Below are 40,415 nucleotides of genomic sequence, written 5' to 3' on the forward strand. Positions count from 1 at the left end.
GAATCCGGGATGTCGTAGTTCTGCGGGTTCTCGTTGAAGTCCGCCGGATCCGCATTGATTCCCACCAGGTGCAGCGCGAGGTCGCCCACCACCTTGGATGACGGCGTCACCTTCACCAGACGGCCCAGAATACGGTCCGCTGCGGTGTACATGTCCTCGATGGCCTCAAAACGCTCGCCAAGCCCCAGCGCCATGGCCTGCTGTCGCAGATTGGACAGCTGCCCACCCGGGATCTCGTGTTGGTAAACCCGGCCCGTCGGACCCGGAAGCCCGGATTCGAACGGTGCGTAGACGCGCCGCACGGCTTCCCAGTAGGGCTCCAGCGCGCTGACACTCGCAAGGCTGAGCCCAGTATCGCGCGGGGTATGTGCCAAGGCCGCCACAAGGGCCGAAGCCGACGGCTGGCTCGTCGTGCCCGCCAGCGAGGCAGACGCGACGTCGACGGCGTCAACGCCGGCATCAACAGCGGCCAGCAGCGTCGCCAGCTGGCCGCCTGCGGTGTCGTGCGTGTGCAGGTGGACCGGGAGGTCGAAACGCTCTCGCAAGGCGCTGACGAGCTTGGCGGCCGCCGCAGGGCGAAGCAGTCCGGCCATGTCTTTGATGGCCAGGATGTGTGCACCAGCGTCGACGATCTTCTGCGCAAGGTCCAGATAGTAGTCGAGCGTGTACAGCTTCTCGTTCGGGTCGAGGAGGTCACCGGTGTAGCAGAGCGCGACTTCGGCTACGGCGGTGCCGGTGGCACGTACCGCACGAATGGCCGGAGCCATCTGGTTGACGTCGTTGAGGGCGTCGAAGATGCGGAAGATGTCGATGCCCGTTGCTGCGGCCTCGTTGACGAACGCCTCGGTGACTTCTTCCGGGTACGGCGTGTAACCAACGGTGTTGCGGCCACGAAGCAGCATCTGAATACACACGTTGGGCAGGGCCTTGCGCAAAGCGGCGAGCCGGTCCCAAGGATCTTCGCCGAGGAAGCGCAGCGCGACGTCGTAGGTGGCACCGCCCCAGGCCTCGACCGACAGCAGTTCGGGCAGCAGGGCGGACACTGCAGGGCCGGCTGCGACGAGATCGCGGGTACGGACGCGCGTGGCAAGGAGCGACTGGTGTGCGTCACGGAACGTGGTGTCCGTGACCGCAACGGCGGTCTGCTCGCGCAGGGCCTTGGCGAATCCTTCCGGACCCAATTCCTGAAGCCTCTGGCGGGATCCGGCAGGCGCGACGACCCCTGCCACCGAAGGGAGCTTGGCGGCCGGGTCCGTGTGGACCTTGAGCTCCCCGTTGGGCTTGTTGACCGTGACGTCGGCGAGCCACGTCAGCAGCTTGGTTCCGCGGTCCGCGGAGACGTGGGACTTCAGCAGCTCGGGGCGCTTGTCGATGAAGTCGGTGGCAACGTTTCCAGCAATGAAGTCCGGATCGGCGAGAACTGCCTGGAGGAAAGGGATGTTGGTGGATACGCCACGGATCCGGAACTCGGCGAGGCCGCGCCGCGCACGGGCCACGGCGGCCGGATAGTCGCGGCCGCGGCAGGTGAGCTTGACCAGCATGGAGTCGAAGTGCGGACTGATCTCGGCGCCCGAGTAGACCGTACCGCCGTCGAGACGCACGCCCGCGCCGCCTGCGGAACGGTAGCCGGTGATCTTTCCGACGTCGGGGCGGAAGCCGTTGGCGGGATCTTCCGTGGTGATGCGGCACTGCAGGGCGGCACCCTTGATGGATACCGACTCCTGGCTCAGGCCGAGGTCTGCAAGGGTCTCACCGGATGCGATGCGCATCTGTGCTTGAACGAGGTCGACGTCGGTGATTTCCTCGGTGACCGTGTGCTCCACCTGGATGCGCGGGTTCATCTCGATGAAGACGTGCTGGCCGGCGCGTTCGCCTTCGGTGTCCACGAGGAATTCGACCGTTCCTGCGTTGACGTAGTTCAGTGCCTTGGCGAAGGCCACGGCGTCCCGGTACAGGGCCTGGCGAATGGACTCGTCCAGGTTGGGAGCCGGAGCGATTTCCACGACCTTCTGGTGGCGGCGCTGCAAGGAGCAGTCGCGCTCGAAGAGGTGCATGATATTGCCCTCGCCATCGGCCAGGATCTGGACCTCAATGTGACGCGGACGCAGCACGGCTTGTTCCAAAAACATGGTGGGATCGCCGAAGGCGGCGTCGGCTTCGCGCATGGCCGACTGGAGGGCTTCAGGGAGGTCCTCGCGGGTCTCAACCCGCCGCATGCCGCGGCCACCACCGCCGGCGACAGCCTTGGCGAAGATCGGGAAGCCAATCTGGTCGGCTGCGGCGATGAGCTCGTCGATGTCGCGGGAAGGCGCGCTGGACTTCAACACCGGCACGCCGGCTTTGCGGGCGGCCTCGAGGGCGGCGACCTTGTTACCGGCCAGCTCGAGCACTTCCGCCGGCGGGCCGACAAAGGTGATGCCTGCATCCTTGGCTGCCCGTGCGAGATCAGGGTTCTCGGACAGGAATCCGTAGCCCGGGTAGATCGCGTCAGCCCCGGCCTCTTTGGCGACACGGACGATTTCGGCCACGTCAAGGTAGGCACGGACCGGATGGCCCTCCTGCCCAATCAGATAGGCCTCATCAGCCTTCTGCCGGTGGATCGAGTTGCGATCCTCATACGGGAAGACCGCTACGGTCTTGGCGCCGAGTTCGTAGCCAGCGCGGAAGGCCCTGATCGCGATTTCGCCGCGATTAGCCACCAGAATCTTGGAAAACATGCTTCTCCTGCATCATTGCGGGTGTAACGGTCGGTGGTCACAGTGTGTAAGACCTCCATACCCAAACACAAATCTTTGTGGTGACAGTCACATCGGGATTCGTCACGAGCAGTGTACCTTCGCGCACGATACCGATTCGCGTGCTAAAGACCAGAGAAGTAACAAGCCATCCAAGCCGTTCAGGGCTGATAAGGCAGGAAACAGTGGCCACTCAACATATGATGTTGAAGGGCGGCGGCAGAGCCCCGGTTCCGGTAAGCCGGAATACAAGCACCGCGACACGGCAACCGGCGTTAGGTTTTGGGTTTTCAAGTGCAAGTAGTCAGCATCAGCAGCCTTAAGGGCGGCGTGGGAAAGACATCCGTAACCACTGGGTTGGCCTCGGCCGCACTGGCAGCAGGCATCCCCACCCTTGTTGTGGACCTGGATCCCCACGCCGACGCCACCACCGCCCTCGGCGTCCAGGCCGGCGAACAGCTCGACATTGGCCGCATGCTGAAGAATCCCCGCAAGGCCAGGCTCTTGGACAACGTGGTCAGCAGTGGCTGGGTTGAACAGGCACGCCGTCATGGCGGAGGGACTRCCCTTGATGTCGCCGTCGGATCCGCCTACACCGGAATCTACGATCGGCCGGACCTCGGACGTCGCGATCTCCGCCGGCTCACTTCAGTCCTTGCCTCAGCCGAAAAATATGAGCTGGTCCTTGTGGATTGTCCCCCATCGCTCAACGGACTCACGCGCATGGCCTGGAGCGCGAGTGACCGCGTCGTGCTTGTTGCCGAACCCGGACTCTTCTCAGTGGCCGGCACTGAACGCACCATGCGTGCAATACAACTATTCCGCCAGGAATTCGCTCCCCAACTGGCGCCCGCCGGGATCGTAGCCAACCGGGTCCGCCCCGCTTCGTCCGAGCACACTTTCCGGCTCGCCGAGATGGAGTCGATGTTCGGCGAGCTCTTGCTCGCGCCACATATTCCGGAGCAGGCGAACTGGCAGCAAATCCAGGGTGCCGCGCACGCTGTACATCACTGGCCCGGCGATTCCGCCAAGAACACGGCCAAGCTGTTTGACACCCTCCTGGAGAACATGCTGTCCTCACAGAACGGTGCGCGGGAACGCCGCCAGCGCTGACAAAGGCCGGCGCCTGCGCCGCAAACGTGCGTCACTGGTGCGAGAAATGCGATGAAGCCGCCTTCCGGTTGGAAGGCGGCTTCATCGGTCTTCAGATGGCCGATGGGGCAATCCCAACGGCGGGTCAGCCTGTGCGGCGTCCGTCTAGCCCGTGCGGCGCGCGGAACGGCGTTTGCTCAGTTCGTCGTCCGGAAAGGACTGCTCTGCGGCATGCTCGCTCGGGAGGGCAGCGAGACTGCCTTCGACTTCACGCCAGACGCGGCCAACTGCGATGCCGAATACGCCCTGGCCTCCCTGGACCAGATCAATAACTTCGTCCGCAGAAGTGCATTCATAGACACTCGCGCCGTCGCTCATCAGTGTGATTTGGGCCAGGTCTTCCACTCCGCGCTCGCGCAAGTGCTCAACGGCAGTGCGGATCTGCTGGAGGGACACCCCTGTGTCCAGGAGGCGCTTGACGACTTTGAGGACCAGAATGTCCCGGAAACCGTAGAGCCGCTGCGACCCAGAGCCGGCTGCGCCACGGACAGCGGGTTCGACCAGTCCGGTACGCGCCCAGTAGTCCAGTTGGCGGTAGGTGATCCCTGCTGCCTTGCACGCGGTGGGACCGCGGTAGCCGGCATCTTCATCCAGGACCGGAAGGTCCTCGGTGAAGAGCAGACCCTGGGCACCGCTTGCGGGTACAGCAATGCCTGCTGAGGCCTGCTTTAGCTCGCCTGCTTCGCCTTTGGGACTCACGTGACCCTCCTTGTCAGAAGTTCCCTTGGGGAAGCTGCATACGGCGGCCAACACGAAAGGGAAATGCAGTCGTGTAATTTCAACGCGTCCGCACCTTTCAGTGTGACTTGCGCGGGTCCTGTATGCAACGGGAACTTGATACCTTCGACGTTAGGCGCGCAGGGGCCTCAGGTCAAAGACGTCCGGACCAATTTCACGTCGTGTCGAAACTTTCACCCTCAACTTTAACCTTAAGCAAGCGTCAGCCTTCGAAGTCCTCGGGTTCCACGTCATCCAGGAACTCCCGGAAACGGCGTAATTCGCGCTCTTCGTCGACTTCGGGGCCGGGCTCGGTATCTTCGCCTTCATCGTGTTCGGTGATCCGGACGCCTGCTTCATCCATCACGGCATCGGCACACCAGATGCGGCATTTCGCCCGCAAGGCAAGCGCCAGCGCATCAGACGCCCGTGAACTAACCACTGTGCCGTCGTCGAACTGGAGTTGACCGTAGAAGATATTGTCCTCAACCGCCACGATATTCACACTGATGATCGTGTGGCCGAGCGCCTCGACGACGTCGATCAGGAGATCGTGGGTCATGGGCCGGGGCGGCACTACACCCTGCTGGGCCAAGGCGATGGCGCTGGCCTCGGGCGTGCCGATCCAGATGGGAACATGGCGTTCCCCGTGCATCTCACGCAGGAGAACCAGAGGCTGGTTTGAAGGCAGTTCAATCCGCACTCCAACAATCTCGACCTCGATCATCATGCGTCCATACGGGAGATACGGTCCTGCACCAAGGCACGGTGCAGGCTGAGGCAGAGTTCGCTGATTTCCCGGGCGGCTTCGGCTGCCCGCGACTGCGATGCCGCATCCCTGCGGGACGTCAGGGGCGCAACAACCCGCTCCACCAAGCCGAATTCACGTTCGGCTGCGGCTTGGAAGGGCCGCAGGTGCCGGGGCTCAAGTCCATGGCTTTCAAGCTGGACGCATGCCCGCGCCACTTGAAGGGCGTGTTCGTCGAATTTTCCATTGACGTGACTGATGAGCCCGAAGCTGAGAAGGGACTGCAAAAGCGGGACGCTGGCGCCGGATTCCGTCCGAAGTTGTTCCTCACTCAAGGCGCGCGCGTGGCCCTGCAATTCAGCGGCCAATTCGTCCGAGACTATTCGCGGGGAAACCGACACGCCGGGCGGAAGGTTTTCCGGACGTTCGCCGCGGTCGATCGCGTCCAGGTAATCCTTGATGACTTTGAGCGGCAGGTACTGGTCGCGCTGGAGCGCCAACACGAAGCGCAAACGCTCGACGTCGCTCTCGGCATACTGGCGGTATCCGGCAGGAGTCCGCTTCGGATTGATCAGTCCCTTTTCCTCAAGAAAACGGATCTTGGACGCCGTCATGGTGGGAAAGTCGTCGCTGAGCTGTGCGAGGACCTCTCCAATGTTGAGGACCTGCGGTCCGCGCCGTTCCGGCTGGGCCATTGCCACAGGCGTACCCGGAATCAGTCTTGGCCTGCGGCGCGGGCAGGGCTCAGGTAGTAGGTGAGGCGGAACTTGCCAATCTGGACCTCGCTGCCGTTCTTGAGCAGGACGTTGTCTACCCGGTCTTGGTTGACATAGGTGCCGTTGAGGCTTCCGGTGTCCACCACTTCGAAGCCCTCGGGTGTGCGCACGAACTCGACATGCTTACGCGAAACCGTCACGTCGTCCAGGAAGATGTCCGCATCCGGGTGGCGACCGGCCGTAGTGGTGTCCGAGTCCAGAAGGAACCGCGCACCGGCGTTGGGGCCGGTGTGGGCAATCAGCAACGCCGAGCCTGGGGGCAAAGCCTGCACCGCCGCGCGCTCCTCAGCTGCCAAAGACGGGCGGACATCCTGCTCGTGGTGGCGCACAGGCGTGAGCTGGATTGACGTGGTTTCCGACGTTGGCTGTTCTACTGCACCGTGCTCGTCCCGGGCTTGGTTCCGCTTGCCGCCAACCATGGAAATCCTCCTCATCCGCCAGCAATTGTTGCCAACTGCCGGTTACGCATCTGCCCGGTTCCGCCGGGCCAAACGGGTCGCTGGCCCGCCGCAACCGGTCCCCTGTTTTGAGGAGAACCGACTTGGCGGGCCAGATACCTTTTAGCCTACCTGTTGTTCGTACTCTGATGCACTGAGCAGGGTCTCGATGGCGTCAGCTTCCGAAAGCTTTACCTCGAACAGCCAACCGTCACCGTAGGGATCCGAGTTGATCAGGGCAGAGTCACTATCGAGGGCCTCATTGCGGGAGACAATTTCGCCGCTGACGGGGGCGTAAATGTCGCTCACGCTCTTCGTGGACTCGACCTCACCCACGACGTCGTTGCCCTTCACCGTGGTGCCGGGCTCTGGCAGCTGGGCGTAGACAACGTCGCCGAGTGCGTCCTGGGCGAAGTCCGTGATGCCGACGCGCACGACGCCGTCTGCATTCGGGGCGCTGACCCATTCATGTTCGGCGGTGTAGGAAAGATCGGCAGGAATGTTGCTCATGAGTCGCCTTTCATCGGGACGTTACGGACCACGACGGCGGCCCGGACTTCCGGCCACCGCTGAAAGTATAAGCACATCCACCGCTCCTCCCCACAGGTGTCTGGGATGATTGGAACCAGACTCGAGCCGCACAGTCCTGCAACGCCGTCGAAGGAGCGCGATCATGCCGGAACTGCCCGAACTCACTGCCCTCACCTCTTTTCTGGACGAGCGGCTATCCGGAGCGCAGCTCACCCAATTGCTGATGCCATCGGCGTTCGCCTTGAAGGTTGCTGACGTTCCCTATGAATCGCTGATCGGGGGGGACAATCGATTCCGTCGGGCGGCAGGGAAAATTCCTGGCTTTCAAGATCGCTCCTTCCGCCGATGCGGCCCAGGGAGGAGGCTCAACAGGGCCCCTGTACTTGATCGTCAATTTCGCAAAGGCAGGCTGGCTCAAATTCTCAGATAAACAGCCGGCTGCCGAAGCCACCGCTGCAGGCGGTTACTTCGCCGCGCAGATGGGCTTTTCGAATGACGGCAACGATTACGGTGTGACCCTTACGGATGCGGGAACGTGGAAGGGATTGGCCATCTTCATCGTCCACGACCCGGCGGAGGTCCATGGCATTGCGGAGCTTGGACCGGATCCTCTCGACACCGGCTTCGGCCTGGACGAGTTCAGCCGGCTTTTCACGCACAGGCAGCAGATCAAAGGAATCCTGAAGAACCAAAAACTCATGGCGGGTATCGGGAACGCCTACAGCGACGAAATCCTCCACGCAGCGAAGCTGTCTCCCGTCGCCGCCGCTTCCTCGCTGGACTCTGACGCTGTGGAGCGCCTTTTCACGACAATGAAGGAGATCCTCGAAGGCGCCGCCCGGGAGTTCACGGGCAAAAAGCCGAGCGAGCTGAAGCCAGCCAAGAAAGCCTCCATGCGCGTGCACGGCCGGACGGGAGAAGCTTGCCCGGTCTGTGGAGACACCGTGCGGGAGGTTACCTTTGTGGGGACCTCGCTCCAGTACTGCCCGACGTGCCAGACCAATGGCGAGATCCTGGCCAAACGCGGCAGCGGCGACGACGCTTGATTCACAGAGAGCCCGCCGCTGTCCTTTGAAACCAACAATCCTGTGGCGGGCTCTCTGGTGTTGCGCTCAGGCGACCGGTGATCCCTCTGGTTCGCGTACGACGTCGGGGGCTGCTTGCGGGGCGGAAGGCGGCTGCGCCGCTCCCCCACGCCGGGCAGCTGCCGCGGCGCCGATCATGACGATCAGGGCCGCCACGGTGATGATGGCCCCGGCCCAGATGGGCGAAGTGTAGCCCAAGCCCCAGCTGATGGTGACGCCGCCCAACCATGCTCCCAGGGCGTTGCCTAGGTTGAAGGCGCCGATATTCGCACCGGAGGCGAGGGTGGGCGCTGTAGTGGCAAAGTGCATGACGCGCATCTGCAGGCCCGGCACGGTGGCGAATCCGAAGCCGCCCATCAGTGCCAGCGAGAACAGGGTAGCCACGGGGCTCGTGGCGGTGACGGCGAAGAACACGAGCACCAGCACCAGGCCCGCAAGGATCACCACGAGGGTTTTGTCAATGGACTTGTCGGCCGCTTTGCCGCCGGCAATGTTACCGACGAACAAGCCGCCGCCAAACAGGACCAGGAGCCACGGCACGGCAGGGGGGTCGAATCCGGAGACTTTGGTCAGGGTGAAGGCGATGTAGGTGAAGGCGCCGAACATTCCGCCGAAGCCAAGGATGGTGACGATGATGGAGAGCCACACTTGGCCGGATGCGAAAGCGCCAAGCTCGGTGCGGAGGTTGCTGGTAACGGCGTCGTCCTTGGTGCGAGGGACCATGAGGGCGATGCCGACGAGGGCGACGACGCCAATAGAGGTAATGGCCCAGAAGGTGGATCGCCAGCCGAGGTTCTGGCCAAGGAAGGTTCCGAAAGGCACTCCCAGTACGTTGGCGGCGGTGAGGCCAGTGAACATGATGGCGATGGCTCCGGCCTTCTTGTTGGCCGGGACCAAGCTGGCTGCGACAACTGAGCCAATGCCGAAGAAGGCTCCGTGACAGAGCGCGGCAACAATGCGTCCGATGAGCATGGCCGGATAGCTGTCCGCGATGGCGGAAAGGAAGTTACCGGCAATGAACAAGACCAAGAGTCCGATCAGCACGGGCTTCCGCGGCAAGCGGGTGACGGCTGCTGTGACCAAGAGGGCGCCGACAACCACGCTGAGCGCGTAGCCGGTGATGAACCAACCGGCGGATGCTTCGCTGACTCCGAAATCGCTGGCGATCTCGGGTAAGAGGCCCATGATGACGAACTCGGTCAAACCAATGCCGAATCCGCCCAGGGCAAGGGCAATCAACCCTGCAGGCATGTTGTGCTCCTTTGTGGGGATGGATTCCCGTGAGACTGGAAGTGCGTCGTCGAGAACCGTAGAATATTAGTTGCAGACGCTGCATATATAGTTGCACACGCCATGTAATTGCGCAAACAACTACTTTGAGTGCGTCAGGTTTCTTCATCAATCGGCAGGAGTTACGGGAGACATGGGCATCAAGGACGACGCCGTTGAGGTGCGCGCGCAAGGGTGGCGGACCCTCGCCGCCTTGCACGGAAACATCGAGGCAGCGCTGGAGAAGGCGTTGCAGTCAGCTGCGGATCTGTCCGTGGTCGAGTACACGGTGCTGGATGCCCTGAGCCGCCAGGACGGCTGGCACATGCGGATGCAGCAGCTGGCCAGGGCTACTGCGCTTTCCAGCAGCGCCACCACACGGTTGGTGAACCGGCTCGAGGACCGCGCACTGTTGACCAGGATCCTTTGCGCCGACGATCGCCGCGGAATCTACACGGAACTTACCGAGGCCGGCCAGAAGCTGCTCCTCGCGGCCCGGCCGGTCCACGACGAAACGCTGGCGGAGTCCCTGGCGGCCGCGGAATCGGTGCCGGAGCTTGAGCCGTTGGTCAAGGCCCTGGGGGCGCTCCAGGGTGCCGGAGCTTGAGCCGTTGGTCAAGGCCCTGGGGGCGCTCCAGGGTGCCTGAGGGCTTGCTGCTTGTTCGCGTGTGATGCGCGTGTCGTGCTTGCGGGGCCGCGTGCCTAAACGACGAACCCTGCCATTCCTTAGTGGAACGGCGGGGTTCGTTCGATTCTTTGGCGTTGTCTCGGTGGCGCGTCAGACTTTCTTGACGACGCTTGATTTGAGCTGCATGGGGCCGAAGCCATCCACTTTGCAGTCGATGTCGTGGTCGCCCACGCCGTTCACGAGGCGGATGTTGCGGACCTTCGTGCCGACCTTGATGGCCGTGGCGCTGCCTTTGACCTTGAGGTCCTTGATCACTGTGACCGTATCGCCGTCTGTGAGCACGTTGCCGACGGCGTCCTTGATCTCGGTTGACTGGGCTTCGGCTTCATCTTCGGACGCGGCGGGCGACCATTCATGGGCACACTCGGGGCAGACGAGCAAAGCACCCATCTCGTAGGTGTATTCGCTGGCGCATTCAGGGCAGGGGGAAAGGGTTTCGCTCACCGTCCAATGATAGACGGGGCAGCCCTGCACCTAGACGGAGACGACTGCACACCTAGACGCGCAGCAGGAACCGCTAGATCGCGCGGAATTGCACACCTAGACAGTCAGCGTGGACCACCTATTTCTTGGGTTTGACCACCCAGATGGCGAAAGCCGGCCTTAGATTGCCGATGCCCAAGACATCGAAAGTTGGTGCATGAACCGTGCAGTTGCCTACATGGGGCCTCGTCCTAGGATGGCTGGTCGTCAGCATATATCTTCGCTCGCTCAAACTCTTCGCACTGATGACAGTCTGTGCTCTACCTGGGCTGGCAGCTCGTGCAGCGTCGACGCTATTCGCTGAACCTTTCCATTTGACGGCAAGCCAACAAGACGGGCTGAACGTCTTCTCTTCCATCTGGATCTACCTGACGCTGATCCTATTCGTAGGTATTCGGCGCATGACCGGGCCAAGCTGAGGCTGCCGGCTTTTTGGAACCGACGCTTTCGAAAAGAAGGCGTGCGAGCGCCATCCTGACCTTCTTTGGTTTGGGAAATCGCTTACGACACGGCGAGTCACGTCATTTCAAAGCTCTGGCCCTTCAAACAAGGTCAGGACGGCGAGGTCAGGTCCGGAGAGAATCACGGGGGCGGCGTCGATTCTGCTGGATCACTCTCTTCCCCGACGTTGCCGGACCCGTTATTCCGCGGATCCGGATTCTATCCATTCGAGTGAATGAGCGGAATCCAACCTCCGAGCACTGACGATCCCATCCGAACGGTAGAGTCCAACGCGCGCTCGCTGGCAACACCAACGCTTAAATGCAAAAGCCGTGGGAACCTTAGAGTTCCCACGGCTTTTTGGTCGGGCTGACAGGATTTGAACCTGCGACCCCTTGACCCCCAGTCAAGTGCGCTACCAAGCTGCGCTACAGCCCGTCAGTTCTGCCGTTCTCCGCCTAGATTTTCACCTAAGCAGTCCGGCCGAACCACCTCAAAAAGCTTACACGATGTTCGAGGTTCTCAATGACACCTTGGCTGGCATCGAGTGTGATGCGCGTCTCAATTAGCGCTTCTTGCCGCGCTTTTCRCGGACGCGCATGTTGACCTCGATAGGGGTGCCATCGAAGCCAAAGGTCTCGCGCAGGCGGCGAGTGATGAATCGGCGGTATCCGGGGTCCAGGAAGCCCGTAGTGAACAGCACGAACTTCGGCGGACGGCTGGATGCCTGGGTGCCGAACAGGATGCGGGGCTGCTTGCCGCCGCGGACAGGGTGCGGGTGGGCAGCCACGAGCTCGCCCAGGAACGCGTTGAGGCGTCCCGTTGGGATGCGCTTGTCCCAGCTCTCCAAAGCAAGGTCCAGAGCGGGCACCAAACGGTCCTTGTGCCAACCGGTCTTCGCGGAGATGTTGACGCGCGGCGCCCACTCCACGTGCGCCAAGTCCTGTTCGATTTCACGCTCAAGGTAGCGGCGACGTTCGTCGTCGAGCAGGTCCCACTTGTTGAACGCGAGCACCAGCGCGCGTCCCGACTCAATGGCGAGCTGCAGGATGCGGACGTCCTGCTCACTCAGGACCTCGTCGACGGCCAGGAGCACGACGGCGACCTCCGCCTTTTCGAGCGCGGCCTGCGTACGCAGGGAAGCGTAGAAGTCTGCGCCCTGGGCCATGTGCTGACGGCGGCGGATGCCTGCGGTGTCCACGAAGCGCCACGTACGGTCACCGAGTTCGATGAACTCGTCCACGGGGTCGCGGGTGGTCCCGGCGAGAGTATCCACCACAACCCGCTCAGAGCCCGCCAGCTTGTTCAGCAAGGAGGACTTGCCGACGTTCGGGCGGCCGATGAGGGCGATGCGGCGGGGGCCGCCGGAGCGCTCAACACCTTCTACCGTGGAAAACTCGGGCAGGGTGTCCATGACGTGGTCCAGGAGGTCGGCAACGCCGCGTCCATGCAGGGCGGACACCGGGTACGGTTCGCCGAAGCCAAGGCCCCAGAGCGCGGCCGAGTCGGCTTCCTGCGCAAAGTCATCCACCTTGTTGGCCACCATGATGACCGGCTTCTTGGACCTGCGCAGCATCTTCATGACGCCTTCATCCGTGGCAGTGGCGCCGACGGCGGAGTCCACCACGAAGAGCACGGCGTCAGCGAGTTCCACGGCCATCTCGGCCTGCTCTGCGACACGGGCGTGAATGCCCCTGGCGTCGTGCTCCCAGCCGCCGGTGTCCACCAGCGTGAAGTTGCGGCCGTTCCAGTGTGCAGAGTACATGACACGGTCACGGGTAACGCCCGGGGTGTCCTCGACGACGGCCTCGCGGCGTCCGAGGATTCGGTTCACCAGTGTGGACTTGCCGACGTTGGGTCGACCAATGATGGCCAGCACCGGGTCCAGCTTGAGCGGACCGTCTTCGCCTTCATCGTCGTAGAGCCCGCTCAGCAGGGCGGCGTCGTCCTCGTCGAGATCGTAGTCTTCCAGGCCTGCCCGGAGGGAGGCCGCGCGGAGTTCGGCTTCATCGTCGTCCAGGGCGGCAAGGTTTTCAGCCACCTGGTCCGTGCCGGTGGGCGTGTATTCGTCGTCGCCGGCTCCGATGTTGCCGGATTTTTGAGTCGTATCGCTCATTGCACTTTCCTTAGTGGTGATCTGCCGGCGTCCCGGCTACTTCTTCTTGGCGGTGCTGGATTGGCTGTGGGCCGGTGTATTAGTCCCCCGGAAGGGACTGACCGGTGGTCTTGACGGCATCCTGGACGTGTCCAGCCAGCGCAGCGCGGATCTCCGCAGCCGCCCTGTCCATTGAAACACGCCCCGACTCGCCATTTCTGCGGGTCACATTGAAGGGAGCCCCGAAACTGACGTGCAGACGGCGGCGCAGCCTCGGAATGGAGTCGCGGTGTTCGTCTCCGATCCGGGTTCCCAGGATTGCCACGGGAATGACCGTGGCACCGGACATCAGCGCGAGCCACGCTACTCCGTTACTGATGCTGCCGGCTGTGCCGCTCCCCCGCGTTCCTTCAGGGAGGATCCCGACGCAACGGCCGGCGTCGAGCACTTGCTTTCCGAGCTGGAGCGCCGCGCGGTCGCCGGAACGGTCGACGGAAATCTGCCCCGATGCACGAAGCACCCGCCCCAGGAATCCCTTGAACATCTCCTTCTTGACCAGGATGTGCATGGGCCGCGGAGCAGCGCCGAACATCACCGGCCCGTCCAGGAAGCTGATGTGGTTGCCCGCGAAAATGACCGGACCCGACTTGGGAACGTTGGAGCGCCCGGTCACCGCAGTCCGGTACAGGACGTGGTCCAGCAGCCAGCCAACTGGCCGGCTCCAGATTTTGGTCCACCGTGCCGGGAGTCGGGTTTCAGTCACCGTAGATGACCTTACCCACAATGCTCAGGGCCGTTTCGACCGTTTCCTCGAAGTCAAGGTCCGAGGAATCCAGAGTGACGACGCCGTCGGCCGCTTGAGTGAAGTTCACCACAGTTGAGTCCTTGGCGTCGCGGTGGATCACTTGGGCCGCCAATTGCTCTTTGCTCTGCGTTCCGCCGAGCTGGAGGCCGCGGCGCCGCAGCCGGGCTTCCTCGCTGGCGGTCAGCAGCATGCGGACCTCCGCATTGGGCGCGACGACGGTGGTGATGTCCCGGCCTTCCACCACCATGCGGCGGTGGTGCTGTTCGATCAGCTGGCGCTGGCGACGAATCAGTTCGTTGCGGGCACCCAAGGTGGTGGCCACTGCACTAACGGACGACGAAATCCTGGGCTCGCGGATTTCCTCCGTGATGTCCACGCCGGCCACGCTCACGTATTCGGCGTTGGAACTGGTGCTAAGTTCCAGCGGCAGGTCCTTTGAGGCTTGCTCGACGGCGGCACCGTCCGTGAGGTCGATGCCGGTCTTGAGGCAATACCAGGTCAACGCACGGTACATCGCGCCCGTGTCCAGATAGGCGAGTTTCAAGCGTCGGGCAACTTCCTTGCTGACGCTGGATTTGCCGGAGCCGGACGGCCCGTCGATGGCGACCACGAGTGGCTTGCCCGGGCGTACTACGGTCTCCGGGCCAAAGAGGTCACGTGTCATTACTGGAGTACCCGCCATCCACGGTCGGTCAAGGCTTCAACAAGGAGGTCATGCTTGTTGGGCATAACGGAAAGTTCCACCATGCCAACGTTCTGCCCGGACGAGTGATCCAGGCGGAGGTCTTCGACATTGACACCGATCTCACCGATCTCCGTCAGTAGCCTAGCGATCTGCCCGGGCCTGTCGTCTACCAGAACTGTAAGCCATGAATATGCCTGCGGGGGTCCGCCATGCTTGCCCGGGATCCTGGCCTGCCCGGCGTTGCCCTCGCTGATGAGCTGGGCAAGGTCCAGGCGGGCACCCGGGGCGCTGGGATCTTCCAAGGTACCGATCAAACGGTTGAGGTCCTCTCGGACCCCATGGAGGATGTCCACCATCTTGGGCGCGTTGTTGCCTAGGATCTGCACCCAGAGGGTGGGATCGCTGGCAGCAATCCTGGTGGTGTCCCGCAGCCCGTTGCCGGCCAGGGACAGCGCGTGAAGCGGCGTTCCCTGCAGACGGCTGGCGAGAAGCGACGACATCACCTGCGGCAAATGCGATACCAAAGCAACGGCTTCATCGTGCTCCTCCGCCGTAAATTGGGAGACTATTGCCCCTAGATCACCGGCGAGGGAACGTGCGGTCTGAAGCGCGTCGGCGCTGGTCTCCTCGGACGGACACAGGACCCAGGGCATGGACGTGAAGAGCTCGCCACGGGCCGCAACTGGCCCCGACTTCTCGCGCCCCGCCATCGGGTGTGTCCCGACGTAACGGGACATGTCCACTCCACGACCCCGGAGATCAGCCTGGATCGCCAGCTTGACGCTGGCAATATCCACGACAACGGCCTCTGGGTATTCACCCAGGGCACGCTGAACGACGTCGGCCGTTACGTCCGGCGGCGCGGCAACAACCACCAGCTGGGGAGAGCCCTCGAGCTCGGACAGAGGCCGGCCCGCACCGATATCCACGGCCACGGCCTGGTTGGTCGGCGAGGGGTCTGAAAGGAACACGGAGACACCCCGGCCACGCAGGCCGAGACCGATGCTGGCGCCGAGCAGCCCGGTGCCGAAAACGACCACAGGGCCGTCAAGGTGGCCCCGGCCGTGCGAGTGGAATGCCGACATGCCCTACAGTCCTACGGAGGCCAGGAGGTGTCCGACTTCCTGCTTCCCGAGGTTGCGGATGCTGCCCTGGCGCTGGTCACCCAGGCCGATGGGACCGATCTTGACGCGCACGAGGCGCAGCACGGGGAAACCGACCGCTTCGAACAAGCGGCGGACAATACGGTTCTTGCCGGAGTGCAGCACAACCTCGATCAGCACGTGGCCTGGAGTGGAATCCACGAGCTTGAAGGAGTCGACAGAAGCGATGCCGTCTTCGAGCTCGATGCCGGCCTTCAACTGCGCGCCGACGCCCTGCGGGAACGGACCGCGTACCTGTACCAGGTACGTCTTGGGCACCTCATAGGAAGGATGCGTCAATCGGTTGGCGAGTTCGCCGTCGTTGGTCAGCAGAAGCAGGCCCTCGGTGGCGACGTCAAGACGGCCGACGTGGAAGAGACGCTCGCCCTTGTTCTTGGCGGACTTGAGGAAGTCGCTAATGCAGGGACGGCCCTCGGGATCCTCCATGGTGGATACAACACCCTTGGGCTTGTTGAATACCATGTAGAGCATGGTGTCATCGAGCTGGATGCGGATGCCGTCGACGTGGATCACAGCCGACGTGGGGTCCACGCGCATGCCAAGCTCGGTGGTGAGCTGGCCGTTGACCTCGACGCGGCCTTCCTGGATCATTTCCTCGCACACGCGGCGGGAAGCCACGCCGGCCTGGGCCATGACCTTCTGCAGTCGCACGCCATCGGCATCGTGCTGCTCGGACTGCGCCACTTCTCCGCGGCGTCCTCGGGGCTTGCGGATCGGGCCAAGGTTCTGGCCGAAGCGCTCACTGCCGAAGGCGCGGGAAGCGTACTGTTTCTTGTTGCTGGCCTTGGGCTTCAAAGCGCCGGGCGTGCCCGGGGCCTTACCGAAGCCGGGCTTGTTGGAACCGGGCTTGCGGGGCGCCTTCGCCGGCCTGGGATCTTGGCGGCCAGCGTCTTCACGACGCCCGTAGCCGCCCGCCGTGGTGGGGTTGTCCGGATCAAAGGGGCGCTCTTCACGCGGACGGGTTGGCTTGAAGGGGCGGTCTCCGCCCGGGGAGAAGCTGCGCTTGCTGCCTCCGGAGGCGCCGCCAGCACGGCTTGCGCCTCCGCGGCCGGCGCCAAAGCCGCTGCCTCCTGTGCGGCCAGCGCCGCTACGGCCTGCATTGCTGCGGCCTGAGTCTTGCGACTCGTTGCGTCCGGAACCGTTTCGTCCCGAACTATTACGTGGTGAACCCTGGCGTCCCGCCTGTGTCATGACCCGTCCTTTTGTTATGGTGGCCGGCTTGTTCTTTCTCAACATTAGCCAGCCGGGCAGAGGATATCTGCCCTGTGTGAACTCTGCCCGCTACTAGCCGGGCGTTTGTAGATCCTTGCAATATTGAGTTGTTTCGCCATGCCTGCGGCACTGTCCGTGTCCCGCGATTACATGCGTTCGGCGTCGAAGAACTCCTCGATCCCCTCCAGCCCCGGAAGGTGGGGGGACAATTGAGGCAGTTCCGCCACCGAGCCAATGCCCATGCGCTCCAGGAAGTACGAGGTAGTCCGGTAAAGGACAGCCCCCGATTCAGAATCGGTACCTGAGTCCTCGATCAGACCGCGTTGGACAAGGGTCCGGACGACCGAATCGACATTGACGCCGCGGATAGCCGACACTCTGGCCCTGGAAACCGGCTGCCGGTACGCAATGACCGCCATGGTTTCAAGGGCTGCCTGCGTCAGCCGCGCGGTCTGGCCTTCGAGAACGAACCTGCCCACGACGTCGGCAAATTCCGCCCGTGAATAGATTCGCCACCCTCCGGCAACGTTCCGCAACTCAAAACCCCGGGGTGCAGCGCTGGCGCTTGCATCAGTGTTTAATTCACCATGCGAATCATCAGCGTCCCTGCCCGGGGCTTTAACAGTATAGCCGCTATACTCCTGCCGCAGTCCCGCCAGCAAATCCTCGACGACGGCGACCGTCACGTTGAGCCCGGCAGCGAGCTCTTCCGCGGTGGCCGGTTCGTCGATCACCATGAGGACGGCTTCGAGAGCCGCACGCGCGCCACCGGGTAGGGCCTCGAGCTCGGCGAGGCCGTCCTCACCCGTTTCCTGCTCGCTCACAGCGGCTCCTCTGCTTTGTCGATAGTGTCAGCGTCTGTTTCAGCGGGGACGTTTGGCCCACTACCGGCGGGGCCGGACTCGTACTCGTCTCTCAGGTTGTCGCTGCTCCAGCCCTCGGGTCGCCCTGTCCAGCGGACGGTCAATTCGGCGAGAGGCCCCGGCTGTTCGAAGGCCACCACCCGGTCCCGGAACAGTTCCAGGAGCGCCAGGAAACGGGCCACGACAACCAGCGTGGAATCCGCGTCGGCAATGAGCGCCCGGAAGGACTGCGGCAGGCCGCGTTGCAGGCGGTACCCAATGATCTCGGCTTGCTCCTTGACGCTGACGGGCGTTCCGTGAAGGTGGTCGAGCCCGACTTCCTCTGGAGTCTTGTCCTTCGGCGCCAGGGTCTTGGCCGCCAAGGCCGCGAACCGTTCGGGCGTGTGACGCCAGATCAGTTCGGGCAGCATCGCCGCGAAATGCCCTTCCAGGGCGACTTGCCGCGGGAAGCGTCGGGCTTCGGATTCCAAGGTGCCGGACATAATAGCGGCCACCTGCTTGAAAGCCTTGTACTGCAGGAGTCTGGCGAAGAGGAGATCCCGGGCTTCCAGCAAGGCGATATCCTCAGCGTCCTCGACTTCGCCTGCTGGCAGGAGCCTCGCGGCTTTGAGGTCCAGCAGGGTCGCGGCGATGACCAGAAATTCGCTGGCTTCGTCCAGTGCCCAGTCCTCCCCCAGTTCCTGCAGGCGCCGGATGTACTTGATGAACTCGTCGGTGACGGTAGCGAGCGCAACTTCGGTGATGTCCAGCTTGTGCTTCGAAATCAAGCCGAGCAGGAGATCGAAAGGCCCGGTGAAGTTCGCTAGCCGGACCTCGAAGCCGGGCTTCCGCGCGGAGGGCGAGGCACCGCCGTCGTCCGCGCCGCTTGCAGTAGGGGACGACGACGGGGCGTCACCGGGCGGGTCGAAAGGAGCGATCAGGACGGGCGCGACTAATCCGTCCAAAGGAGCGAGTGGCTCTGCCACGCTGGCTAGGGTGCGCCGCCGCGCGAGATCAGTTCCTTGGCCAAACGACGGTAGGCATCGGCACCGATGTGGTTTCCGGCATAGCTGGTGATGGGTTCAGCGGCAACCGTGGCGTCGGCGAACTTGATGGATCGCTTGATGACGGTTTCGAAGACTTTGTCTCCGAACGCCTCCACGAGCCGCGAGATGACTTCACGGCTGTGCAGGGTGCGGGCGTCGTACATCGTGGCAAGCACGCCGTCCACCTGCAGGCGTGGGTTCAGTCGGTCCTGGACCTTTTCGATCGTTTCGACGAGCAAGGCCACGGCGCGGAGGGCAAAGAATTCGCAGATCAGCGGAATGATGACTCCGTGTGCGGCCGTCAGGGCATTGACCGTCAGGAGGCCCAAGGATGGCTGGCAGTCGATAAGGACAACGTCGTAGTCGTCCTCGACGCTTTTGAGCGCGCGGTCCAGTACTTGCTCGCGGGCCACCTCGTTGACCAATTGGACTTCGGCAGCGGAAAGGTCGATGTTTGCCGGCAGGAGATCGATGCCTTCGACGCCGGTCTGCTGGATGGCGTCGCGGATGTCCACTTTGCGGTCCATCAGGACGTTATAAACGGTGAGGTCAAGCTCGTGGGGGTTCGCGCCGAGGCCCGCGGAAAGAGCTCCCTGCGGATCGAAGTCAACGAGCAGGACGCGCCGGCCGAACTCTGCGAGCGCAGCGGCAAGGTTAATGGTTGACGTGGTCTTGCCCACGCCGCCCTTTTGGTTGACCATGGCGATGACCCGGGCCGGACCGTGGGAGGCCAGTGGCGCGGGCTCGGGGAAGTCGCGGTACGGGCGGCCCGTTGGCCCCATGACAGCGTCTTCCAGATCGAAATCCGTGCCCTCCAGCGTAGTTGCTCCCCGTTCGCTGCTCACGTATTTATCCACTCTCTCCACGACGGTCATTTCCTGCGGCTGTCTCCAGCGAAGCACTGCTCCCCACCTAGGCTACAGCGCCCGACACGGCATTCTTCGGAACTTGACATTGTCCGCAATTTGAGCCTTTACCTTCTAGCTGAGGTATAAGGTTGGCCTCCCGCCCCACTAAAACACAGGCAAGGCAGGTCCCCCTAGAGGGGCCTGCCTTGCCTGAGTTGATGCTTCCAGACTGCGCGTCTCGCTATGCCGCCACGGGCTCCTTCGCCTCGACTTCGCCATGGTTGCTGATCATGGTCAGCTCGTCGAACGGGATCGCGCCGGACAGGACGTTAGTGACCTGGTTGCGGTCGATTTCCTTGACCCAGGTGCCGATCAGCACGGTGGCCACAGCATTACCTGTGAAGTTGGTGAGCGCGCGGGCCTCGGACATAAAGCGGTCGATACCCACGATCATGCCGACACCACCCAGCAGTTCGGGCCGGTGCGCCTGAAGGCCTGCTGCGAGTGTGGCCAAGCCGGCACCGGAAACGCCTGCCGCTCCCTTGGACGCGATGATCATGAAGACCAGCAGCGATACCTGGGCGCCGAGGTCCAGCGGGATTCCCATGGCGTTGGCGACGAACAGCGAGGCCATGGTCAGGTAGATGGCGGTTCCATCCAGATTGAAGGAGTAACCCGTGGGCACCGTGACACCGACAACCGGCTTGGAAACACCCAGGTGTTCCATCTTGGCGATGAGCCTTGGCAGCGCCGCTTCGGAGGAGGACGTGGAGAAGATGAGCAGGTACTCACGGGCGAGGTACTTCATCAACTGGAAAATGCTGACGCCTGCCACAACCCGGAGCAGGGTGCCCAGCACAACGACAATGAACAACGCACACGTGATGTAGAACGCGACCATCAGGGTGACCATGCCGAAGATGGCCTTCACTCCGGTTGCGCCAACCACGGCGGCGATTGCACCGAAGGCGCCGACGGGTGCCAACCACATGATCATGATGAGGATGCGGAAGACGAGGGCTTGTCCATGCTGGATTGCCTTGAGCACCGGCTGGCCCTGCGAGCCCATGCGCTGCAACGCGAAGCCCACCAGGATGGCGGCCAGGAGCGTCGGCAGGACGGGAATGTCTCCGGGGATGATGCCCAGAAGGAAATCAGCGGTGCTGTTCGTGGCGGCCTTCGCATTGGGGTCGTAGGGGATCAACTTCAGGCCCTCGCCCGGATGGATGATATTGCCCACTACCAGTCCGATGGCGAGCGCGAAGGTAGACATGACCAAGAAGTAGATCAAGGCAAGTCCGCCGACCTTGCCAACGGTCGCTGCCTTGGCAATAGATCCGATCCCCAAGACGATGGTGCAGAAGATGACCGGGGCGATCATCATCTTGATGAGCTTGATGAAGCCGTCACCCAGGGGCTTGAGGGACTTACCGACTTCGGGGAAAAGCAGGCCGACGATGGCGCCCAGCACAACTGCGGCAATCACGGCGATGTAGAGGTAGTGCGACTTGTCCAGCCCCTTGCGCCCGGCCTTTGCGGGTGCAATCTCTCCTCTTTGAGAGGTCATGGCTTTGCTCCTTTTAGATACTCTGGAAAGCGCCGTGGTTCCTACAATGTCCCTGCGTCGCTCTGCTGTGATATCCATCATTCGGGGCAAGGTGACATGTATCACTGTTGCGTTCATATTGGTCGCAGAACTGGTCAGAAGGAGAGGCGCGTGATCCGACGCTGGAGCATTGCCAGGAGACTCTTTGTGGCAAATCTGCTGTTCATCCTGGCGCTCACCGCGATCGTAGGAACGGCGGCATTCGTGGACGCCAGGGACCGGGCCTACAACGACGCCGGGCAGCGTATGCAGGCCGTGGCCGCCGCGATTGCAGCCAATCCCCTCGTGCTTCAAGCCGCCGGCACTCCGAACCCGTCCGCTACCCTACAGCCATACGCCTTGGTGGTGATGGCCAATGCCCATGCCGACTTCATCACCATCATGGCGCCGGATCGGACCCGCTGGACCCACGCGAACCCCGACGAAATCGGCAAACCCTACATCGGCACCATTGATCCGGCATTGCATGGCCAAACCTTCACCGAAGTCACCGCGGGCACCCTCGGCCCGTCGGTACGCACCATCGTCCCCGTGCAGGATTCATCCGGAACAGTCCGGGCCCTCGTGGCCGCAGGTGTCACGGTGCGAACGGTGGACATCGCCGTCTCAGCGCGACTCACGGCAATCATCGCCATCTCCCTCGCCATGCTCGGAGGGGGCTCCCTGGCCTCCTGGTTGCTGGGCCGCTACCTGCGTTCGGTCACGCGAGGTTGGGGACCCGAGCAATTGGCACAGCTGTTCGCGTACTACGAGTCCGTTCTGCATTCGGTCCGCGAAGGTGTAGTGCTGATCGACACGGGCGGCAGGGTGGTCATGTACAACGACCAGGCCGCGGAGCTGCTGGGACTGGAACGGTCCGACGTCGATCCCGCCGCGGGGGCCGCCCCTCGGCTTTCCGATCTGCCCCTGGATGCCAGCCTCCACGGTCTCTTCGAATCCGGCCGCACGGCGCACGACGAAATCCACCTCACTGGCTCACGAATCCTGGTGGTCAACCAGGCGCCAGCGGTGGGGCCGCCGAGCATGAGGGGCCGGCAGCGCCCTGCGGTGTTCGGTACCGTAGCCACGCTCCGGGACCGCACGGAAATCGAGTCCTTGGGCAGCGAACTGGAGACCATGAAGACCTTGTCCGACGCTTTGCGGGCCCAGACCCATGAACACGCCAACCGGTTGCACACGATCGTTTCCCTGATGGAGCTCGGGCGCACCACTGACGCCTTGGATTTTGCCACCAAGGATCTCGAGCTAAGCCAACAGTTGACCGACCATCTGGTGGCATCAGTGGACGAACCTGTCCTGAGTGCACTCATCATGGGGAAATCTGCCGAGGCACACGAACGCGGAGCCGAGCTCACGGTCACGGTGTCCGGCGGGGACGGCCTTCAGGGCTTGGCCGTCCAAGACTTGGTGACAATCTTGGGCAACCTGTTGGACAACGCGCTCGATGCCGCGGCCGCTGCTCCCCCGCCGCGGAAAGTGGAACTGGGCATTGAGTCCGGACCTGGAGGAACCACGTTCACGGTTGTCGATTCCGGCCACGGCATCGATCCTGGCATCGTGGACGACGTCTGGCAGTACGGATACAGCACCAAAGCAGCCGGAATTGGACAAAGCGCGGGACCGGGAGCTCCTTCCCGCGGCGTTGGCCTGGCCCTGGTGCGGCAAGCGGTGCAGCGGCTGGGCGGTACGCTGTCCATCAGCGAATCCACCAGCGCATTGGGCGGTGCGTTGTTCCGTGTGGTGCTCCCCGCGCCGGACTCCAGGAAAGAAGCCGAATGACCGATATCCGCGTCCTCGTTGTCGAGGACGAACCCATCGCCGCCGATGCCCATGGCGTCTACGTCGGCCGAATTGACGGCTTCACGGTCGTTGGAACAGCCCTGGACGGGCAATCGGCACTGCGGCTACTCAACGATTTCGCCGCCGCCGGACAGCCGGTGGATCTTGTGCTGCTCGACATGAACCTACCGGACCTCCACGGACTGGATGTTGCGCGCCGGATGCGCGCTTCGGGGCTGCTTGCCGACATCATCGCCATCACCGCCGTCCGGGAAGTGAACATTGTCCGCAGCGCCGTGTCGATCGGCGTGGTGCAATACCTGATCAAGCCGTTCACCTTCGCAACGTTTGCGGACAAGCTCGCCAGCTACCGCACGTTCCGCGAGCAACTTGCGGCACCGGCGTCGGGTGCGCGTGCCAGTGGAGCGTCGCAAAGCGATGTTGACCAGGCGTTCGCGAGCCTCCGCGCACCCACCGAGCTCCCATTGCCCAAAGGTCTTTCCGCCCACAGCCTGGACTCCGTCAAAGACCTTCTGGCGGGCCTCGGCCGCGCTATCTCCGCCAGTGAGGCAACAGAAGCCGTTGGTATGTCCCGGGTCACTGTGCGCCGCTACCTCGAGTACTTGGCCGACGCCGGGTTGGTGACCAGGAATCCGCGCTACGGCACTCCAGGACGACCCGAAAATGAGTACCGCTGGAACCGGAGCTAGCCCCCACCCGCAGGGCGTGCAATTAACGTTATGTATACACAGATCGAACATTTAGCCTAATAATCGAGTAAAGCTAGGCTTGATCGCAGTTTATGTATACACTGAGGACATCCGCCCAGTGAAGGAGGGCCCATGCGTGCCAGCGACAGAGCCTATGCGGCCCTGCGTGAAGACATCATTGAGTGGCGGCTCGCCCCCGGCACCGTCCTCGCTGAAGTGGAACAATCCGAACGCCTGGGCGTGTCCCGCACGCCCGTCCGGGAGGCGCTGAGCCGGCTCAACGCGGAAGGGCTGACGACGGCGGCAGGCGGCCGCGGCGTCGTCGTCACCGACATCTCCCTCGACGACATTGACGAACTGTTCGAGCTGCGCGAAACCCTGGAAGGCAAAGCCGCCGCCCTCGCCGCGGAACGCGGCGAACGCCCGGTGTTCGCCCAACTCCACGCCGAACTCCTCCGGGCTCCGGAGTTGCTCAACGACAGCGATCCCGCCCGGCACGACTACTACGCCTTGGTGGGAAGGCTCGACGAAGCGATCGACGAAGCCATCTCCAATTCCTACCTCGCCCAGGCCATGCGCAGCCTGCGCGTCCACCTGGTGCGGGTCCGCCGCCTCGCTGCCGACGACGCCGAACGCCTCCATGCTGCCGCGGCCGAGCACGCCGCGATCGCCGAAGCCATCGCGGCAGGCAACCCCAGGCTCGCCGAAGCCGCCACCACCCTCCATCTGCACCGCAGTCTTTCCCACGTCAAAGCCACCCACACACCTCACTAAAGGAGCACCATGGTGAAGAACAACCACGTCCGCGTCTACGAGAGCGAAGAGAACCTGCCTCGTGAGCAGCAGTTGGCGCACAAGATCGCCACGGTCGCCGCCGACCCCGTCGAAGTGACTCCCCTGGTTGCGGAAATGATCATCAACCGGATCATCGACAATGCCTCCGTCGCCATTGCCTCCCTTAACCGTGCCCCGATCATCGCTGCACGGGCCCAGGCCCTGACCCACTCACCGACCACCAACGGAAAGGGCTCCTCCGTCTTCGGGATCAGCGACAAGGTCTCCCCCGAGTGGGCCGCCTGGGCCAACGGCGTCGCCGTCCGGGAACTCGACTACCACGACACCTTCTTGGCCGCGGACTACTCCCACCCCGGCGACAACATTCCCCCGATCCTCGCCGTGGCCCAGCACGTCGGCTCCAGCGGCAAGGACCTGATCCGCGGCATCGCCACCGGCTACGAAATCCAGGTGAACCTGGTCAAGGCCATCTGCCTGCACCAGCACAAGATCGACCACGTAGCCCACCTCGGCCCCTCCGCCGCCGCCGGCATCGGCACCCTCCTGGGCCTGGACGTCGAAACGATCTTCCAGTCCGTCGGCCAGGCCCTGCACACCACCACGGCCACTCGCCAGTCCCGCAAGGGCGAAATCTCCACCTGGAAGGCCCATGCCCCCGCGTTCGCCGGCAAAATGGCCGTGGAAGCCGCGGACCGGGCCATGCGCGGCCAGACCTCCCCCGTGCCCATCTACGAAGGCGAAGACGGCGTCATCGCCTGGATGCTGGACGGCCCGGACGCGTCCTACGAGGTCCCGCTGCCCGAGGCCGGGGAGGCAAAGCGGGCCATCCTTGACACCTACACCAAGGAACACTCCGCCGAATACCAGGCCCAGGCCTGGATCGACCTCGCCCGCAAACTCCACAAGGAACACCCCGAGGCTACTGACCCGGCCAACGTGGCCTCCGTCGTCATCAAGACCAGCCACCACACGCACTACGTGATCGGCTCCGGCGCCAACGACCCCCAGAAGTACTCGCCCACCGCCTCCCGGGAAACCCTCGACCACTCGATCCCGTACATCTTCACCGTCGCCCTGCAGGACGGCACCTGGCACCACGTCGACTCCTACGCACCCGAACGCGCCGGCCGCCCGGACACTGTGGAACTCTGGCACAAGGTCACCACCGTGGAAGACCCCGAATGGACCCGCCGCTACCACTCCCTGGACATCGCGGAAAAGGCCTTCGGCGGCACCGTGGTCATCACCCTCAACGACGGCACAGTCATCACCGAATCGATCGCCGTGGCCGACGCCCACCCGCTCGGCGCCCGGCCGTTCGCCCGCCAGCAATACATCGACAAGTTCCGCACCCTTGCTACCGGTTTGGTCGAGGCGTCCGAGATCGAAAGGTTCCTCACCGCCGTCGAGCGCCTCCCGGAACTGGGCCCGGGCGAACTGGACCAACTGAACATCACCGCCGCACCCGGCGTCATCGACCTCGCCGCCGCACCGAAGGGACTGTTCTAGATGCTCTACTCCAAGACCACCCCGGAGCAGAAGCGCCTCGCCCTGCGCAAGATGCTCGCCTCCGGGACCATCGTCCAGTTCCCAGGCGCCTTCAACCCGCTCTCGGCACGACTGATCGAAGAGAAAGGCTTTCCCGGCGTCTACATTTCCGGTGCCGTCCTCGCCAACGACCTCGGCCTGCCCGACATCGGGCTCACGACACTTACGGAGGTCGCCACCCGGGCCGGCCAGATCGCCCGCATGACCGAACTCCCGTGCCTAGTGGACGCGGACACCGGATTCGGCGAGCCGATGAACGTCGCCCGCACCATCCAGGAACTCGAGAACGCCGGACTCGCCGGCTGCCACATCGAGGACCAATTCAACCCGAAACGCTGCGGGCACCTGGACGGCAAGAACGTCGTCGACGTCGACACCGCCGCCAAACGCATCCGCGCCGCGGCCGACGCCCGCCGGGACCCGAACTTCCTCATCATGGCCCGCACCGACATCCGCGCCGTCGACGGCATTGAGGCCGCCCAGGAGCGTGCGCGGGCACTCGTCGACGCCGGCGCTGACGCGATCTTCCCGGAAGCCATGAAGGATCTCAGCGAGTTCCAAGCCATCCGTGATGCAGTGGATGTGCCGATCCTGGCCAACATGACCGAGTTCGGCAAGAGTGATCTATTCACGGTGGAACAGCTCCAGGGCGTCGGCGTGAACATGGTGATCTACCCGGTCACCCTGCTCCGCATTGCCATGGGGGCTGCAGAGCGTACGCTGGAAACGATCAAGGCCACAGGAACGCAGGAGGCGCAGGTGGAGAACATGCTCACCCGTGCGCGGCTCTATGACCTCGTGGACTACGAGGCCTACAACCACTTCGACACGAGCGTTTTCAACTTCCAGGTTCCTGGGCTCAGCCGGTAACTGGATCAACCAAGGGATGCAGGCGCTCCGGTCATCCTGGAGTGCTTGCCGATGAACGAAGGAGTTCAGCATGGCTGCTGAAGAGATCAAGAAGGGCCTGGCCGGCGTCGTGGTTGACTACACCGCGATCTCCAAGGTCAACCCGGACACCAACTCGCTGCTGTACCGCGGATATCCCGTGCAGGAACTCGCCGCCAAGTGCAGCTTCGAGGAAGTTGCCTTCCTGCTGTGGAACGGTGAGTTGCCCGCGCCGGAAGAACTTGCAGAATTCACAGCCCGCGAGCGCGCGGGCCGCGCCCTTGACCCTGTGGTGAAGCAGGTCATCGATACGCTCCCGACGACGGCCCACCCCATGGATGTCTGCCGCACGGCCGCTTCGGTGCTGGGGGCACGGCACCCGCTGGCCGAGGTTTCCACGCCGGAAGCCAACATGACCAAGGCAATTGACCTGTTCGCCGCCATGCCTGCGGTGGTTGCCTACGACCAGCGCCGCCGACGCGCGGACGGACAGCCCATCGAACCCGTCGCGCCGAGGGACGACCTTGGCTACTCCGCGAACTTCCTGTGGATGACCTTCGGCGAGGACCCGGTGGAAGAGGTTGTGAAGGCGTTCAACGTCTCGATGATCCTCTACGCCGAGCACTCCTTCAACGCGTCCACCTTCACGGCCCGTGTTGTCACCTCCACTCTCTCGGATCTGCACTCCGCGGTCACCGCGGCGATCGGTGCCCTCAAGGGACCTTTGCACGGCGGCGCCAACGAGGCCGTCATGCATACCTTCGAAGAAATCGGCATCCGCACCGAGGAATCGCTTGAAGACGCCGCCAGCCGGGCAAAGACCTGGATGGAACACGCCTTGGCGCAGAAGAAGAAGGTCATGGGATTCGGGCACCGCGTCTACAAGCACGGCGACTCCCGCGTGCCCACCATGAAGGCCGCACTGGACAAGATGATCGCCCACTATGGCCGGCCGGAAATCCTAGGCCTGTACAACGGCCTCGAACAGGCCATGGACGAGGCCAAGGCGATCAAGCCAAACCTTGACTACCCCGCCGGGCCTACTTACCACCTCATGGGTTTCGACACCCCGACCTTCACCCCGTTGTTCGTCGCTAGCCGCATCACCGGCTGGACCGCGCATATCATGGAGCAACTCGGATCGAATTCCCTCATCCGCCCGCTCAGCGAATACAACGGCGTGGACGAACGGCACTTGCCGTAATTTCTGAAGGTGCGACGACGGGCCGGCCACCTCCGTGGGGTGCCGGCCCGTCGTCGTTCTTGTATTTATCCGAAGGCTAACGTGCTGCTCCCGAATCCAGCCACTCGGCGGTGTGCACTTCGGCGACGCTTTCGTTGTCATCGGCGAGCACGACCTCCACTGCGATGCGCTGGCCGGAAATCATGGCAGGCAACCAGTGTTCGGCGTCGGCCCACATCTGTTCGACGGGTAGTCCCGACACCCGGTACCACTGTGGGGCGATTTCATCGCTTTCGGCCGGTTCACCGGTCCATTGCTCTGTCAGGTACACCGTGGTGAACATGTTCCACTCGGCCTTGGCGGGGAACACGAAGTCCACTGTCCCGGCAGGAATGAGATGTTCTTCTTCCACATGGACGAATATCTCTTCGTCGACCTCCCGGCATACAGCCTCGGCGGCTGTCTCTCCGGATTCTACGTGCCCGCCGACGCCCACAATCTTCCCGGTGCCGAAGCCGGTCTTCTTCCGGCCAAGGAGCACTTCCTTGCCGGCGTCGCCGTCGCGGAGCAGGAAGCAAAGGGTGACGTGGGCTGCAGTCATTGACCAAGCCTAACTCCGCGGGTCAGCGCACGTGTCCTTGCTACAGTTGGCCCATGAGCGTGGACGGGGGTGAAGGGCCGACGACGACGGCGGGTTCCCCGCCAGGAGAGAACGTCACCCCGACAAGGCCGGCAGCCGATGCCTGGCTGCCTGACTGGGTGGTCCGGCATCCGCTCTACGCCGGGTGGGCATGGACCGGATTCTGGGCATTGTTGATCGTCCTCGATGAGTTCCTCGACATAGCCGGTTGGAGCTGGTACCTGTTGGTCGGCATGGCGGCACTACCGACCCTGCTGTCCACCCTTGCAGTGTTGAACGCGACTCCCCGCAGGCATTTGAAACCCCAGAGCGAATCAGTGCTGGGCCATTTCTTCGTGCGGTTCCTTGCCTTGGTGACGGCTTTCCTGGTGTGGGGCATTTCGGTGATCATGAGCGCCTCCATCTCCACCACCGTGCAGGCCGCAGCCGGAAATTCCGAGCGCGAAGTCACGTCCTTAGGCTTCAACTTGCTCGTGGCAGCAGTCCCTCTTGTCATTTCCGTGCTGTGGATGGCATTTATCGTCCGCTGCGCCTGGTTTCTGCGTCGTCTGCGTGGCTGGAGCCAAAGTCCCGCCAGCTCACGGGTGCCAAAGAAATTCCTGCGCTCCCGGCCGAGGCTACGGCGAGTCGTAGTGGGTCTGGCCCACCCGGGGCTTCTTCTCGTGGCCGGACTGGGCATGTCTGTCCTGGCTCTGTTCTTGAGTGCGGTGGAGCTGACATTCAAGGTCTTGGCGTAACCGCTACCAGCCCGCGATAAGTGGCCTGGGTCAGCCGAGCGCCCGCGGATGCGCGGCTGCGTACACCTCGCGCAAGGTGTCGGCGGTAACCAAGGTGTACACCTGCGTGGTGGTCACCGAGGCGTGGCCCAGGAGTTCCTGCACCACACGGACGTCCGCGCCGCCTTCAAGCAGGTGCGTGGCGAAGGAATGCCGGAGGGTGTGAGGGGAGACGTCCTTGGTGATGTTGGCCTTCTCCGCCGCGGTCTTAAGAATGGTCCAGGCGCTCTGTCGGCTGATCCGGCCTCCGCGGGCATTCAGGAACAGTGCAGGGGTGCCCTTTCCTTTGGCGGCCAACGCGGGCCGTCCGCGAACCACATAGGACCCGACTGCTCGAGCGCCGTAGGACCCCAACGGCACCAGCCGCTCCTTGGAGCCTTTTCCGAAGAGCCGCACGATCGCCGGCCCATCGGCTTCCGCTTCGAGGGAGACATCGTCGACGTCGAGCCCCACAGCTTCGCTGATCCGGGCGCCCGTGGAGTAGAGGAACTCCAAAAGGGCCCGGTCCCTCAACCCGGTGGCGGTATCGGCACCGGCCGCTTCGAGGATCCGGGTCACTTCGCCGACACTAATGGCCTTCGGCAGGCGTTTGCCTGGCATTGGCGGGTGGACGTCGCTGGCGGGGTCCGCCGTCGTCGTCCCTTCCAAGGCCCAAAACTTATGGAGCCCACGGACGGCAACTACCGTGCGGGCAGCTGAGCGGACGCCGAGAGCGGCACCACCATCCGAGCCGTCGGCGAGTGCCTGGACGAAGGCGGTGACGTCGTGGCGGGAGATACTGCCCGGTTTGTCGACGCCGGATGCTGCCAGGAAGTTCGAATAGCGGGACAGATCCCGACGGTAGGCGGACAACGTGTTGCTTGCGAGTCCGCGTTCCACGCCAAGGTGCTGCAGGTACCCCGTGACGGCCCGGTCAATGGCAGTTTGAATCCGGGTCTCCGCAAGCTGAGGCATGGTCAGCGCTGGCTCGGGTGGGCTGGCCACGGGGCATTGGCCGGACGCAGGCTCCTGAAACCATCGGCGCGGGCGGCCGCGGCGGCAAGGATCCCGACGACGGCGGACGGGTTGTGCAAGCGGCCCTCCAGCACTGCCAAAACAGCTTCGTCGAGCGGCACCCACACCAGCTCGATTTCCGATTCCTCTTCCGTGCGGACGTGCCGTTCGGTCTCGGGGACATCACCCAGTCCCCGCGCCAGATAGATACGGATCGCCTCGCTCGAAGATCCAGGCGAATTGAAGAAGTCCACCAGGACATTCCACGTAGCAGCCGTAAGATCGGCCTCCTCCGCCAGCTCCCGGGCGGCACCCACCACAAATTCTTCGCCTGCCACGTCAAGAAGCCCGGCCGGAATCTCCCACAGATCCATGCCGACCGGGTGGCGATATTGCTTGATCAACAGGATTTCGCCGTCGACATTCATCGGCAACACTGCGACGGCGCCAGGATGGTCGATGTAGTCGCGGACCAAAGTCCCGGTGTCTTCGCCCAGCTCGAAGGCATCGCTGACGACGTCCCAAACTCGGCCCTCGTAGACCTTGTTGGACGACAAAAGACGGCGCGGGCTCGGCATGTCCGAAACCTTCCGAAAAGAACTGGGGGTTTCAGAAATACCGGGCATCGCGCCGTCCTTCGTTTGAGTGAGCGATTACTTCGCAGCTACCTTGCGAGCCGACTTCGCAGCCGAATCAACGCCTGCTTGGCGCTCCAGCGCAGCCTTTACGAGGCCCGCAAACAGCGGGTGCGGGCGCGTGGGGCGGGAGCTGAGCTCCGGGTGGGCCTGCGTTGCCACGTAGTACGGGTGTACCTCGCGCGGCAGTTCCACGTACTCAACCAGCTTGCCATCGGGAGACGTTCCGGAGAACACCAAACCCTCGGCCGCGATCTGCTCGCGGTACTTGTTGTTCACTTCGTAGCGGTGGCGGTGACGCTCGCTGACCGTCGTTGCCCCATAGGTCTCGGCAACCACGGAGCCTTCGTCCAGCTTGGCTTCATAGAGGCCCAAGCGCATGGTGCCGCCCAGGTCGCCCTTGCCGTCCACGATGTCAAGCTGTTCTTCCATGGTGGCGATGACAGGGTACTTGGAGTCAGGCTCGAATTCGCTGGAAGACGCACCCTCGAGGCCGACCACATTGCGGGCGTACTCGATGACCATGCACTGAAGACCGAGGCAAAGGCCCAGCACCGGAAGCCTCGTCTCGCGGGCGAACTTGAGCGCGCCGAGCTTGCCCTCCAGGCCCCGGATACCGAAGCCGCCGGGAACACAAATCGCATCGACGCCGGCCAAGGACTTGGTGGCGCCTTCGAGGGTTTCACACTCGTCGGACGGGACCCAACGGATCTTGACCTTGGTTTCGTTCGCGAAACCGCCGGCACGCAAGGCCTCGGTCACGGACAGGTAAGCGTCCGGGAGGTCGATGTACTTGCCCACGAGGGCAACTTCAACGTGGTGCTTGGGGTTGTGGACAGCTTCGAGGAGCTTGTCCCAGCTGGTCCAGTCGACGTCCTTGAACGGGAGGTCCAGGGCTCGGACGACGTAGGAGTCAAGGCCCTGGGAGTGCAGCGTCTTGGGAATGTCGTAGATGCTGGGAGCGTCGGCGGCGTTGACCACGGCGTCAATGTCGACGTCGCACATGCGGCCGATCTTTTCCCGCATAGCGTCGGGCACTTCGCGGTCCGAACGGATCACGATCGCTTCCGGCTGGATGCCTAGGGAGCGCAAGGCGGCAACCGAGTGCTGCGTTGGCTTGGTCTTCAGTTCCTGCGAGGGGCCGATGTACGGCACCAAGGAGACGTGCAGGAAAAAGACGTTGTTGCGGCCGATGTCCTGGCGGACCTGGCGTGCGGACTCGAGGAAAGGCTGCGACTCGATGTCGCCAACCGTTCCGCCGATTTCAGTGATGATGACATCAGGAGCGTTCTTGCCCTCAGCGGGGAGGCGCATGCGGCGCTTGATCTCATCCGTGATGTGCGGGATGACCTGGACGGTGTCGCCGAGGTACTCACCACGCCGTTCCTTGGCGATGACTGTCGAGTAGATCTGGCCGGTCGTGACGTTGGCCGAACCCTCAAGGTTTTCATCGAGGAAGCGCTCGTAGTGTCCGATGTCGAGGTCGGTTTCGGCGCCGTCGTCAGTGACGAAGACTTCGCCGTGTTGGAAGGGGTTCATCGTGCCCGGATCCACGTTCAAATAGGGATCCAGCTTCTGCATAGTTACAGACAAACCGCGTGCCCGCAGCAGATGGCCGAGGCTCGAAGCCGTCAGCCCCTTACCGAGCGAGGACGCCACACCGCCAGTGACAAAGATGTGTTTGGTCGTCTTGGACGAGCCCGGGAACCGGGAATTTACACGGGAATTTGATCGCTGCACCACGGAATTCGAGCCTATCATCAATTGCGCCTCCAAAGGATCCGCTAGCCGTTTTCCCAAATGCTCAATAGTCCCCTGCCATCGGGCCAGGATCAAGAGCAAAGTCCGCCCGAACCGGTAAAAACGGGTCAGGCGCTCGGATCCCCGGCTCGGCAGTACCCTTCGCGTGAGCCGGTCCGGGCACGGCAAGCCCGGGATGTGACTGATGTCCTACGGCAGTCCTGCGTCAGAGCTAGCCGGCTAAGCCTGCTGGGGCAGAAGCTTGGCGTCGTCCAACAGTTCCTGGGCGTGCGCACGCGCAGACTCCGAGTCTTCCTGCCCTGCCAGCATCCTGGCAAGCTCCTTTACGCGTTCTTCGTCGTCGAGGAGCTGGACGTCGCTGGAGGTGAAGCCAGAGGCAGTCTTGCCGTCACTCCCCCTGACGGAGGTCTTGGTCACGCGGATATGTTGGTCGGCGAAGGCGGCCACCTGCGGCAGATGGGTTACCACCAGCACTTGGACGTGGCGGGCCAGCATGGCAAGCCGGCGTCCGATCTCGACCGCGGCACGCCCACCCACTCCAGCATCTACTTCGTCAAAGACAAACGTCGGCACAGGATCCACTGCAGCCAGTACCACCTCGATGGCGAGCATGACGCGGGACAACTCACCACCGGACGCCCCCTTGCCGAGCGGACGGGCAGGCGCACCTGAGTGCGGCTGCAGCAGGAAGGAAATGTCGTCGATGCCGTGCGGCCCCAACTCCCCTTCGCTGTCCACCTCGATCACCAAGGTGGCATCCGCCATCGCCAAGGCACTGAGTTCCGCACTCACACGCGCGGAGAGCTCCTTGGCGGCCTTCGAGCGCGCCTTGGAGATCCGGGCGGCCTGTTTCCGCAGCGTGGCCTCTGCGGCGGTCACTTCGGCGTCGAGGGCTTCGATTCTGCTGGAATCGTCCTGCAGTTCGTCCAGGCGGACCCTCGACACTTCCGCCCATTCGAGCACTTCATCGATGCTCGGGGCGTACTTCCGGATGAGTTTGGCCAGCGCTGCACGCCGGTCCTCGATCTCCGACAAGCGTTCGGGTCCTTCGGAGTCCAAGGAGGCCTGGTAGCTGGACAGCTCCCCCGCGATGTCGTTGATGAGGAAGCCGATCTCAGCGAGCCGCGTGGCGGCCCCCGCCAACGCTTCGTCATGCTCCGAAACCTGGTCCAGCGCCCGTTTGGCCGAGTCAACCAGCGTCGTGGCATCGGCTGTTTCGCCGAATTCCTCCGAGATCAGTGCTTCATGTGCTGCTGCGGCGGCGATGCGGAGTTCTTCCACGTTGGCCAATTTCACGGCCTCGGCCTTGAGGGAATCGTCCTCGCCCGGTTGGGGGTCGACGTCGTCGATTTCTTGGAGTGCTACCGCGAGCGATTCCGCCTCGCGCAGCCTTTCCCGGGCCTCGCCGCGGAGTGTATCGAGCTCCGTCTGGCTGGACCTCCAATGACGGTAAAGTTCCTGATATTCAGTCAGCGCCGCGGCGAGATCGGCCCCGGCGAAGCGGTCCAGCGCGTGCCGCTGCGCCACGGCACCCTTGAGCCGGATCTGGTCCGACTGGCCGTGCACCACCACCAGGCTTTCGCCAAGTTCTGCCAACACGCCCACAGGCGCCGACCGGCCACCCACGAAGGCGCGGCTGCGGCCGTCCGCGCCCACTGTGCGGGCAAGCAGGAGCTGGGTGCCGCCGTCGTACTCTTCAGCGTCGCCGCCGGCCTCAACGGCCCGTTCCACGGCGGCGTGAGCCGGATCAAGCAACAACCGAGCCTCCGCGGAGGCTGACTTGGCGCCGGAGCGCACCGCGCCGGCGTCCGACCTCGCTCCCAGAAGGAGGCCGACGGCGGTGACCACCATGGTCTTGCCGGCGCCGGTTTCGCCCGTGACGACGCTCAGGCCGGGCCCCAACGGCAACGTGGCGTCGGTGATGACGCCGAGATCACGGATCCGGAGTTCCTCGATCATGGTTTACATCTCCTTTGTGGGATCGGCCGCTCTGCCTGTCCGCACATCCTGGGGTGTTGGCAAAGGGCTGGGCTTGAAAGTCCTGACCACGGGGGTAGGACCGGTGTGGATGTCCGCCGAACGGGGTGCCGGGCCCCGCCAGCCGTGGATGGGGAGCTCAAACTTTCGCACGAGCCGCGCTGAAAACGGGGTCTGGTGGGTACGGGCAAGCCGTACAGGCCGGGTCGACCGGGTTACTTCGATCCGGGCGCCGGGCGGCAGATCGACGGAACGACGGCCATCGCACCAAAGCACGCCTTGGGCGTCGGTCCGGCTGAGGATCTCCACGGCCAGCCTGGACCGCGGCGAAACCACGAGGGGTTTGGCGAAGAGGGCATGGGCGCTGATGGGGACAATCACCAGGGCCTCCACCTCGGGCCACACCACCGGGCCGCCGGATGAGAAGGCATAGGCCGTGGAGCCCGTAGGGGTAGCAAGCACCACTCCATCACAGCCGAACGACGTCAGCGGACGTTCATCCACTTCCGTCACCACTTCGATCATGCGCTCCCGGTCAGCCTTTTCAATCGCGGCTTCGTTGAGGGCCCAGGTATGCCAGATCTTCTGGCCACGGACCCACACCTGGACATCGATGGTCATGCGCTCTTCCACCGTGTATTCACGGCTGGCAATCCACTCGACGGTCTGGGCAAGATCGGCCCGCTCGCTCTCGGCAAGGAAACCGACATGCCCGAGGTTGACGCCCAGCAGGGGAACATCGACGTTGCGGACCAGCTCGGCGGCGCGCAGGATGGTGCCGTCGCCGCCAAGAACCATGACGAGTTCGACGTCCTCCAGCCGGACATCCTCGTGGAGTATCTCGATCGGCTTATCCACCACACCAAAGAACCGCTCGATGTCGTCCAGTTCAGACTTCTGCATCACGGGAATCAGGCCGGAGTAGTGGAGCTGCCCGCAGGCATCCCAGGCCGCGCGAAGGGAGTCCTCACGCCCGGTGTGGGCAAGGACCAAAACGCGCCTGCTCATGGTGTTCCGCTTTCTAGTGGGTGGTCCAGATTCTTTCCATCAGTGCAGCAACTTCCTCGTCCCGCTCTTCGATCTTAGGCAAGTCCGCCTGAATCCTGCGTCTTATCCACAGGAAGTACTCCACATTTCCGTCCTGACCGGGCAAGGGACTCGGCGCCAGGCCGCAGAGTTCAAGCCCGGCGTCCACGGCCGCTTTGGCGACTTGGGCTACCGCGCGCCGCCGTTCGTGGTCCGATGTGACCACTCCGGTCCTGCTCAGCCGTTCCTTGCCGACCTCGAATTGCGGCTTCACCATGAGCACGAGGTCTCCCCCGGGCTCGGTGCATGTCGCGAGCGGATGCAGAACCAAGGTGAGGGAAATGAAGGAGAGGTCCGCCACAGTGAGTGCGGCCGGGCCGCCGATCTGCTCCGGAGTCATGTAGCGGACGTTGAGGCCCTCATGGACTGCTACGCGGGGATCGTTCCGCAGGGACTGCGCCAACTGGTCATGCCCGACGTCGACCGCCACCACGTGCGCGGCACCTTGCCGGAGCAGCACGTCAGTAAAACCACCGGTGGAGGCTCCGGCGTCGAGGCATCGTTTTCCTTCCACGACGACCGAAGGGAACGCCTCCAGCGCTCCGGCCAGTTTGTGGCCGGCACGGCTGACGTACACGTCCTCGGCGTGGGCTTGAACATCAAGTTCGGTCACTTCGGAGACCTGTTGTGCCGCCTTGGCGAGAACGCTGCCTCCCGAACTGACTTTTCCGTCCGCAATAAGTTTCGCGGCATGAGTACGCGATCTCGCCAATCCACGGCTGACGAGTTCCTGGTCGAGCCTGACCATGCTCAGCGTTCGTCGGCGTTGAGGGCCGCCAACAAGGAGTCGTGGACCTCGGAGTATATGACGCTGTGCTCGGCCACTGCGACGGAGTGGATGTCCGCCAGCCTTTCCAGGGTCAAATCGACGGCTGCATCACCGGTGGAGACCGTGTCGTCCGGCCACGGAGCATCGTGCAGTTCGACGGCGCCCGGTTCGACGGCGCTCGGTTCGACGGCGCTTTCCGGAAGATCGTTCAACTCGCTCATTGCACCAGTCTAGTTTTCGAGCCATTCGAGCCGCGGCGAAGTAGCCTCTGCCGCGTCTGGATTGACGGCCCACCAGGCTGCACACGCGGCACGCCAAGCGTCCAGATCGTTCTCGGACCCGGAGACGGTGATCAGGCCGTCCTGGACTTGGGCAGTTGCCTTTCCGCAACGGAAGGCGCTGCCCTCCTCGACGATCTCGGGGTACGGCTCGTACAGTTCCGTGAGATCCGCCAGCAGGTAACCGGGCCTCTCCGAGCTGCGTGCAGCAAGAATGGAACCGGGCGTGTCGACGCCGGTGAGGACCGCGGCTGTCGCGAAACCCGCGCGGTTGCCGCCGAGGATGTCGGTGTCCAGACGGTCTCCGACGACGATCGGCCGTTCGGACTTCAGCCGCCGCGCGGCGGAGTGGAAAAGAGGTGCCTCCGGCTTGCCTGCGACTCGCGGCTGCTTGCCCGTGGCAGATGCGACGGCGGCAACGAGGGTCCCGTTTCCGGGAGCGATACCGCGGGCCTGGGGGATGGACATGTCCGTATTTGTGGCGACCCAAAGGGCACCCGCTGCAACGACGTAGGACGCCTCGGCCAGATCTTTCCACGCGATTTCCGGATTGAAGCCCTGGACTACAGCCACTGGCTTTTCTTCGGCGCTGTGGACGGGCGTGAGGCCGACGAGTTCTATCTCATGGGCCAACGCCGCGCTGCCAGTAATCATGACGCGCGAACCCGGAGCCAGGAGTCCTGCCAGAAGGTCTCCGGCAGCCTGCGAAGAGCTGACCACCTGGTTGTCTTCCGCCGGAGCCCCCAGCTCACGAAGATGCGCCGCAACCTGGGCAGGGGTACGGGAGGCGTTATTGGTCACATAGCCAAGCCGCACCCCCACCGATTCAAGCCGCTGCAGGGATTCCACAGCGCCAGGAATAGCGTGCGGGCCCGCATAGACAACTCCGTCCAGATCGGACAGAACTGCGTCAAAATGCGAAACCAGCGAGGCCTCAGTCATTCTTGGTCTCTTCGCCGTCCTCGGAAAGCTCTTCCCCGTCTTCTTCGTCTTCTTCGGTGTCCTCGACGGAATCGCGGTCCGACTCGGCGTCGTCGGACTCAAAGTAGTCAGACTCGACGTCGTCGAGTTCTACTTCATCGTCTTCCGGGGCTTCAGAATCGGGGACTGTCTCCGCGCGTACCGGGGCGGCCTCGGTGCTTTGCTCTTCGGCTCGCTCGGGTTTTTCGTCGAAGTTCCTGAAGCGGGGCTTGGGAGCTTCGCGTTCATCGTCTTCGCCGAGGTCGATGATGTCCGGGTCTTCGAACTCTCCTACGCCGAGGGCATTCTCCGCAACGACTGCCTGGCGTTGCCACTTGCCGGCTTCCTCTGCGCGGCCCACGGCCGTCAGGGCGTCAGCGTAAGCGCGGAACAGGCGCGGGCTGTAGGAGAAGGCGCGGTTGATGTCGAGCTGAATGATCTCCAGCTCGGCCACTGCGGCGTCCAACTGGCCAAGGTCGGTTCTGGCTCCGGAGGCCACAATTGCGAGCTCAACCTTGCCGGGGGCGTCAAGGTCTTGTGCTTCGGGAGAACGGACGACGTCCAGCGCGCGGTCCGGCCGCCCCAGACCGCGTTCGCAGTCAGCCATGAGGGGCAAATGGACGTTGGATCCGCTGATCCGGCGGTACGTGCGGAATTCGCGAAGCGCCTCGCCATAGTGGCCAGCAGCGTAGGCGGTCAGGCCCACGGCTTCACGGACGGCCGCCAAGCGGCCACCACGGCGGCTGGCGGCCAGGGCGTGCTGGAAGGACAGCTCAGGGTCGATATCGATGAGACGGCCGGCCATCACAAGGTGCTTGGAAACCCATTCGGCATTGGTGCCTTCAAGGGTCTTGATCTGGTGCTTGGTGACCCGGTCGAGTTCCTGGCCCGTAACGTCGTCGTCGATCTCGGGGGAACGATCGCGGTCTGGGCGGTTGGCACTACGGAGATCCGCCGCATTCGGCACCCGTGCGGGGCGCTCTTCACGGGTTCCGCCGCCGAAGTTGCGTCCGTCGGTACGGGGGCCGTCGAACTTGCGGGGGCCGCGCTCGGGCCGATCGCCGAAGCTGCGGCGCTCACCGTCGCCTTCACGGCGCGGGCGGTCGCCAAACGGCTTACGATCGCGATCGCCAAAGGGCTTACGATCGCGATCGCCAAAGGGCTTACGATCGCGGTCGCCAAAGGGCTTACGATCGCGGTCGCCAAAGGGCTTACGATCGCGGTCGCCAAAGGGCTTACGATCGCGGTCGCCAAAGGGCTTACGATCGCGGTCGCCAAAGCTGGGCCGTGCATCGCCTTCACGGCGCGGACGGTCGCCGAAGGGCTTACGATCGCGATCACCAAAGCTACGGCGCTCACCGTCGCCGGTTGGCTTACGGTCGCGGTCRCCAAAGCTGGGCCGTGCGTCGCCTTCACGGCGCGGACGGTCGCCGAAGGGCTTACGATCGCGATCACCAAAGCTACGGCGCTCACCGTCGCCGGTTGGCTTACGRTCGCGGTCACCAAAGCTGGGCCGTGCGTCGCCTTCACGGCGCGGACGGTCGCCGAAGGGCTTACGATCGCGATCACCAAAACTCGGACGCGCATCCCCATCACGACGCGGACGGTCGCCGAAGGGCTTACGATCGCGATCACCGCCAGTGTTGCGATCACGGTTGTCCCTGGAACGGAATCCTCGCGGGTCGCCCCCGGAATTGTTGTTGGCGCGGAACGGGCCACGATCGCCTCGGCCACCGCCGAAGTTGCCGCGGTTGCCGCCGTTGTGCTCAGCCATGATGGATTCCTCCTGTTGTGAGCTGACCACTGGCGCATGCGCAGCCGCTCTTATCCTTATTTTGTTCTCACGCCGCCGGGATCCGGCTCGTATCTCTTATGTAATTCTAGGTGACCAGCCATCCACGAACGCATTCGAGGACCGCCTATTCAGCTCCCCGTGGGAAGCATCACAACTTCCAGCCCGCCCGGCAGTCTCGCGGCCGGCTCTCAAAGCCAGGTCCAAGGTTAAATTCTTGACGCTTCCTGCAGTTTCCGGGGCCTTCCGGCGGGACGCTCGCTCACGTGTGGGGCCTTCCGGCCGGACGCTCCTGCAGTTATCGGCGGTCCCGGCGGGATGCTCGCTCACGTAGGGACTGTCTGAATAACGGTGTGTGAGGTCCGGCCTGATCCGAAAGGAGACGGCCGTGTCAGAGTCCACGACCGCAATGACAGGGGTGATGATCGATCCTGTGACGGGAGAGATCATCGATCAGAAGGAGCTTGCGGAGCGGTTGCTC

At 63.5% G+C, this 40,415-nt stretch carries 37 protein-coding genes, 1 tRNA gene and 2 pseudogenes (1 of these 40 only partly in view); 12 read left to right on the top strand and 28 right to left on the bottom strand.

Annotated elements, in window-relative coordinates; all coding sequences use genetic code 11:
- On the bottom strand, positions 1-2,717 hold the 5' portion of the coding sequence (locus tag AC1DLO_RS21240) for a pyruvate carboxylase (protein ID WP_476891075.1). 679 nt of this gene lie to the left of the window's left edge; 2,717 of the gene's 3,396 nt are visible here — the first part of the coding sequence; its start codon is at positions 2,715-2,717; its stop codon lies off the left edge, out of view.
- Positions 2,718-3,029: 312 nt separating this feature from the next.
- On the opposite strand from AC1DLO_RS21240, the gene AC1DLO_RS21245 reads away from it, so the two are divergent.
- A complete protein-coding gene (locus tag AC1DLO_RS21245) occupies positions 3,030-3,848 on the top strand; it encodes a ParA family protein (protein WP_476914599.1) in 819 nt (272 codons plus the stop codon).
- A 144-nt stretch (positions 3,849-3,992) separates the two neighbouring features.
- Here AC1DLO_RS21245 and AC1DLO_RS21250 read toward each other — a convergent pair whose 3' ends face one another.
- From AC1DLO_RS21250 to gcvH, 5 genes are all read right to left on the bottom strand, one after another.
- Positions 3,993-4,586 carry a MerR family transcriptional regulator gene (locus AC1DLO_RS21250; protein WP_184738948.1) on the bottom strand — a complete coding sequence of 198 codons (594 nt, stop codon included), beginning with the start codon at positions 4,584-4,586 and terminating at the stop codon, positions 3,993-3,995.
- 241 nt (positions 4,587-4,827) lie between these two features.
- Positions 4,828-5,331, bottom strand: coding sequence for a bifunctional nuclease family protein (locus AC1DLO_RS21255; RefSeq protein WP_184739384.1), 504 nt, complete (start codon positions 5,329-5,331; stop codon positions 4,828-4,830).
- A complete protein-coding gene (ftsR, locus tag AC1DLO_RS21260) occupies positions 5,331-6,047 on the bottom strand; it encodes a transcriptional regulator FtsR (RefSeq protein WP_476891077.1) in 717 nt (238 codons plus the stop codon). The genes AC1DLO_RS21255 and ftsR overlap by 1 nt, the downstream gene beginning before the upstream one ends.
- A gap of 20 nt (positions 6,048-6,067) precedes the next feature.
- Entirely contained in the window at positions 6,068-6,547 is a 480-nt protein-coding gene (locus AC1DLO_RS21265; protein ID WP_184738944.1) for an FHA domain-containing protein, read from the bottom strand.
- A gap of 141 nt (positions 6,548-6,688) precedes the next feature.
- Positions 6,689-7,075 carry a glycine cleavage system protein GcvH gene (gcvH, locus tag AC1DLO_RS21270; protein WP_184738942.1) on the bottom strand — a complete coding sequence of 129 codons (387 nt, stop codon included), beginning with the start codon at positions 7,073-7,075 and terminating at the stop codon, positions 6,689-6,691.
- A gap of 163 nt (positions 7,076-7,238) precedes the next feature.
- Here gcvH and AC1DLO_RS21275 point away from each other — a divergent pair, with 163 nt between their 5' ends.
- Together AC1DLO_RS21275 and AC1DLO_RS21280 are read left to right on the top strand one after the other, a co-directional pair.
- Positions 7,239-7,526, top strand: coding sequence for a hypothetical protein (locus tag AC1DLO_RS21275; RefSeq protein ID WP_476914600.1), 288 nt, complete (start codon positions 7,239-7,241; stop codon positions 7,524-7,526).
- An 82-nt stretch (positions 7,527-7,608) separates the two neighbouring features.
- Positions 7,609-8,142 (top strand): zinc finger domain-containing protein, encoded by a 534-nt coding sequence (locus AC1DLO_RS21280; RefSeq protein ID WP_476914601.1) that lies wholly within the window; start codon positions 7,609-7,611, stop codon positions 8,140-8,142.
- Positions 8,143-8,208: 66 nt separating this feature from the next.
- On the opposite strand, the gene AC1DLO_RS21285 is transcribed toward AC1DLO_RS21280, so the two are convergent.
- On the bottom strand, positions 8,209-9,432 hold the full coding sequence (locus tag AC1DLO_RS21285) for an MFS transporter (protein ID WP_476891079.1): 1,224 nt from the start codon (positions 9,430-9,432) through the stop codon (positions 8,209-8,211).
- Positions 9,433-9,604: 172 nt separating this feature from the next.
- Between AC1DLO_RS21285 and AC1DLO_RS21290 the strand changes: the two genes are divergently transcribed.
- Positions 9,605-10,057 carry a MarR family winged helix-turn-helix transcriptional regulator gene (locus AC1DLO_RS21290; RefSeq protein ID WP_476891080.1) on the top strand — a complete coding sequence of 151 codons (453 nt, stop codon included), beginning with the start codon at positions 9,605-9,607 and terminating at the stop codon, positions 10,055-10,057.
- A 171-nt stretch (positions 10,058-10,228) separates the two neighbouring features.
- Here AC1DLO_RS21290 and AC1DLO_RS21295 read toward each other — a convergent pair whose 3' ends face one another.
- The 11 genes and pseudogenes from AC1DLO_RS21295 to AC1DLO_RS21345 form a co-directional block, all read right to left on the bottom strand.
- Entirely contained in the window at positions 10,229-10,582 is a 354-nt protein-coding gene (locus tag AC1DLO_RS21295) for a zinc ribbon domain-containing protein YjdM (RefSeq protein WP_476891081.1), read from the bottom strand.
- 841 nt (positions 10,583-11,423) lie between these two features.
- Positions 11,424-11,500, bottom strand: a tRNA-Pro gene (locus AC1DLO_RS21300).
- A gap of 127 nt (positions 11,501-11,627) precedes the next feature.
- Positions 11,628-13,178: a ribosome biogenesis GTPase Der gene (gene der, locus AC1DLO_RS21305; RefSeq protein WP_476891082.1), complete on the bottom strand. Its 1,551-nt coding sequence runs from the start codon at positions 13,176-13,178 to the stop codon at positions 11,628-11,630.
- Between the two features lie 10 nt (positions 13,179-13,188).
- Positions 13,189-13,884, bottom strand: a pseudogene (locus AC1DLO_RS21310) (lysophospholipid acyltransferase family protein).
- A 28-nt stretch (positions 13,885-13,912) separates the two neighbouring features.
- Complete coding sequence (gene cmk / locus AC1DLO_RS21315; protein WP_476891083.1) at positions 13,913-14,626, bottom strand: (d)CMP kinase; 714 nt, start codon at positions 14,624-14,626, stop codon at positions 13,913-13,915.
- Complete coding sequence (locus AC1DLO_RS21320) at positions 14,626-15,732, bottom strand: prephenate dehydrogenase (protein WP_476891084.1); 1,107 nt, start codon at positions 15,730-15,732, stop codon at positions 14,626-14,628. The genes cmk and AC1DLO_RS21320 overlap by 1 nt, the downstream gene beginning before the upstream one ends.
- A gap of 3 nt (positions 15,733-15,735) precedes the next feature.
- Complete coding sequence (locus tag AC1DLO_RS21325) at positions 15,736-17,001, bottom strand: pseudouridine synthase (protein ID WP_476914602.1); 1,266 nt, start codon at positions 16,999-17,001, stop codon at positions 15,736-15,738.
- A 167-nt stretch (positions 17,002-17,168) separates the two neighbouring features.
- A complete protein-coding gene (scpB, locus tag AC1DLO_RS21330; protein ID WP_476891086.1) occupies positions 17,169-17,846 on the bottom strand; it encodes an SMC-Scp complex subunit ScpB in 678 nt (225 codons plus the stop codon).
- Positions 17,843-18,805 carry a segregation and condensation protein A gene (locus tag AC1DLO_RS21335; protein WP_476891106.1) on the bottom strand — a complete coding sequence of 321 codons (963 nt, stop codon included), beginning with the start codon at positions 18,803-18,805 and terminating at the stop codon, positions 17,843-17,845. The genes scpB and AC1DLO_RS21335 overlap by 4 nt, the downstream gene beginning before the upstream one ends.
- 50 nt (positions 18,806-18,855) lie before the next feature.
- The gene (locus tag AC1DLO_RS21340; RefSeq protein ID WP_184738910.1) at positions 18,856-19,755 is read right to left on the bottom strand and encodes a ParA family protein; all 900 of its coding nucleotides are present in this window, start codon (positions 19,753-19,755) and stop codon (positions 18,856-18,858) included.
- A gap of 244 nt (positions 19,756-19,999) precedes the next feature.
- Positions 20,000-21,325 carry a cation:dicarboxylate symporter family transporter gene (locus AC1DLO_RS21345; RefSeq protein ID WP_476891087.1) on the bottom strand — a complete coding sequence of 442 codons (1,326 nt, stop codon included), beginning with the start codon at positions 21,323-21,325 and terminating at the stop codon, positions 20,000-20,002.
- Positions 21,326-21,475: 150 nt separating this feature from the next.
- Between AC1DLO_RS21345 and AC1DLO_RS21350 the strand changes: the two genes are divergently transcribed.
- From AC1DLO_RS21350 to AC1DLO_RS21375, 6 genes and pseudogenes are all read left to right on the top strand, one after another.
- The gene (locus AC1DLO_RS21350; protein WP_476891088.1) at positions 21,476-23,143 is read left to right on the top strand and encodes a sensor histidine kinase; all 1,668 of its coding nucleotides are present in this window, start codon (positions 21,476-21,478) and stop codon (positions 23,141-23,143) included.
- The gene (locus AC1DLO_RS21355; RefSeq protein WP_476891089.1) at positions 23,140-23,853 is read left to right on the top strand and encodes a response regulator; all 714 of its coding nucleotides are present in this window, start codon (positions 23,140-23,142) and stop codon (positions 23,851-23,853) included. The genes AC1DLO_RS21350 and AC1DLO_RS21355 overlap by 4 nt, the downstream gene beginning before the upstream one ends.
- A gap of 132 nt (positions 23,854-23,985) precedes the next feature.
- Positions 23,986-24,692 (top strand): annotated as a pseudogene (locus AC1DLO_RS21360) (GntR family transcriptional regulator).
- A complete protein-coding gene (locus AC1DLO_RS21365) occupies positions 24,637-26,157 on the top strand; it encodes an MmgE/PrpD family protein (RefSeq protein WP_476891090.1) in 1,521 nt (506 codons plus the stop codon). Before AC1DLO_RS21360 ends, AC1DLO_RS21365 begins: the two are co-directional and overlap by 56 nt.
- Positions 26,158-27,066, top strand: coding sequence for a methylisocitrate lyase (gene prpB, locus AC1DLO_RS21370; RefSeq protein ID WP_476891091.1), 909 nt, complete (start codon positions 26,158-26,160; stop codon positions 27,064-27,066). It begins immediately after the preceding gene.
- 70 nt (positions 27,067-27,136) lie between these two features.
- A complete protein-coding gene (locus AC1DLO_RS21375; protein ID WP_476891092.1) occupies positions 27,137-28,288 on the top strand; it encodes a bifunctional 2-methylcitrate synthase/citrate synthase in 1,152 nt (383 codons plus the stop codon).
- A 76-nt stretch (positions 28,289-28,364) separates the two neighbouring features.
- Here the strand turns inward: AC1DLO_RS21375 and AC1DLO_RS21380 are convergent, their stop codons facing one another.
- The gene (locus AC1DLO_RS21380; RefSeq protein WP_476891093.1) at positions 28,365-28,868 is read right to left on the bottom strand and encodes an 8-oxo-dGTP diphosphatase; all 504 of its coding nucleotides are present in this window, start codon (positions 28,866-28,868) and stop codon (positions 28,365-28,367) included.
- Between the two features lie 53 nt (positions 28,869-28,921).
- Between AC1DLO_RS21380 and AC1DLO_RS21385 the strand changes: the two genes are divergently transcribed.
- Positions 28,922-29,644 (top strand): hypothetical protein, encoded by a 723-nt coding sequence (locus AC1DLO_RS21385; protein ID WP_476891094.1) that lies wholly within the window; start codon positions 28,922-28,924, stop codon positions 29,642-29,644.
- Between the two features lie 30 nt (positions 29,645-29,674).
- Here AC1DLO_RS21385 and xerD read toward each other — a convergent pair whose 3' ends face one another.
- The 9 genes from xerD to AC1DLO_RS21430 form a co-directional block, all read right to left on the bottom strand.
- A complete protein-coding gene (xerD, locus tag AC1DLO_RS21390; protein ID WP_476891107.1) occupies positions 29,675-30,637 on the bottom strand; it encodes a site-specific tyrosine recombinase XerD in 963 nt (320 codons plus the stop codon).
- Between the two features lie 2 nt (positions 30,638-30,639).
- The gene (locus AC1DLO_RS21395) at positions 30,640-31,302 is read right to left on the bottom strand and encodes an NUDIX domain-containing protein (protein WP_476891095.1); all 663 of its coding nucleotides are present in this window, start codon (positions 31,300-31,302) and stop codon (positions 30,640-30,642) included.
- Positions 31,303-31,329: 27 nt separating this feature from the next.
- Positions 31,330-33,072, bottom strand: coding sequence for a CTP synthase (locus tag AC1DLO_RS21400; protein ID WP_476891096.1), 1,743 nt, complete (start codon positions 33,070-33,072; stop codon positions 31,330-31,332).
- A gap of 219 nt (positions 33,073-33,291) precedes the next feature.
- Complete coding sequence (recN, locus tag AC1DLO_RS21405) at positions 33,292-35,031, bottom strand: DNA repair protein RecN (protein WP_476891097.1); 1,740 nt, start codon at positions 35,029-35,031, stop codon at positions 33,292-33,294.
- A 3-nt stretch (positions 35,032-35,034) separates the two neighbouring features.
- Positions 35,035-36,057 (bottom strand): NAD kinase, encoded by a 1,023-nt coding sequence (locus tag AC1DLO_RS21410; RefSeq protein WP_476891098.1) that lies wholly within the window; start codon positions 36,055-36,057, stop codon positions 35,035-35,037.
- A 13-nt stretch (positions 36,058-36,070) separates the two neighbouring features.
- Complete coding sequence (locus AC1DLO_RS21415) at positions 36,071-36,883, bottom strand: TlyA family RNA methyltransferase (protein ID WP_476891099.1); 813 nt, start codon at positions 36,881-36,883, stop codon at positions 36,071-36,073.
- A 2-nt stretch (positions 36,884-36,885) separates the two neighbouring features.
- A complete protein-coding gene (locus AC1DLO_RS21420) occupies positions 36,886-37,125 on the bottom strand; it encodes a hypothetical protein (protein ID WP_476891100.1) in 240 nt (79 codons plus the stop codon).
- Between the two features lie 9 nt (positions 37,126-37,134).
- Positions 37,135-38,124: an HAD-IIA family hydrolase gene (locus tag AC1DLO_RS21425; protein WP_476891101.1), complete on the bottom strand. Its 990-nt coding sequence runs from the start codon at positions 38,122-38,124 to the stop codon at positions 37,135-37,137.
- Positions 38,117-38,947, bottom strand: coding sequence for a hypothetical protein (locus tag AC1DLO_RS21430; protein ID WP_476891102.1), 831 nt, complete (start codon positions 38,945-38,947; stop codon positions 38,117-38,119). Before AC1DLO_RS21430 ends, AC1DLO_RS21425 begins: the two co-directional genes overlap by 8 nt.
- Before the next feature lie 6 nt (positions 38,948-38,953).
- Between AC1DLO_RS21430 and AC1DLO_RS21435 the strand changes: the two genes are divergently transcribed.
- A complete protein-coding gene (locus AC1DLO_RS21435; protein ID WP_476914603.1) occupies positions 38,954-39,937 on the top strand; it encodes a hypothetical protein in 984 nt (327 codons plus the stop codon).
- Positions 39,938-40,415: the final 478 nt, after the last annotated feature.

The sequence above is a fragment of the Arthrobacter sp. 01T419 genome (genome assembly GCF_056398865.1).

Excerpts from the sequence above, each read along its gene's own strand:
- AC1DLO_RS21275 (WP_476914600.1), top strand. The coding sequence starts at position 7,239 with ATGCCGGAACTGCCCGAACTCACTGCCCTCACCTCTTTTCTGGACGAG.
- ftsR (WP_476891077.1), bottom strand. The coding sequence starts at position 6,047 with ATGGCCCAGCCGGAACGGCGCGGACCGCAGGTCCTCAACATTGGAGAG.
- AC1DLO_RS21290 (WP_476891080.1), top strand. The coding sequence starts at position 9,605 with ATGGGCATCAAGGACGACGCCGTTGAGGTGCGCGCGCAAGGGTGGCGG.
- AC1DLO_RS21265 (WP_184738944.1), bottom strand. The coding sequence starts at position 6,547 with ATGGTTGGCGGCAAGCGGAACCAAGCCCGGGACGAGCACGGTGCAGTA.
- gcvH (WP_184738942.1), bottom strand. The coding sequence starts at position 7,075 with ATGAGCAACATTCCTGCCGATCTTTCCTACACCGCCGAACATGAATGG.
- AC1DLO_RS21255 (WP_184739384.1), bottom strand. The coding sequence starts at position 5,331 with ATGATCGAGGTCGAGATTGTTGGAGTGCGGATTGAACTGCCTTCAAAC.
- AC1DLO_RS21380 (WP_476891093.1), bottom strand. The coding sequence starts at position 28,868 with ATGACTGCAGCCCACGTCACCCTTTGCTTCCTGCTCCGCGACGGCGAC.
- AC1DLO_RS21355 (WP_476891089.1), top strand. The coding sequence starts at position 23,140 with ATGACCGATATCCGCGTCCTCGTTGTCGAGGACGAACCCATCGCCGCC.
- AC1DLO_RS21395 (WP_476891095.1), bottom strand. The coding sequence starts at position 31,302 with ATGCCCGGTATTTCTGAAACCCCCAGTTCTTTTCGGAAGGTTTCGGAC.
- AC1DLO_RS21410 (WP_476891098.1), bottom strand. The coding sequence starts at position 36,057 with ATGAGCAGGCGCGTTTTGGTCCTTGCCCACACCGGGCGTGAGGACTCC.
- AC1DLO_RS21320 (WP_476891084.1), bottom strand. The coding sequence starts at position 15,732 with ATGTCGGCATTCCACTCGCACGGCCGGGGCCACCTTGACGGCCCTGTG.
- AC1DLO_RS21285 (WP_476891079.1), bottom strand. The coding sequence starts at position 9,432 with ATGCCTGCAGGGTTGATTGCCCTTGCCCTGGGCGGATTCGGCATTGGT.
- recN (WP_476891097.1), bottom strand. The coding sequence starts at position 35,031 with ATGATCGAGGAACTCCGGATCCGTGATCTCGGCGTCATCACCGACGCC.
- AC1DLO_RS21325 (WP_476914602.1), bottom strand. The coding sequence starts at position 17,001 with ATGACACAGGCGGGACGCCAGGGTTCACCACGTAATAGTTCGGGACGA.
- AC1DLO_RS21425 (WP_476891101.1), bottom strand. The coding sequence starts at position 38,124 with ATGACTGAGGCCTCGCTGGTTTCGCATTTTGACGCAGTTCTGTCCGAT.
- AC1DLO_RS21415 (WP_476891099.1), bottom strand. The coding sequence starts at position 36,883 with ATGGTCAGGCTCGACCAGGAACTCGTCAGCCGTGGATTGGCGAGATCG.
- AC1DLO_RS21375 (WP_476891092.1), top strand. The coding sequence starts at position 27,137 with ATGGCTGCTGAAGAGATCAAGAAGGGCCTGGCCGGCGTCGTGGTTGAC.
- prpB (WP_476891091.1), top strand. The coding sequence starts at position 26,158 with ATGCTCTACTCCAAGACCACCCCGGAGCAGAAGCGCCTCGCCCTGCGC.
- AC1DLO_RS21365 (WP_476891090.1), top strand. The coding sequence starts at position 24,637 with ATGGTGAAGAACAACCACGTCCGCGTCTACGAGAGCGAAGAGAACCTG.
- xerD (WP_476891107.1), bottom strand. The coding sequence starts at position 30,637 with ATGCCTCAGCTTGCGGAGACCCGGATTCAAACTGCCATTGACCGGGCC.
- AC1DLO_RS21400 (WP_476891096.1), bottom strand. The coding sequence starts at position 33,072 with ATGATAGGCTCGAATTCCGTGGTGCAGCGATCAAATTCCCGTGTAAAT.
- AC1DLO_RS21385 (WP_476891094.1), top strand. The coding sequence starts at position 28,922 with ATGAGCGTGGACGGGGGTGAAGGGCCGACGACGACGGCGGGTTCCCCG.
- AC1DLO_RS21345 (WP_476891087.1), bottom strand. The coding sequence starts at position 21,325 with ATGACCTCTCAAAGAGGAGAGATTGCACCCGCAAAGGCCGGGCGCAAG.
- AC1DLO_RS21430 (WP_476891102.1), bottom strand. The coding sequence starts at position 38,947 with ATGGCCGGCCGTCTCATCGATATCGACCCTGAGCTGTCCTTCCAGCAC.
- AC1DLO_RS21420 (WP_476891100.1), bottom strand. The coding sequence starts at position 37,125 with ATGAGCGAGTTGAACGATCTTCCGGAAAGCGCCGTCGAACCGAGCGCC.
- cmk (WP_476891083.1), bottom strand. The coding sequence starts at position 14,626 with ATGACACGTGACCTCTTTGGCCCGGAGACCGTAGTACGCCCGGGCAAG.